Source organism: Cyclobacterium salsum (assembly GCF_010119245.1).
Taxonomy (GTDB): Bacteria; Bacteroidota; Bacteroidia; order Cytophagales; family Cyclobacteriaceae; genus Cyclobacterium; species Cyclobacterium salsum.
In genome coordinates this window covers 173,015-230,685 of record NZ_WNKG01000005.1, presented here as the reverse complement: position 1 = coordinate 230,685, position 57,671 = coordinate 173,015, and the positions used below count along the sequence as shown (strand labels likewise).

Annotated in this window: 51 protein-coding genes and 1 tRNA gene (2 of these 52 running past the window's edge); 29 read left to right on the top strand and 23 right to left on the bottom strand. The window is 44.4% G+C overall.

Features of this window, described 5'->3' with window-relative positions; all coding sequences use genetic code 11:
* The 3 genes from GJS45_RS10185 to lpdA form a co-directional block, all read left to right on the top strand.
* On the top strand, positions 1–992 hold the final stretch of the coding sequence (locus tag GJS45_RS10185; protein WP_162341563.1) for a 2-oxoglutarate dehydrogenase E1 component. It extends 1,801 nt beyond the left edge of the window; 992 of the gene's 2,793 nt are visible here — the last part of the coding sequence; its start codon lies off the left edge, out of view; its stop codon occupies positions 990–992.
* A gap of 87 nt (positions 993–1,079) precedes the next feature.
* Positions 1,080–2,639 carry a 2-oxoglutarate dehydrogenase complex dihydrolipoyllysine-residue succinyltransferase gene (gene odhB, locus GJS45_RS10180; RefSeq protein ID WP_162341561.1) on the top strand — a complete coding sequence of 520 codons (1,560 nt, stop codon included), beginning with the start codon at positions 1,080–1,082 and terminating at the stop codon, positions 2,637–2,639.
* A 63-nt stretch (positions 2,640–2,702) separates the two neighbouring features.
* Positions 2,703–4,100, top strand: coding sequence for a dihydrolipoyl dehydrogenase (lpdA, locus tag GJS45_RS10175; RefSeq protein ID WP_162341559.1), 1,398 nt, complete (start codon positions 2,703–2,705; stop codon positions 4,098–4,100).
* A 97-nt stretch (positions 4,101–4,197) separates the two neighbouring features.
* Here lpdA and GJS45_RS10170 read toward each other — a convergent pair whose 3' ends face one another.
* Positions 4,198–5,490 (bottom strand): UDP-N-acetylmuramoyl-tripeptide--D-alanyl-D-alanine ligase, encoded by a 1,293-nt coding sequence (locus GJS45_RS10170; RefSeq protein ID WP_162341557.1) that lies wholly within the window; start codon positions 5,488–5,490, stop codon positions 4,198–4,200.
* A 115-nt stretch (positions 5,491–5,605) separates the two neighbouring features.
* Here GJS45_RS10170 and GJS45_RS10165 point away from each other — a divergent pair, with 115 nt between their 5' ends.
* Positions 5,606–7,795 (top strand): T9SS type A sorting domain-containing protein, encoded by a 2,190-nt coding sequence (locus GJS45_RS10165; RefSeq protein ID WP_162341555.1) that lies wholly within the window; start codon positions 5,606–5,608, stop codon positions 7,793–7,795.
* 3 nt (positions 7,796–7,798) lie between these two features.
* Here GJS45_RS10165 and GJS45_RS10160 read toward each other — a convergent pair whose 3' ends face one another.
* Genes GJS45_RS10160 through GJS45_RS10145 form a run of 4 tightly spaced genes read right to left on the bottom strand, consistent with a single transcriptional unit; the run spans position 7,799 to position 10,346 of the window.
* Positions 7,799–8,590 carry an amidohydrolase gene (locus tag GJS45_RS10160; RefSeq protein ID WP_162341553.1) on the bottom strand — a complete coding sequence of 264 codons (792 nt, stop codon included), beginning with the start codon at positions 8,588–8,590 and terminating at the stop codon, positions 7,799–7,801.
* 36 nt (positions 8,591–8,626) lie between these two features.
* Positions 8,627–9,178 (bottom strand): peptide deformylase, encoded by a 552-nt coding sequence (gene def / locus GJS45_RS10155; RefSeq protein WP_162341551.1) that lies wholly within the window; start codon positions 9,176–9,178, stop codon positions 8,627–8,629.
* The gene (gene ruvX / locus GJS45_RS10150) at positions 9,175–9,588 is read right to left on the bottom strand and encodes a Holliday junction resolvase RuvX (RefSeq protein ID WP_162341549.1); all 414 of its coding nucleotides are present in this window, start codon (positions 9,586–9,588) and stop codon (positions 9,175–9,177) included. Before ruvX ends, def begins: the two co-directional genes overlap by 4 nt.
* Positions 9,588–10,346: a hemerythrin domain-containing protein gene (locus tag GJS45_RS10145; RefSeq protein WP_162341547.1), complete on the bottom strand. Its 759-nt coding sequence runs from the start codon at positions 10,344–10,346 to the stop codon at positions 9,588–9,590. The genes ruvX and GJS45_RS10145 overlap by 1 nt, the downstream gene beginning before the upstream one ends.
* Positions 10,347–10,522: 176 nt before the next feature.
* On the opposite strand from GJS45_RS10145, the gene GJS45_RS10140 reads away from it, so the two are divergent.
* Together GJS45_RS10140 and GJS45_RS10135 are read left to right on the top strand one after the other, a co-directional pair.
* Complete coding sequence (locus tag GJS45_RS10140; protein WP_162341545.1) at positions 10,523–12,154, top strand: S41 family peptidase; 1,632 nt, start codon at positions 10,523–10,525, stop codon at positions 12,152–12,154.
* 98 nt (positions 12,155–12,252) lie between these two features.
* Positions 12,253–12,705: a VOC family protein gene (locus tag GJS45_RS10135; RefSeq protein ID WP_235954705.1), complete on the top strand. Its 453-nt coding sequence runs from the start codon at positions 12,253–12,255 to the stop codon at positions 12,703–12,705.
* A 70-nt stretch (positions 12,706–12,775) separates the two neighbouring features.
* On the opposite strand, the gene GJS45_RS10130 is transcribed toward GJS45_RS10135, so the two are convergent.
* A complete protein-coding gene (locus GJS45_RS10130) occupies positions 12,776–14,728 on the bottom strand; it encodes a M1 family metallopeptidase (protein ID WP_162341938.1) in 1,953 nt (650 codons plus the stop codon).
* Between the two features lie 249 nt (positions 14,729–14,977).
* Here GJS45_RS10130 and GJS45_RS10125 point away from each other — a divergent pair, with 249 nt between their 5' ends.
* The 5 genes from GJS45_RS10125 to GJS45_RS10105 all read left to right on the top strand — a co-directional run bounded on the left by GJS45_RS10125 (position 14,978) and on the right by GJS45_RS10105 (position 19,461).
* The gene (locus GJS45_RS10125) at positions 14,978–16,810 is read left to right on the top strand and encodes a TonB-dependent receptor plug domain-containing protein (RefSeq protein WP_162341543.1); all 1,833 of its coding nucleotides are present in this window, start codon (positions 14,978–14,980) and stop codon (positions 16,808–16,810) included.
* A gap of 220 nt (positions 16,811–17,030) precedes the next feature.
* Positions 17,031–17,105 (top strand) — tRNA-Val (locus GJS45_RS10120).
* A 33-nt stretch (positions 17,106–17,138) separates the two neighbouring features.
* Complete coding sequence (locus GJS45_RS10115) at positions 17,139–17,393, top strand: GIY-YIG nuclease family protein (RefSeq protein ID WP_162341541.1); 255 nt, start codon at positions 17,139–17,141, stop codon at positions 17,391–17,393.
* 812 nt (positions 17,394–18,205) lie between these two features.
* A complete protein-coding gene (rhuM, locus tag GJS45_RS10110; protein WP_235954704.1) occupies positions 18,206–19,207 on the top strand; it encodes a RhuM family protein in 1,002 nt (333 codons plus the stop codon).
* Entirely contained in the window at positions 19,204–19,461 is a 258-nt protein-coding gene (locus tag GJS45_RS10105; protein ID WP_162341539.1) for an immunoglobulin domain-containing family protein, read from the top strand. The genes rhuM and GJS45_RS10105 overlap by 4 nt, the downstream gene beginning before the upstream one ends.
* Before the next feature lie 197 nt (positions 19,462–19,658).
* Here GJS45_RS10105 and GJS45_RS10100 read toward each other — a convergent pair whose 3' ends face one another.
* The 4 genes from GJS45_RS10100 to GJS45_RS10085 all read right to left on the bottom strand — a co-directional run bounded on the left by GJS45_RS10100 (position 19,659) and on the right by GJS45_RS10085 (position 22,301).
* On the bottom strand, positions 19,659–20,099 hold the full coding sequence (locus GJS45_RS10100; protein ID WP_162341537.1) for a tyrosine-type recombinase/integrase: 441 nt from the start codon (positions 20,097–20,099) through the stop codon (positions 19,659–19,661).
* Positions 20,069–20,476: a hypothetical protein gene (locus GJS45_RS10095; protein ID WP_162341535.1), complete on the bottom strand. Its 408-nt coding sequence runs from the start codon at positions 20,474–20,476 to the stop codon at positions 20,069–20,071. The genes GJS45_RS10100 and GJS45_RS10095 overlap by 31 nt, the downstream gene beginning before the upstream one ends.
* Before the next feature lie 2 nt (positions 20,477–20,478).
* Entirely contained in the window at positions 20,479–20,619 is a 141-nt protein-coding gene (locus GJS45_RS10090; protein WP_162341534.1) for a hypothetical protein, read from the bottom strand.
* 200 nt (positions 20,620–20,819) lie between these two features.
* Positions 20,820–22,301: a Do family serine endopeptidase gene (locus GJS45_RS10085; protein ID WP_162341532.1), complete on the bottom strand. Its 1,482-nt coding sequence runs from the start codon at positions 22,299–22,301 to the stop codon at positions 20,820–20,822.
* Positions 22,302–22,734: 433 nt separating this feature from the next.
* On the opposite strand from GJS45_RS10085, the gene GJS45_RS10080 reads away from it, so the two are divergent.
* Entirely contained in the window at positions 22,735–25,086 is a 2,352-nt protein-coding gene (locus GJS45_RS10080; RefSeq protein ID WP_162341530.1) for a mechanosensitive ion channel family protein, read from the top strand.
* Positions 25,087–25,148: 62 nt separating this feature from the next.
* On the opposite strand, the gene GJS45_RS10075 is transcribed toward GJS45_RS10080, so the two are convergent.
* From GJS45_RS10075 to GJS45_RS10055, 6 genes are all read right to left on the bottom strand, one after another.
* A complete protein-coding gene (locus GJS45_RS10075) occupies positions 25,149–25,499 on the bottom strand; it encodes a hypothetical protein (RefSeq protein WP_202928068.1) in 351 nt (116 codons plus the stop codon).
* Between the two features lie 156 nt (positions 25,500–25,655).
* Positions 25,656–26,819, bottom strand: coding sequence for a sialidase family protein (locus GJS45_RS10070; RefSeq protein WP_162341528.1), 1,164 nt, complete (start codon positions 26,817–26,819; stop codon positions 25,656–25,658).
* A gap of 408 nt (positions 26,820–27,227) precedes the next feature.
* A complete protein-coding gene (locus GJS45_RS10065) occupies positions 27,228–28,082 on the bottom strand; it encodes a fumarylacetoacetate hydrolase family protein (protein WP_162341526.1) in 855 nt (284 codons plus the stop codon).
* A gap of 22 nt (positions 28,083–28,104) precedes the next feature.
* Positions 28,105–28,863: an SDR family NAD(P)-dependent oxidoreductase gene (locus GJS45_RS10060; RefSeq protein WP_162341524.1), complete on the bottom strand. Its 759-nt coding sequence runs from the start codon at positions 28,861–28,863 to the stop codon at positions 28,105–28,107.
* 24 nt (positions 28,864–28,887) lie between these two features.
* Entirely contained in the window at positions 28,888–29,016 is a 129-nt protein-coding gene (locus tag GJS45_RS23940) for a hypothetical protein (protein ID WP_262887934.1), read from the bottom strand.
* Between the two features lie 62 nt (positions 29,017–29,078).
* Positions 29,079–29,954 carry a PIG-L deacetylase family protein gene (locus GJS45_RS10055; protein ID WP_162341522.1) on the bottom strand — a complete coding sequence of 292 codons (876 nt, stop codon included), beginning with the start codon at positions 29,952–29,954 and terminating at the stop codon, positions 29,079–29,081.
* A gap of 158 nt (positions 29,955–30,112) precedes the next feature.
* Between GJS45_RS10055 and serS the strand changes: the two genes are divergently transcribed.
* A complete protein-coding gene (gene serS / locus GJS45_RS10050; RefSeq protein WP_162341504.1) occupies positions 30,113–31,390 on the top strand; it encodes a serine--tRNA ligase in 1,278 nt (425 codons plus the stop codon).
* Between the two features lie 34 nt (positions 31,391–31,424).
* Here serS and GJS45_RS10045 read toward each other — a convergent pair whose 3' ends face one another.
* On the bottom strand, positions 31,425–32,471 hold the full coding sequence (locus GJS45_RS10045; protein ID WP_235954703.1) for a dihydrodipicolinate synthase family protein: 1,047 nt from the start codon (positions 32,469–32,471) through the stop codon (positions 31,425–31,427).
* 170 nt (positions 32,472–32,641) lie between these two features.
* Between GJS45_RS10045 and GJS45_RS10040 the strand changes: the two genes are divergently transcribed.
* The 15 genes from GJS45_RS10040 (at position 32,642) to rodA (ending at position 48,238) form a co-directional block, all read left to right on the top strand.
* Positions 32,642–33,307 (top strand): heme exporter protein CcmB, encoded by a 666-nt coding sequence (locus tag GJS45_RS10040; RefSeq protein ID WP_162341503.1) that lies wholly within the window; start codon positions 32,642–32,644, stop codon positions 33,305–33,307.
* 238 nt (positions 33,308–33,545) lie between these two features.
* A complete protein-coding gene (ccsA, locus tag GJS45_RS10035; RefSeq protein WP_162341501.1) occupies positions 33,546–34,220 on the top strand; it encodes a cytochrome c biogenesis protein CcsA in 675 nt (224 codons plus the stop codon).
* Between the two features lies 1 nt (position 34,221).
* Positions 34,222–34,464, top strand: coding sequence for a CcmD family protein (locus tag GJS45_RS10030; protein WP_162341499.1), 243 nt, complete (start codon positions 34,222–34,224; stop codon positions 34,462–34,464).
* 3 nt (positions 34,465–34,467) lie between these two features.
* On the top strand, positions 34,468–34,884 hold the full coding sequence (locus GJS45_RS10025; RefSeq protein ID WP_162341497.1) for a cytochrome c maturation protein CcmE domain-containing protein: 417 nt from the start codon (positions 34,468–34,470) through the stop codon (positions 34,882–34,884).
* 38 nt (positions 34,885–34,922) lie between these two features.
* Complete coding sequence (gene ccsA, locus GJS45_RS10020) at positions 34,923–37,451, top strand: cytochrome c biogenesis protein CcsA (protein WP_162341495.1); 2,529 nt, start codon at positions 34,923–34,925, stop codon at positions 37,449–37,451.
* Positions 37,452–37,518: 67 nt separating this feature from the next.
* On the top strand, positions 37,519–38,295 hold the full coding sequence (locus tag GJS45_RS10015; protein ID WP_162341493.1) for a Rossmann-like and DUF2520 domain-containing protein: 777 nt from the start codon (positions 37,519–37,521) through the stop codon (positions 38,293–38,295).
* Between the two features lie 98 nt (positions 38,296–38,393).
* Entirely contained in the window at positions 38,394–39,266 is an 873-nt protein-coding gene (locus GJS45_RS10010) for a geranylgeranylglycerol-phosphate geranylgeranyltransferase (protein WP_162341491.1), read from the top strand.
* A 30-nt stretch (positions 39,267–39,296) separates the two neighbouring features.
* Entirely contained in the window at positions 39,297–40,238 is a 942-nt protein-coding gene (locus tag GJS45_RS10005) for a glycoside hydrolase family protein (protein ID WP_162341490.1), read from the top strand.
* A 77-nt stretch (positions 40,239–40,315) separates the two neighbouring features.
* Positions 40,316–40,873, top strand: coding sequence for a phosphoribosylglycinamide formyltransferase (purN, locus tag GJS45_RS10000; protein WP_162341488.1), 558 nt, complete (start codon positions 40,316–40,318; stop codon positions 40,871–40,873).
* Positions 40,874–41,006: 133 nt separating this feature from the next.
* Positions 41,007–42,533 (top strand): bifunctional phosphoribosylaminoimidazolecarboxamide formyltransferase/IMP cyclohydrolase, encoded by a 1,527-nt coding sequence (gene purH / locus GJS45_RS09995; RefSeq protein ID WP_162341486.1) that lies wholly within the window; start codon positions 41,007–41,009, stop codon positions 42,531–42,533.
* Positions 42,534–42,772: 239 nt separating this feature from the next.
* Positions 42,773–43,801, top strand: coding sequence for a rod shape-determining protein (locus tag GJS45_RS09990; protein ID WP_092172517.1), 1,029 nt, complete (start codon positions 42,773–42,775; stop codon positions 43,799–43,801).
* A 7-nt stretch (positions 43,802–43,808) separates the two neighbouring features.
* Entirely contained in the window at positions 43,809–44,642 is an 834-nt protein-coding gene (mreC, locus tag GJS45_RS09985; protein ID WP_162341484.1) for a rod shape-determining protein MreC, read from the top strand.
* Positions 44,639–45,160 (top strand): rod shape-determining protein MreD, encoded by a 522-nt coding sequence (locus tag GJS45_RS09980; RefSeq protein ID WP_162341482.1) that lies wholly within the window; start codon positions 44,639–44,641, stop codon positions 45,158–45,160. The genes mreC and GJS45_RS09980 overlap by 4 nt, the downstream gene beginning before the upstream one ends.
* Positions 45,161–46,963 carry a penicillin-binding protein 2 gene (gene mrdA / locus GJS45_RS09975; RefSeq protein ID WP_162341480.1) on the top strand — a complete coding sequence of 601 codons (1,803 nt, stop codon included), beginning with the start codon at positions 45,161–45,163 and terminating at the stop codon, positions 46,961–46,963.
* Positions 46,964–48,238, top strand: coding sequence for a rod shape-determining protein RodA (gene rodA / locus GJS45_RS09970; protein ID WP_162341478.1), 1,275 nt, complete (start codon positions 46,964–46,966; stop codon positions 48,236–48,238).
* A 2-nt stretch (positions 48,239–48,240) separates the two neighbouring features.
* Here rodA and GJS45_RS09965 read toward each other — a convergent pair whose 3' ends face one another.
* From GJS45_RS09965 to GJS45_RS09955, 3 genes are read right to left on the bottom strand one after another with little or no spacing between them, the layout of a single operon-like run.
* Complete coding sequence (locus tag GJS45_RS09965; RefSeq protein WP_162341477.1) at positions 48,241–48,987, bottom strand: MIP/aquaporin family protein; 747 nt, start codon at positions 48,985–48,987, stop codon at positions 48,241–48,243.
* A 5-nt stretch (positions 48,988–48,992) separates the two neighbouring features.
* Positions 48,993–50,495, bottom strand: a complete 1,503-nt coding sequence (gene glpK, locus GJS45_RS09960; RefSeq protein ID WP_162341475.1) for a glycerol kinase GlpK — start codon at positions 50,493–50,495, stop codon at positions 48,993–48,995.
* A 5-nt stretch (positions 50,496–50,500) separates the two neighbouring features.
* Complete coding sequence (locus GJS45_RS09955) at positions 50,501–52,075, bottom strand: glycerol-3-phosphate dehydrogenase/oxidase (protein WP_162341473.1); 1,575 nt, start codon at positions 52,073–52,075, stop codon at positions 50,501–50,503.
* A 94-nt stretch (positions 52,076–52,169) separates the two neighbouring features.
* On the opposite strand from GJS45_RS09955, the gene GJS45_RS09950 reads away from it, so the two are divergent.
* Positions 52,170–52,931, top strand: coding sequence for a DeoR/GlpR family DNA-binding transcription regulator (locus GJS45_RS09950; protein WP_162341471.1), 762 nt, complete (start codon positions 52,170–52,172; stop codon positions 52,929–52,931).
* 15 nt (positions 52,932–52,946) lie between these two features.
* Here GJS45_RS09950 and GJS45_RS09945 read toward each other — a convergent pair whose 3' ends face one another.
* The 3 genes from GJS45_RS09945 to mdh all read right to left on the bottom strand — a co-directional run.
* Entirely contained in the window at positions 52,947–54,626 is a 1,680-nt protein-coding gene (locus tag GJS45_RS09945; RefSeq protein WP_162341469.1) for a mechanosensitive ion channel family protein, read from the bottom strand.
* A 23-nt stretch (positions 54,627–54,649) separates the two neighbouring features.
* Complete coding sequence (locus GJS45_RS09940) at positions 54,650–57,373, bottom strand: hypothetical protein (protein WP_162341467.1); 2,724 nt, start codon at positions 57,371–57,373, stop codon at positions 54,650–54,652.
* An 82-nt stretch (positions 57,374–57,455) separates the two neighbouring features.
* A protein-coding gene (mdh, locus tag GJS45_RS09935) for a malate dehydrogenase (RefSeq protein ID WP_162341465.1) crosses the window boundary here: on the bottom strand, positions 57,456–57,671 show its 3' portion. It continues 723 nt past the right edge of the window; only the last 216 of its 939 coding nucleotides appear in the window; its start codon lies beyond the right edge, outside the window — the gene reads right to left on this strand; the stop codon is at positions 57,456–57,458.

The window sequence follows — 57,671 nt, the reverse complement described above, 5'->3', positions numbered from 1 at the left end:
CCTATGGATCCCTGCTTTTGGACGGCAAAACCGTTCGAATTACCGGTCAGGATTGCCAACGGGGCACCTTTTCCCATCGGCATGCGGTGGTGCATGATGCCAATACTAACAAACCGCATAACTCCCTGAAAGAACTTAAAGAAAGCAAAGGGAAATTTTACATTTACAATTCCCTTTTATCAGAATACGCTGTTTTGGGCTTTGAATACGGGTATGCCATGGCAAACCCGAACGCGTTGACGGTCTGGGAGGCCCAGTTTGGCGACTTTGCCAACGGTGCCCAAACCATGATTGACCAATTCATCACTTCAGGTGAATCCAAGTGGCAAAAAATGAACGGACTGGTCATGTTATTGCCTCACGGGTATGAAGGGCAAGGGCCGGAACATTCCAATGCCCGACCGGAACGTTTTCTTCAGTTGGCAGCAGAGTACAACGTAATCGTTGCCAATATCACGGAACCCTCCAACTTCTTCCATTTATTGCGACGACAACTTGCGTGGAATTTCAGAAAGCCCTGCATCGTTATGTCCCCTAAATCCCTGCTTCGCCACCCTAAAGTTATGTCGCCGATTGCAGAATTCACCAAGGGTGGATTTCGGGAAGTCCTGGTAGACGAACAGGTGGATGTAAAAAAAGTAAAACGCATCGTCCTTTGTTCGGGAAAGATCTATTACGACCTGATTGAGATGAGGGAAAAGGAAAAGGTAGAAGATGTGGCTATCATTCGCCTGGAGCAAATCCACCCCCTTCCTAAAAACCAGTTATTGGATGCCATTCATAAATACGGGAAGAAAACCGAAACCATTTGGGTTCAGGAGGAGCCGGAAAACATGGGCTACTGGGCCTTTATTGTCAGGAATTTATTTAAAGACCTCAACATGGATGTCATAGCCCGAAAGCCAAGCGCTTCGCCTGCAACCGGCTATCATAAGGTCCATCTGGAAGAACAAAAGCAAATTTTGGAAAAAGCTTTAAAAATTAATTCTTAATTTCCCTTTTCGTTTTCAGTTTATAACATAAATCGAGATAAATGCTAACCGGAACTTATGCATAATCCGGTAAAAATCAAATAACCGATGAGTATAACAATCAAAGTGCCTGCCGTGGGCGAATCCATCACCGAGGTTACTGTTGGACAGTGGTTTAAAAATGATGGCGAATTTGTAGAAATGGATGAGGTTCTATGTGAACTCGAATCTGATAAAGCTACTTTTGAGTTGACCGCTGAAGCCGCAGGAATACTGCACACAAAAGCTGAGGAAGGGGACACCCTCGAAATAGGAGCTGCTATTTGTGAAATCGATCCGGAAGGATCGGAATCGGCTACCAGCGAGAAACCAACTGAGGGGGAAACCAAACCCTCCGGGAAAAATGAAGAAAGCCCGAAAAAATCAGGGGAAGTAAAAGAAATGCATGTCCCTACCGTGGGCGAATCCATCACCGAGGTGACCCTGGCCACCTGGCTCAAAGAGGATGGCGATCATGTATCCCTGGACGATATCATTGCCGAAGTAGATTCTGATAAAGCGACCTTTGAACTCCCAGCCGAAGCCACCGGAATATTAAGGCAAGTAGCAAAGGAGGGAGATACCCTGGAAATAGGCGGACTGATATGTAAAATTGAAGTAACCGACGGGGTTCCGGATGAACAGGAGGAAAAAACACAGGAAAAAAGCAGCCAGCAGTCAAACCAGGCTGATGGTAAGAAGGAAGATACGTATGCTGCTGGCCATGCTTCACCGGCTGCATCTAAAATTCTGGCTGAAAAAGACATCGACCCCAAATCTGTAAATGGCACGGGCAAAGACGGCCGTATCACCAAGGAGGATGCGCTCAAAGCCGAGCAACCGAAAGCCAAGCCTGCGGCTGATAAATCCGCCGCACCTGAAAAAAGCAAAGCGGAAGAGCAACCCCGCGAAGGAAAGAAAGCCGGAGCACGTGATAGTCGGAGAGAGAAAATGAGCTCGCTGAGAAAAACCATCTCCCGGCGGCTCGTTTCCGTCAAAAATGAAACGGCCATGTTGACCACTTTTAACGAGGTAAACATGAAGCCCATCATGGATCTGCGGAAGCAATACAAAGATAAGTTTAAAGAGCGGTATGAGGTAAACCTGGGTTTTATGTCATTCTTTACCAAAGCGGTATGCATCGCTTTGGAGGAATGGCCTGCGGTCAATGCCCAAATAGATGGAAATGAAATTATTTACCATCATTTCTGTGACATTTCCATTGCCGTTTCGTCACCCAAAGGTTTGGTAGTCCCGGTAATCCGGAATGCGGAACAGCTTTCATTCGCAGAAATCGAAAAAGAAGTTGTACGGCTGGCAATTAAGGCAAGAGAAGGCAAACTGACGATCGATGAAATGACCGGGGGGACCTTTACGTTAACCAATGGCGGTATCTTTGGGTCCATGATGTCCACGCCAATCATCAACGCCCCGCAAGCCGCCATTTTAGGCATGCACAATATTGTAGAAAGACCAATGGCCGTGAATGGTGAAGTTAAGATCCTTCCCATGATGTACCTGGCGCTTTCTTACGATCACCGAATTATTGACGGGCGGGAATCGGTAAGTTTTCTGGTGCGTGTGAAAGAATTGCTGGAGGATCCTTCCCGATTATTACTAGGCATTTAACTTTTTCTCACGTAACCCTGCCTGAATGCATAAAAAAGGCAGGAATATAAACCACGATCAAGTATGTATGATTTAATCGTAATCGGTTCCGGACCAGGTGGCTATGTAGCCGCTATTAGGGCGGCACAACTGGGCCTGAAAACTGCCATTATCGAAAAATATTCTACCCTTGGCGGTACCTGCCTCAATGTTGGCTGCATTCCTTCCAAAGCCTTGTTAGACTCCTCAGAGCATTATCACAACGCGGCCCATACCTTCAAAAACCATGGTATCGACCTGAAAGACTTGAAGGTGAACTTCAAACAAATGATCGAACGGAAACGGGAAGTCGTCAAGCAAAATGTAGATGGCATTCAGTACCTGATGAAAAAAAATAAAATTGACGTTTTTCAGGGACTGGGATCATTCAAAGATAAAAACACCGTAAGCATCGCCAAAGAGGATGGAAAAAAGGAAGAAATTGAGGGAAAAAACATCCTCATTGCCACCGGTTCCAAACCTGCCAACCTGCCATTCATCTCACTGGACAAAGACAGGATTATTACCTCTACGGAAGCGCTTGAGCTAAAAGAAGTTCCCAAGCATCTGATTATCATTGGAGGAGGCGTTATTGGTTTGGAACTAGGTTCCGTGTACGCACGCTTGGGAGCCAAAGTTTCAGTCGTTGAATACCTGGATAGCATCATACCCACGATGGACAAAACCATGGGAAAAGAGCTGCAAAAATCGCTGAAAAAGTTAGGAATGGAATTCTACCTCAAGCACAAAGTCACTGGAGTGGAAAAAAAGGGGAAGGAGGTAACCGTTACGGCCGAAAATTCGAAGAAGGAAACAGTGAATCTAAAAGGGGATTATGTATTGGTATCCATCGGAAGGAAGCCCTATACCGAAGGATTGAATACAGAAGCTGCTGGCGTTAAACTCAATGATAAGGGTCAGGTAGAAGTAGACGAACACCTAAAAACATCCGCAGACAACATCTATGCCATCGGAGATGTGGTAAAAGGGGCCATGCTTGCCCACAAAGCGGAAGAAGAAGGGGTTTTTGTGGCCGAGCAGCTGGCCGGTCAAAAGCCTCATATCAATTACCTGTTGATCCCTGGCGTGGTTTACACCTGGCCGGAAGTAGCTTCCGTGGGCTACACAGAAGAGCAGCTCAAGGAAAAAGGTATTCAGTACAAAACCGGAAAATTTCCCTTTATGGCTTCTGGTAGAGCCAGGGCAAGTGGAGATATCGATGGGCTCGTGAAGGTGATGGCAGATGCCGAAACGGACGAGATTTTAGGAGTACACATGATCGGACCCCGCACCGCGGACATGATCGCAGAAGCGGTAGTGGCCATGGAATACCGGGCCTCTGCCGAGGATATTGCCCGAATGTCCCATGCTCACCCTACCTATACGGAAGCTTTTCGCGAGGCCTGCCTTGCGGCTACCGATAATCGGGCACTACATGTGTAACATCCGGAGCGTTGATCTAAAAGCCCCTGAGCTCATCAGGGGCTTTTTTTATCATTAGAAAAGGATCTAGTAATCCACCGGACGTAACGGCGAAACATCAGATAAAATCCATCAGCGTTTCCAGTTTCATTCCCCGACTGCCCTTGATCAGAATCTGATAGTCCTCCAGGGAAGAATCCTGCAGCCAATTTCTCAAGGAAAAAGGGTCTGGGAAGTACAGGGCATTGGGTACCTTCGGTAAGGCATGTCGTATGAATTCGCCGGTCAGGCAGACCTTATCTAGTGCCATCCTTTGCAACAATTCTCCTAGTTTTTCATGTTCTTCCCTGGTGTGGGGCCCCAACTCTAACATGTCCCCAAGGATCACCATCTTATACCGGCGCTTATTCAGTTTTTCAAAAGCGTTAAGGGCTTCTTCCATACTGGAGGGGTTTGCATTGTAAGCATCCATAAAAATCCAATTATTCCTTTTTTCCATTATCTGGGAGCGCATGTTGGCCGGGACGTAGCTGGCGGCTGCCCTGGCAGCATCCCCGGCAGGAACGCCAAAAAAAGCACCTACACAAATGGCTGCGGCTATATTATCAAAATTATAGCTTCCTATCAACGCAGAAGTATAACGTTCCGAACCACCTTCCACACTAAACCTCACATACGGATCTGCATCCAGCATGGATACCGAACAGAAATCACCCGTACCCGGAAACAAAACCGGATCTTTAAACCTGCGTATCATTTGCGAGAAGACCTGTTGTTTGGTATTGATAAACACCTTCCCTTCTGACTCCAGGAGAAACTGGAAAAGTTCGGTTTTGGTCTTCAACACTCCTTCCGGGCCACCCATCCCTTCCAGGTGGGCTTTTCCGATATTCGTAATCAACCCATGGGTAGGCAAAGCGATATGACATAGCTCTGCGATATCCCCCTGCTTGTTGGCTCCCATTTCGATGATGGCAATTTCGGTTTCCTCCGTAATCCCCAAGAGGGTCAATGGAACGCCAATATGATTATTGAGATTACCCGCTGTCGCATGTACCTGAAATTTCCGTGACAATACCGACTGCATCAATTCTTTGGTGGTGGTTTTTCCGTTGGACCCGGTGAGACCAATGACCGGCAGATCGAATTTTTCTCTATGGAAAGTGGAAAGGGCCTGAAGTGCTTTCAGCGCATCTTCGACCAGGAAACACCGTTCTCTTTCCTCCAATTCAGGATCGTCTACTACTACCAGGGAAGCCCCTAATTCCAGGGCTTTTGCCGCATAACGGTTCCCATCAAAATTTGGCCCCTTAAGGGCAAAAAACAGTTCGCCCGGTTGTAGTTTTCGCGTATCCGTACAAACACCGGTAGCGGACTGAAAGTGGTTATACAATTGTGTGATCTTTTCCATTGCTGGTACGTTGCTTCCAAATGCTAAAAATCAGGGGTAGATAGCTCCCCTTTCAGGCAAAAGTAACATATCCGTTTTCATTTTTTATCGTTAAAGAACAAAAATAACTATAATAATGGCTCGTAAACCATTAATTTCACCACAAAGCTTACAAGCAGATACCCAGCTCCTGATGACTCGAACGTACCTGGTTCTTTTCCTGACAATTGGCCTCTTAATGAAGGGCCATTCCCAGGATATATTTCAGATAGCATCTGACATCCGCGTAGTTTCCAACTCCGAACAAGAACTCACCATGCCCTTTGCGGGAGGTATCAACGCTGCCCAGTTCCAGCAATTTGATCTGGACGGGGACGGGAAGGAAGAATTGATCATTTGGGATATCAATGCGGGTAGAATACATGCCTACAAGGAAACTGCGACCGGGTACCAGTACTTTCCAGGCGCGGAATACTATTTTCCGGAGGATGTCAATGGCTTTCTGCTGCTGGCAGACTTTGATCAGGACGGAAAAAAGGACTTGTTTACCGGCTCTCCTTTTGGTATCAAAGCATACAGGAACATTTCTGATATGGAGGATCCGTTTCCTGACTGGGAAGTGGCTCAAGAATTCCTGAGATTAGAAAATGGATCCAATCTGACTGCAAATATACTGGATGTACCTTTGATCGACGACCTGGACGGGGACGGAGACCTGGATGTACTCACCTTTAATTTTGCTACCGGTGATTACCTGGAATATTACCGAAACACCAGCGTGGAACGAAACGGCGCACCAGACATTGACGGTTTTGCCGCTGCTGTAAATCGATGGGGGAATTTTGAATTTTGCGGTTGTGATGCGATTCGTTTTGGACTTACCTGCAGCGGACAGCCCATCACGGTGAATCCGCCGCCCAGCTCCCTCCGGACCATGCATTCCGGTGGTCATACACTGCTTTACCGGGATTTTGACGGAAATGGGGTCAAGGATTTACTTATCGGCCAGGACTTGTGCAAAACGCTGTATTTTCTTCCCAATCAAGGAACGGACAACGAGCCCATTTTCGAAAGGTTTTCCAAATCACTTCCGGATTTTGGTCCTTTACCCGAATTCCCGATTTTTCATGGTGCCTTTTCTTTGGGAGAAAAGTTGGTCGTATCCAGCCACTCCTCCGAACCTGCCCTCAATAGCGGAGCTGATTTTTCTAAAAGTGTGTATTTGCTTCGACCTGACCAATCGGACCCCGTTGAAACCCCGGCTTTTTTGCAGGAGCAAATGATGGATTTCGGAGAAAATTCCCGCCCTTACTTTGCCGGAAACAAATTACGGGGGAATTTATATATCGGGGCGAATGTGCTAACGGATAAAGGCGTTCAGGGCCGGATTTTTGAATTTGAGCTAAACGATAAAACGCTACGGTTGATTAACGATGACTTTATGGAATTGTCAAAAACGACCGTCCTGGAACCCGGTTATCAGCAATTCACCAATGCTTCCAATCAAACTTTTCATGTACTCAGCACTGAAGTATACACCAATCAGATTCCAGAGAAAAAGCTATGGTTTTCTCCCCTAACCGCTCCTGAGGAGAGAATAGAAGTTTCATTGCCTGAATTTACCATGCGCGGATCAGATCAGGTTTATCTGTTTCATGATTCGAACGATAATTACCTGCTATTGGCCCGGCAGACGGGAGAATTGGTATTATTTTCGATTTCAGATGATACTGTCCCGAAGGTAAGACTACTGGAACGAGAGTTTCTTGGTTTTGTGGATAATCCGGTAAGTAGAAACCTTTCGGTAGCGGTAGCCTCCGGTTCCCAGCCCCATTTGATGGCCATTGACCAACGGGGAATAATGTATGCGGCAAAGGATATTTTAGGAACGCCGGAAATCAATCCGGTTTTCATTCAGGTAGCGGAGAAGACATTTGAAAATACCCGATACGGCAGGAATACCTGGGTGAGTTTTGTCCCTGGACTCCTGGGCGAAAAACCCGACTTGATCGTTGGAAACCGGGGCGGAGGAATGGAGTATTTGAGCAGGGTTCAGAATCCAGATGGTGAGGCACCGGACCGCATGGAGGTGCTGGTATTTCCAAATCCAAGTGAGGGGAAAAATATTCAATTAATTGTCAATCAGCAAGAGGTGAAACTCTCTATCTTTGATAGCAACGGCAGGCTGGTAAAATCGGGGCTTTCCCTTGCTGAAAACGAAAGAAACGAAATTGATCTCTGGGGCTTTCCTCCGGGCTTGTATTTGCTGGAATTTCATGCTCCTGATCATCCAAGGATTTACAGAAAGCTTTGGTTGCGCCCCTAGGTATTATTTTAAGATAAAGGCATCTGCATCTTTCCAGGCGGGAAATTTCTTCCGGTATTCGATAAGAGCATCGCCCTCAAGCGTAACCCGAACAATTCCCTCTTTCTCTCCCCCGCTGGCGAGGCAATTCCCCTTAAAATCATACGCTGCAGAATGACCACAATAATTTACTCCATTTCCATCCTGTCCGATGCGGTTAACACCCACGCAATAAGCCAGATTTTCCACCGCTCTGGCTTGAAGCAAAATATCCCATGCCTGAACCCTTGGAGCTGGCCATGAAGCCACATAGAAAATCAGATCGTACTCCATTACCCCCTCTTCGGAGGCTTGGTTTCGGGACCAAACCGGAAACCGAAGGTCGTAACAAACCTGTGGTCGTATCTTCCAGCCTTTCAAGGTAAAGAACTCGTTTTTGGTACCCATCGAGTAGAAGTCGTCTTCGTCAGCCATTCGAAAAAGATGTCGTTTGTCGTAATAGGATACTTTCCCATTGGGCTCCACCCAAAGCAGGCGATTATAAAAGTCTTTCCCGGCTTTGATGATAACACTACCCGTAATTACAGCCTTCATTTGTCCGGCCATTTGCTGCATCCACCGGGTACTGTGCAGGTTCATTGGTTCGGCCTGACTCCTGGTATTCATGGTAAAGCCTGTTGTAAACATTTCGGGAAGTACCAATAGGTCGGCCTTACCTTCCATACGCCATATTTTCTCCTCAAACATGGCCAGGTTCGCTGCGGAATCTTCCCAATGAAGCGCTGTTTGAAATAAAGCTAAGGTGATATTTTCCATAAACGGGGCAGAATTAAAAATACGAAAAACAGCTTATCAGCCGGGATAGACCATGCGGTAGTCGGTAGGTACTTTCCCTTTGCTGATATCCAATAATTTCCCTTTTACCATCCGTTTTTTCAATCCTTTGAGGTAATCGATAAAAAGAATGCCTTCCAGATGATCGTATTCGTGTTGAATTACCCGGGCGGTCATACCCGAAAATTCCTCCTCTTTCAGGTTCCAGTCTTCATCAAAATATTCAATGGTCAATTTTTCAGGACGGGTAATCTCCGCACGTATTTCGGGTATGCTAAGGCAACCTTCTTCAAAAACATATTTATCACCATATTCATCCAGGATTATGGGGTTAATAAACGCTTTTCTAACTCCCTTTTCCGTATCATCCTCATCCAACATCAAACTGCTATCGATCACGAACAGCCGAATTCCCTTATTTATCTGGGGAGCCGCCAGACCTACGCCGCTAGCCAGTCCCATGGTCTCAAACATGTCTTTGACCAAACCTTTTACATCTTCACCTTCCTGTATTTCTTCGGCTTCTCTTTTCAAAATAGGGTTTCCATACGCGACTATGGGGTATATCATTTCTTTTCAAGGTAAGTTTGTAATATAATGGCCGCACTGATTTTATCCAGATTACCAGCCTTTTCTCTTCTGTCCTTCTTGCTGCTTCCCATTTCTATCATGGTTTGCATGGCTAATTTGGAAGTAAAGCGCTCATCGACCGTGACCACTTCGACAGCCGGATAGCTTCGTTTCAGTTTTTTCTCCAACGCCAACACCGGCTGCGTCATTTGCGTGTCTTTTCCGTCCAAAGATTTTGGGAAACCAATCACTATTGCTGTAACTTCTTCCTTTTCCAAATATAATTTTAGATAGTTAAACAAATTATGTGTTGGGATAGTTTCCAGGGGATTGGCCACCATGCCCAGCGGATCTGTCACGGCCAGACCCGTTCGCTTGGTCCCCAGGTCTATGGCCAGTATCCGGCCCATTAATTGTTTTTTATTTGGAGGGTGAGTTTACGCTTAACTTCCTTTTCCAACTCAATCGCTTTGGGAAAAAGCAGGTCATTCTCAATTTTCGCATGAATTATCAGTTCTTCTTCCAACTGCTGCAACTCATGGAAAAGAACTTTCATAGACACTGTTGCACTTTCCGGTATCCTGTAATCGTTGGTAAGTTTTCGTATCCCTTCCATCTCATCGTCATGAGCTTCATGGTCAGCCGCCATGATCGCAACAGAAGGCAGGGTGAATACCTGAAGGGCATCTGTAAGGGGTAACATGGAGGCATCGATATCCTGCAAGAGACTAATTCTCCGAAACAGCGTATCTTCTTCTTCATGGATATGATGAATAAAATCATCCACAAAAAGGGGAAACATTAACCTCATGTCCGTCATCAGGTTTTTATGTTCCGAACCCAATTCAATCCCCTCCACCATACTTGACAAAAAGGGAAGCGCTTGCCGCACAAAGTACCGGTGTTTTTTCTTAAGGTAGCCTACTACCAGTTCAATGGGGTGCAGGTACAGTTCCTCTTTGGTAGGTTCCTTTCTGGAGGCCCAGTCTTCCAGTGCAGCTATTACCTGCGAAGGATTCACTTTATGCGCCTGACATGCCTCTACCAAAGAATGGGTTTCATGCTGAAAAAAACGGATACCAAAATAATGCAATACCCCCGCCAGAACGTGGTTTTCATTAACCAGATCCGCTATGGACTTTTTATCGTTGTATTCGAAGGCATGCATGGCTACAAAATTAAAATAAATTAACGTAAAAAAAGGGATGTTGCGGCATCGATTTGAATTTAATTGCGTTAATTTAAACGAAACGCATTCAATGCATGTTTAATTGTATATTTGGTTAAAATGAATTATATTAAACGATGCATTTTCTTGCATGGTAAAAATAAAACCGAGACAACGTGAGTATAGAGAAAAACACCAAAGCACAGATCAGACTCCCCCTATTTCTTGCCCTGGGTATTTCAGCAGGAATTTGGATTGGGGCTACCTTTGCAGAACCAAAAACAGACAGGAATGATTTAAAATCGGCAATTTATAAGGTGCAGGAGATCATTACCTATATCAACAGGGATTATGTGGACAGTGTGGACACCAATGAGTTAGTAGAATTTGGCATTGAAAAAATGTTGGGAAAGCTGGATCCGCATTCCAGCTACATTCCTGCAGAAGATGCAGCGCTGGCCAAATCCCAATTAGAAGGAGAATTTGATGGGATTGGAATTGAATTCGGTATTTTAAGAGACACGATTTATGTTGTTTCGCCGCTAACGGGAGGGCCATCCGAGAAAGTCGGTCTATTGCCTGGCGACCAGATTGTAAAGGTAGATGGTGAAACAGTTGCCGGAACCGGAGTTACCAACCGAGACGTATTCGATCTATTGAGGGGACCGAAAGGAAGTGAGGTGGTGATTGATATCAAAAGGAAAAACGAATCCGATCTGCTGGAATACAAAATTATCAGAGATAAGATCCCTCAATATAGTGTCAACGCCACTTACATGATTGACAATGAAACTGGCTATATCAAGATAACGCGATTTGCCGCCAATACACACGAGGAGTTCCGATCGGCGGTACAGGAGCTCAAAGGAGAGGGGATGGAACGGCTGATTCTGGACCTTCAGGGCAACCCGGGAGGCTACATGGGAGCAGCCATCAACATTGCTGATGAAATTTTGAATGACAATGCCGTTATCGTTTCACAAGAAGGCAAACTCAAACGCTACAGCCAAAAAGCAAGGGCCATCAGGCCGGGTGCCTTCGAAGATGGTTCTGTAGTGGTACTGGTAAACGAAGGAAGTGCATCCGCATCAGAGATCGTCGCTGGTGCCTTGCAAGACAACGACCGGGGATTAATTGTGGGCCGAAGGACTTTTGGAAAAGGACTGGTACAAATGCCCATAGACCTGTCGGACGGTGCTGAGCTAAGACTCACCATCGCCCGATACTATACACCCTCTGGCAGGTCCATTCAAAAGCCCTATGGTGAAGATGAAGAAGATTACGCAATGGACTACTATAATCGCTTAGAACACGGTGAATTTTTCAATGCGGATAGCATAGAATTTAACGATAGCTTGAAATACGAGACAGTAAAGGGAAGAACCGTATACGGTGGCGGAGGAATCATGCCAGATTACTTTGTCCCCCTAGACACCAGTATGACTAGTTCATATGTTAGTAGGTTGTTTAGTTCTGAATCCTGGAGAGAGTTCATTTTGGACTACCTGGATACAAATAAACAAAAGTTCGAAAACATGTCGTTTGATGAGTTCTACAATGACTTTACCGTATCGGATGCGATGCTCAACACCTTGGTAAAAACCGGAGAAAAATACGATGTCACCTACAACGAGAAAGATTTCAATAAATCTAAAGTGTATTTGAAAATACTTCTCAAAGCACACATGGCTAGGAACATATATGATGACAACGCCTTTTATAAAGTTATCAATGACATCAATGAAGTCTATCAGCAAGCAATTAAATTGTTAGACAAAGCGGAAAACCTGGCGTTTTTCGACGAATAACCTGGGAAAACATTCAAAAAAGCCAGAAATTAACATTCTGGCTTTTTTTATTTCTTAGATTTGGTATCTCTCATCATTTCAGACAATACCCAAAAGCTATGAATCAGAAAAGCATCATTCCTTCAGTAATCAGTTTATTAATTTTCATTTCTATGAATGCGTACAGCCAAACCAAAATCAATCATTTTGCCGTGTATGCCAAAGATCTCAAAGAAAGCAGCAAATTTTACGAAGAGGTTGTAGGCTTGACAACTATTGAAGAACCTTTTAAAGACGGGCTTCATGCCTGGTATGACATAGGATTTGGGCTCTCCATGCACCTCATCGAACGGGAAAAGCCCTGGAAAGAACCGGTAATAGACAAAACAAACCACCTTTGCTTTAGTGTGGAGGACCTGGATAGTTTTATCGAAAAATTGGGGCGGCACAACATTCCCTTTGAAGATGCGGTAGACAACAAGGGTAAGATTAATATCCGCCCGGATGGGGTCCGTCAAATTTACATCCAGGACCCGAACGGATATTGGATTGAAATCAACGACGAATACTAATTCCATTTCAATAAAAAAGGCTGAACCATCGATTTTGGTTCAGCCTTTTTTTGTTAGCTGTTGAGAACAACTATTCGTAAATAGCCGCTGGCCAGGAATCATTGGCAATGTTTACATCGGGAAGTATTTTGTCCGGATCAATCTCTACTTTCGTCACATTTTTATCCGATCGGTGCTGGTAATTCCATCGATCTCCCCGCTGCCAAATTTCAACAGGAAGCATGACCGTCTCTTTGGACCCATCCTCGTATGTTAAGCCTAGTTTTACGGGCATAGGCACTTCACCTTTGTTTGAAAGGATAATCACTTGATCGTTTCCATAGGAGACCACATTTTCAATGGCTAAATCAATATTACCGGTGCCATAAAACCAGGATTTCCAAAACCAGGATAAATTTTCGCCGGCTACGTTTTCCATAATGTTGAAGAAATCACTGGGTTGTGGGTGTTTGTAGGCCCAGGCTTCAATATACGCCTTAAATGCATTATCAAAGCGTTCCTCTCCTAGCACATACTCCCTAAGCATGAGCAATCCCATGGCCGGCTTCATATAAGCGATCATGCCCAAATTAGAGGTATTGGCCACATCGGGATAGGTATCTATGCCTTCTCTCTCGGGATTGGTAAGCCAATTCACATACCGGCGGGTCTGTTCCAAATCGGATCCATATTCCCCATCATTAAAAGCTTCTGAACTGTAATGATTGATAAAGGTATTGAACCCTTCATCCATCCAGGCATATCTTCTTTCGTTCGTCCCCACGATCATAGGGAACCAGTTGTGCCCAAACTCATGATCCGTAACTCCCCAAAGAGACTTCTCGGTACTTTTATAACTGCAAAAATTCAAACCTGGATACTCCATTCCATTGATATCGGCAGCCACATTAACGGCTACCGGGTAGGGGTATTCGTACCATTTCTGAGAATAATACTCAATAGAAGCTTTGCTATATTCGGTGGACCTACCCCAGGCCTTCTGACCATCACTTTCTTTTGGATAAGCACTTTGTGCCATGGCTTTTTTACCGCTTGGCAAGCGAATCATGGATGCGTCCCAGATAAAGGCTTTGGAGGAAGCAAAAGCCACATCCCTGGCATTCTCCAGCTTGAAGTGCCAGGTACTCGTTCCCTCTTGCTTGGGACGGGTAATTTCCGGTTGTGTTACCTCTTCGGGCCTAACCAAATAAACCGTGGTATCGCTATTGCCTGCTGCTTCCATGCGCTCCTGCAATTCGTTGCTAAGCACCTCTTTTGGATTTTGAAGTGCTCCGGAACCTACCACAATGTGGTCATAGGGGACGGTTACTTTGTATTCAAAGTCACCGTATCCTAGGTAAAACTCTCCGGCACCCAGGTACGGTTCAATATTCCATCCTACCACATCGTCAAACACAGCCACTCGTGGGTACCACTGCGCCAGGGCATAAATGGTGTCGTCGTCCACTGCCATTCGGCCCATCCGGTCCATCCCCTTTTCGGGTATTTTAAACTCGAAGTTCATCGAAACGCTGGCTTTCCCGCCGTTTGCTGCAATGGGTTCATCAAAAAACACCTGCATGCGCGTATCTGAAATCAGGTATCGTGAGGAGGCATTACTTCCCCTTTTGTCTAATTGAGCAGATACATTACTGATAGCATATCCCCCATCCATATCGCCTGAATAGCGATTTCCTTGAATGGGTGTGGTTAGCGAACCTCTGGAATCTGCTTTAAAGCGATTCTGCTCCAGATGCAACCAGATGAACGGCAACGAATGCGGGCTATTATTGGTATAGGAAATGACTACCCTCCCTGCCAGGACGTGTTCTGTTTCATCCAGGGTAACTTCAAGCAAGTAATCCGCTCCGTTCTGCCAGTACTCAGGTCCTGGCACACCTGATGCCGAGCGGTAGGCAGAACCTCGTTTATACATAAAATCATTGAAATCTTCCTGGTTATTTTCGGTCTCCTGAGCCGCCAAAAAATGGGCGGAAAACAGGAGCATTACAACCAGCCATTTGCCAAAGTGCGTATGCGTCATCATTTTTTCTTTTTGCTAATTTAATAGATTTATGTAAAAAAAGGGAAACATCCGGCGCAAGAAATAACCATCCGAATTAAAGTGGTTTTCCATCTATTTACTTACCAAAAGCACTATATTCGATCCATTATTCTATTTATTTCCTGTATACTAACTGAATATTTCACCCGAATTAGAACTTCCTCTTTTTCTGATTTGTATTTTTGCCTTTTAGGAAGGTACTTTGACCCACCTAACCATACGTTATCGATGAAATATTTCCTATTAATGCTCTTCTTTGCTGGAGTTGCCATGCCTTTACTGGGGCAAGAAGACAGTGTCACCCATACACTGGATGAAGTTATTATTAAAGAGAACCGAATGGAAATCCCTTTTTCCAAAAGCTCACGAAACATCCATATAATTCACAGGAAAGCGATTGAAACCACCCCTGCCAGGAGCCTTCAGGAACTCCTATCTTTCACACCGGGGGTAGATGTCCGCCAACGAGGAGTAAGTGGCGTACAGGCAGACATCGGAATTCGCGGAGGGTCTTTTGAACAAACCCTAATGATGGTCAATGGAATCAAACTTTCCGATCCCCAAACCGGGCACCATATGGTCAATATCCCGGTTCCCCTGGCGGGGATTCAGCGTGTGGATGTCCTCAAAGGACCCGCCTCCCGAATTTATGGGCAAAATGCCTATTCAGGAGCTATCAATGTTATCACCGAACTGCCTGAGACCTTACAGCTACATGCCAATATTTATGGGGGAGATTTCGGAATGCGCGGAGGAACGGTCCAACTGGGTTTACCTCTGGGGAAATACAAACAAAGCCTGGCTATTTCTCATGATGGAAGTGAGGGGCATTGGTACAATTCCGATTACCGGATCACCAACCTTTTTTACGAAGGAGGATTTTCAATTACTCCCCATCAGGAATTAAAAACCATGATCGCTTATGCCACCAGGGATTTTGGTGCGAATGGTTTTTATTCCAGTTCCTTCCCAGACCAATGGGAGAGCATTCAAACCACCCTGGCTTCGATAAGCCATACCCTGGATAAAGACAAAACCTACCTTCAAACACGTGCCTATTGGCGAAAAAACCAGGATGAGTTTAGGTTGCGCAGGTACGAACCTGATTTTTTTCAAAACCAACATGATACAGATGTGGTCGCCCTAGAAGTCAATGCACGCAGAGAAATGGGAACAGGCACGCTGGGCCTGGGAGCGGAAATCCGGGAAGAAAGTATTGATAGTAATAATTTGGGTAAAAGGGACCGAACACTGTTGGGGGCATTCCTTGAACATCGTCTTGAATTTGCCCAAAAGGGAGACATACGAGCCGGAATCTATTCCAACTATTATTCTGAGTACGGCTGGAAACATTTTCCGGGTGCAGAGGTAGGGTACCAGCTACATCCCTGGGTGCGGGCTTATGCCAATTTCGGCAGCAGCTTCCGGATCCCCACTTACACCGATTTATATTACCAGGGCCCTACCAATATCGGTAATGATAAGCTGGAACCTGAAAAAGCCCTGAATTACGAAGGGGGATTTAAACTATTAAGAAAGGGGCTCCGGGCGGAACTAGTTTATTTTAATCGGCACACCAACAACCTAATCGAATGGGCAAGACCAGACGCAGACACCGCCTGGCAACCCCAAAATTTCAATGAAGTCGTCTTTCAAGGAGTGGAAGCGGTCCTCCTTTATTCTTTCGGGGCGCAGGAAGGAGCTGTGAAAATGGACGAATTTTCAATAAGCTATAACTATATAGATGCCGATCTGGTGGAAACCGAGGGTCAGGAAACGCAGTATTCCCTGAATGCGCTAAAACATCAGCTTATTGGTAGCCTTCGGGCTTCTTTTAAGGATCGAATAGAGTTAACTGCCAAAAGCCGCTATATAGAACGAATGAAACTGGACCCCTACTTTCTTTTAGATATTAGACTTGACTACAATCGCCTGAAAAAAGTAGGTTTCTTCGCAGAAATATCCAATCTAAGCAATACTGATTATATAGAAGCAGGTACTGTTCAAATGCCCGGCAGATGGGCCAGAGGAGGCCTTTCCGTTAATCTGAGTAAAAAATAAAAAGTCCGTGCAAAAAAAGGTTTAAATTTTTTGCATCAGAAAAATTTAAACCTACATTTGCATTCCCATCTGGTTTAGACGAAACCAAATCAAGGATTTTAGATTGATTGTGCAGTTGATATGTTGGGAGTTTAGCTCAGTTGGTTCAGAGCATTCCGATTACCATCGGAAGGGTCGGGAGTTCAAATCCCGAAAAAACCAATTGACTTATTGATATTTTGGGAGTTTAGCTCAGTTGGTTCAGAGCATCTGCCTTACAAGCAGAGGGTCGGGGGTTCGAATCCCTCAACTCCCACAATTAGCCTCCTTTCTGAGGCTTTTTTTGTTTATGAGGTGCCATTTTTACATACTCTTCTCGGATTTTAGAAACAGATTCTATCTGGGGCATACCTGTGACGATTTACCCGAGCGCATTCGCAAACATAACTCCAATCATAAAGGCTTTACGGGCACCGTTCCGGATTGGAAATTGGTGTATGCCGAGGAATTTGATACTAAAGAAGAGGCCTTCGCCAGGGAAACTCAAGTCAAAAAGTGGAAAAGCAGAATTAAAATACAGGAACTGATCTTAAAATCCGGCTAGTTGCTTCAGAGCATTCCGATTACCATCGGAAGGGTCGGGGGTTCGAATCCCTCAACTCCCACGGAATAGAATCCTAATTGTCTATATTTTAGATAGTTAAGTTTCTTTTTTTTTTAACTATGGGGCTAATTATGGGGCTTTAAATTTAAGTTTTTAAAATTTAGAAATCTCAAATTTGCAAACTCCTCCAATTCGGATAAGTTTAATTTACATTTTAGACGAACCAATCAACTTCCGGTTTAAATTCATAATTCCAGTCTATATTTTTTCATAAAGACCCTTATATCAGATACTTTACGTCCCAATACGCTCATGAACAATCTGAGACTAAACGAAGTATTTGCGAGTGAAAAAAGAAGAAAACAGTTTTAGCCCTGTAAATTCACATACAGGAAGTGTTCTATCCCAATAGGTAGATACTTTCATACCTATATTTATTTTTATATAGATAAAAATATAATTATTCAACTAAATTACAATTCGAAAGCCGTTCATTGAATTCAATCTACAAACCGGAAAACTCCGTTTTGGACAACAACAAATCCGTTGTGGGCAGTCCTTGCTTGCAAGTTGTGTGTTTGTCTGACAAAACCTAATGGTTTTTTTCAACCAAACACCGACTCGCCCATCTCCCTTCCCAAGCCTTAACTACGGCTTTGTAAGGGAGATGGGAGAAGAAAAAACCTCGCAACTCGGATTTTTTTAACCCACAGTTTATAGAAGCCAATAGGTTTAAGGTGTTAGTTTTACAGCCTCCAAGTCAGCCCCAAATTAGTTAAATTTGGAAATAGTTCCCAAAATTGATGAAAAACATGGAGATTGCAGAATTTAGGGAATACTCAAAAATCATGGAAAGTAAAATCGAAATCTACCAAGGAAGTGATGGCCAGACTCAGATTGAAGTTTTGGTTGAGAAAGAATCTGTTTGGCTAAACAGAAATCAGATGGCTGTCCTTTTCGGGAGAGATGTAAAAACTATAGGAAAACATATCAACAACGTTTTCAATGATGGTGAATTAGAAAAGGATGCAGTTGTCGCAAATTTTGCGACAACTGCATTAGACGGAAAATCCTACCAAGTAGACCACTATAATCTTGATGTAATTATATCAGTTGGCTACCGGGTCAAATCTGCACAAGGCACGCAATTTCGCCAATGGGCCACCCAGCGACTCAAAGACTACCTCGTGCAGGGCTACGTCATCAATGAAAAAAGATTGGCACAAAAGCAACAGGAAGTCCAAACGCTTAAGGACGGAATTAGGATCTTAAGCCGGGCAATAGAACATAAAGTTAATAATCAAAACCTGGATTGGCTGAACCATTTTGCGAAAGGACTGGAATTGCTGGACGATTACGATCATGAAAATCTAGATACAAAAGGTTTAAGTAAGAGAACGGCTAATTATCCCGAACTATCGGATTACCAACATGTAATCTCATCTATGAAGTCCGAGTTTGAGTCGGGCGTTTTTGGAAAAGAAAAGGACGGAAGCTTTGAGAGTGCCATTTCACAAATCGGCAAAGGCTTTGGCGAAGAGGACTTCTACCCAACCTTAGAAGAGAAAGCTGCCATGCTTCTTTACCTAATTGTAAAAAACCATGGTTTCGTTGATGGCAACAAAAGGATTGCCGCAGCTTGTTTTCTTCTCTTTTTACAGTCAAATAACCTATTGCATAATAGAGAAGGAATTTCAATTATCAGCAATGATGCATTGGCTAGCTTAACTTTGTTTATCGCATCAAGCAAACCTGAGGAAATGGACACGGTGAAGAAATTGGTGATTAGTGTTCTAAACCGAAATAAAATATGACGCTAGAGCAATTTTATTATCTAATTGACAATACTTCCTCATACGGGATTCAGGACCTGGTGGACGCAACCAAAACAACCAACAAACTGTCCGGCAAGACCCAGGTCTTTATGACGGCTATAGACCGGGGGACCAGTCCGAAATCCGAATACCAATGGTTTAACAACGGCGTGCCGCTAAATTCCCGGGACACGGCAAGCCATACCCTCACCGTCTCCGGACTGGGTTCCGGTGATTCGGGAGACTGTTATTAAGAAATGAAGAGTTCGTTCGAAGGTTTTTCCAAAAAGTTGCTGTAAAGAATTACTTTTCAAATTTAAAATCCGGAATTGAAATGTCTGATGAGGATATTTCAAGCTTTGGACGGGTGCCCACCGTTACAGGTTTAACGGCAAGGAACTCGACGGCGGCGGCGGTTTTTACCTGGGTTCATTTCAATTTTTAGTTTTTTTTATGGGGCTCCCCAGGCTTTCTGCATCTCGTTTCTTTTTCTTTCTTCCGTAACTTTCACATACCGTTGGAAACTTTTGTAATCTGCATGGCCTGTTATCTTCATGACAGTTTCGGCCGGAATCCCTTTTTCCAGGGAGAGAGTGGCAAAGGTTTTACGTCCGGAGTGGGCGCTGATGACTTTATATTTAGGGTAGATTTTGGATATTTTTTCCGCTCCCCTGAATCGAATTATTTCTAGGTGCTCGTTTATCTCGGCCTTTTCGCACAGCTCTTTGATGTATTTATTAAACTTCTGGTTGGATATAACAGGAATAGGATACGCTCGCTCCTTATATTTTTCAAGGATATATTTAGAATAGACGTTTAATGGAACAATTAAGGCCTCCTTTGTTTTTTTTATTGTAAGTCTTATTTCCCTTTCTTTGATGTGTTCTTCCATTCAGTCTTGCAATTGTGCAAGTAGTCATACCCTTCTTCAGGAAGCATTACTTCATTTTCATCCCAAAATACATTTTCAGGAACATCTTTATAAATAATCAATTTTTCCCTCACCCTATTTGGTGTCAGCACATGAATGCGGCCTAGCACTTCCGACACATGAAACCTGGCCCCTTCATCCCCTAGTCTTCTCCGTTCAAATGACACTTTTATTCTTCGTTTGAATAAAGGCATTTGAACATTTCCTGAGACGTTTTCGAAATAGAATATCCCGGACTCCGTATAGCTACCCGATTCTGAAATAAGTAAATCAAGGTCTCCATCACCATCAAAGTCCATAGGCAAGGGAACGCCTTTGAACCCTGCATCCAAATCCATTATCAAACCTGGATATTGTACGAAAGTTTATGGAGGAAATTGTCACCATACATGTTTCCTCCTTCTTTGGCCCCTTCCGGCCCACAAGAAAACAACAAAAACAGACAACTAACTAAACCGAAATGCTCTTTTCTATAAGCCATGACAAAATTTTAATTCATTTTCTATGGGCTTTAAATATATTGGTTTTATCTGGCTACCACCATTCAAGGGTTGAACCAGTCATTATTTTTCGCCTGTGGGTGGGGTGTTTTTTTTGAAATTATTTCATACAGTTTCTGTAAGGCAAAAAAAAGGCTGCTCTAATTAAAGAGCAGCCTTTTTCACGTCTATTACTTCAAAATTATAAGTCCAAATCGTAGTAGGAACGTTGACCATTGGGATAAACGCCCAATACGGTTACCTCTTCTCCTTTATAGTTTTTGAGTGCTTCTAGCACGTCTGCACCACTCATAATTTTGGTTCTGCCAATTTTGGTAATGATAAATCCTTCATTAACTCCAGCTTCTCGCCAGGCATCATTATCAATCACTGAAATAGATGCCCCACCTTCCAGATCAAGCCGCTCTTTAACAGAAGCATTCAAATCCTCAAAAATTACTCCTTCAAACTCAGTTGTTTTGGGTAATTCTTTAATAACCACTTTCGTGTCACCAGATATATTTTTCAAGGTGGCCTTGGTAGTCATTTCCTCTCCGTCCCTCAGAAAGGTTACTTCCACCTGATCTCCTGGACGTTTTCTGGCCACTCGTTCCTGCAGGGCGGAAGTAGTGTACGTGTCAAAACCATCTACGCCGATAATGATATCGCCTTTCTGCAATCCGGCTTCTTCACCCCCGCTTCCTTCGTTGACTTCTCTTATATAAACTCCTCTATTCACAGATACCTCTTCACCGATGAATTCCTCTAAATCGGCATTAACATCCATGATGATAACTCCCAACAATCCTCTTTGTACCGTTCCAAACTCAAGCAAATCATCCATCACTTTTTTGGCAATCGCACTTGGAACTGCAAAGGAATAACCGCTAAAACCACCCGTTCGGGAAGCGATGGCTGTATTGATGCCCACAATTTCGCCATTCAAATTCACCAACGGCCCTCCTGAATTTCCTGGATTCACTGCTGCATCTGTCTGAATGAACGATTCAACCTGGAGATTACTCTCGTCTCGGAGAATACCAATATTTCTGGACTTGGCACTGATAATGCCAGCAGTAACCGTTGAATTAAGCTCATAAGGGTTTCCCACTGCCAGCACCCATTGTCCAATCTTTGCCTGATCTGAATCACCAAATGGAATAAAAGGCAAGTTGTTTGCCTCGATCTTCAACAATGCTAAGTCAGTGGTAGGGTCAGTCCCGATGACTTTAGCGGTAAATCGCCGGTTGTCTTCCAGTGTAACGTCAACCTTGGAAGCATTATCTATCACGTGGTTATTGGTCACAATGTATCCATCTTTAGAAATGATGGCTCCAGATCCAGAACTCCTTCCCTGTCTCGGGGGGGCTTCTCCTCGGGGGGACCGAAACCCGAAAAATTCTTCCAGGGGATCCACACCACTTTCCCTATTTCCCATCGTAACCGTACTTCGTACGTGGACAACCGCTGGTGTTACCTGCTCTGCAGAAGCCACAAAGTTAATTCCTTCCGGAATCACAAATCGATCGTCTGCCAACCAATTAACTAAACTTGTATCTTGTTTCTCTGTAAAATTGGTGGATGAATCCTGGTTGTTTTGTAACAAACTGACCCCCAATACGGCTACCATACCGCCAATCAGGGACGCCAGGATCATTCCTAGGAAAAACTGTTTTCTATTCATTGTATACCTTTCTTTTAAATTACCTCAATTATACACGTCTTTTCGTGCAATAAGTTGTTGCCAAAACAATGCCACTACACTAAAATCGAAGGATTTTAACAGCAATTAACAAACATTCTTCTCTTAGGCTTTTACTACCAATAGAACACAACTCGCTAAAGCCATTCAATCGCAACTCCCCTATAAACAAAAAACATATTAAATTAAATCTCCTGATCCGATATTTTTCTATTAAATTTAATTAAAATTCATCCGTTTCCTTTATGCTCAACCTTCAATTCATCAAATGAGCAGGCATACCTCGATCTTCACGACTACTTTAAAAAAAGTGGGTACGGTGTACTACAGTCTTTTTTATGGCCTCTTTTGTATAATAAGTTCGGTTTCCGCCTTTTCTCAAAGCGGTAGTCAGCTTCTTGATCTAGTCCCGCAAGTGAAAAATGACACTGTCAATCTGGCTGACTCACTGGCAAAAGAACCGTTGAGTATGGGTGAACGCATCCAGCAGAACCAAAAATTCCTGAATACCTTGCAAGAAACTCAGGCAAGGTTGCGACAAACTCAGGATACCTCCTTCCTTCAGGAAGAGCTTCCAGTCATAGAAATGGTGCTCAATCGGATTCGCGAACAATCCTTGACGGAGCAAAGCACGGTGAATTTACGGTTTTTGAATGAATTGGAAAACCTGATTATTGGGTATAACCAACAAGTAAACAAATGGCAAGAAGCCATCAATAAAAGATCTACCGACTTAATTGATGCGGAAGAAAAGCTAAGTAGAATTAACCAAGCTTTAAGTGAAAATAAAGGTAAGCGAGAAACGGAACCTTTGCTGGGCTATTTACAGCAAAAGGAAGCACTAGAGAAAAGATTCCAAAACGTAGATAGCCTGTATAGGGTAAAGCGATTTGCAGGGCTTCGGATTCAGACGCAACTTTCCGGAATAAAAATCCAATTGGACGAACTGCTGGAGTCGGTGCGCTTGCGACAAGCGGAATTCAGGCGTGATCTTTTGAAAAGAGACAGTCCGTACCTCTGGCAGGCTCATGCCACTACTTCTAAAAAACCATTTTCGGAGGTTATTCAGGAAACCTTGATTCTCAACCGGGTGATATTGAAACACTACCTGGAAACCAAGTATGGTTGGCTTATTTTTTTGATAGCTGCCTTCTTACTTATTTACTTCTGGATTCGAACGATGATCGAAAAAATCAGTCAAACCAAGGATTTTTCCAGTCTTATCCTGCAACGTAGCAAATACCTGAGGTATTCACCCTTCCTGGGAACAGCCCTTATCCTTTTGACGGTTGGCCCGTACCTGTTTAGTTTCCCCCCCTACTTATTGATCCTAAGCTTTTTGTTTGGAAGCGTTTTGGTGACTACTTTTCTTATTCGCATAGTCCTTGATCGCCGATCCATGGTCCTATGGTCGGTAATGGTAGGCTCCTTTTTGGTATTCGGGTCTAGTAATCTTATTACCCAATTGGCCCATCAGGAAAAATGGTACCTGCTGGGTTTCTCTATGGTGGGTATCGTTATGGGAATTCAGCTTTTGAAACTGATCAAAGAAAAACAGCATCTGTTTCCAATTAATTTACCTTACCTGATTTATTTTTTTCTTGCCATGCAACTCATGTCCATTGCATTTCATATCATAGGAAGGTTCAGCCTGGGAAAAATATTGGGGGTTGCCTCCACACTCAGCACCATGCAGGGCATATCCCTTTATGTATTTGTCCTGGTGGTTATGGAAGGAATTTACCTGCAGTCCGAATTAAGTAAGGAAAACCAAAAAGACTATGCCAATTTCCTAAACTACCAGGCCATTTACAGTCGCTTAAAGAAGATTTTCTCCTTTCTAGCCTTGCTGATGTGGCTTTATTTACTGTTGGTAAATATATCTCTCAACCAAACCTTGGGAGATCAGTTGATTACCTTCCTGCAGAAAGACAGAACATTTGGTAACACGAGTTTTACTTATGGGAGTATCTTAACCTTCTTTCTGTTAATTTGGGTATCTTCGGTACTCGCCAAAAACATTGCCTATTTCGCGTCCATTCGTGACAATCAAAACCTGGAGCAACGGGATAAACGCCTGGGGTCCTCCATATTGCTTATTCGGCTTGCCATTCTTACTATTGGTTTTTTCCTGGCAATAGCTGCTTCCGGTTTATCCCTGGATAAGCTAGCCATCGTATTGGGTGCGCTTAGTGTAGGAATAGGATTTGGACTACAAACCATTGTCAACAACCTTGTCTCAGGAATCATCCTTGCCTTTGAGCGCCCCATTCAGGTAGGCGACGCCATTGAGGTGGGAAACCGGTCTGGAGTAGTGAAGGAGGTAGGAATACGGTCCAGTACCCTTCAGGCCTATGATGGTTCTGAAGTGATCATTCCAAACGGAGATCTCCTTTCACAGCATCTCGTAAATTGGACCTTATCCAACAAAAGCAGGCGGATAGAACTAATGATAGGAGTGGCCTATGGTACGGATCTAGAAAAGGTTCATAAAGTCATCGATAAAATTCTTGCTCAAGACGGAATCCTTTCTTTCCCTAAACCAAATATTTTTGTCCACAATTTTGGCGATAGTGCTGTTGAATTTCGAATTTTGTTTTGGGTGGCCAATTTTGACCAATGGCTAGAGGTGAAAAATGAAGTCCTTCGCAAAATCTATCAGGCCTTTGCATTGGAAAAAATTGAGATCCCATTTCCTCAACGGGATTTGCATATTAAAACAGAACAACTCAAAAAAAAACCTCCCCATAATAATAGGAAGGAGTAATGGATGAGTAAACCAGTTTTTTTAAACTCTCTTTTCAGCTCTTCTTCTGTCTTTTTGAATTATCATTTTTTAACAATGGATTTAAAAGTGAATCCATCAGGTTGGCCGGTCCCTTTTGGGAAAAGAAGGCTGAAGACATAGCCAATAAGCACACAACTTAGAACGCTGATAGCGCCATACAAATAGCCGTTTACATCGGTATATCTGCTTATGCGAAACGTAATTGCCGTCCCGGAAATGGTACCGATAATCACACCGATTGCATTTGCCCTTTGGCTAAAAATGGCCAGCACAAAGACCCCGGCAAGGCTACCGCCAATCATTCCGAGTAGTTTTTGGAAGAGGTCAATCATCAACCCATTGGGTCCCGGTTTTGGGCCTTTTATGGTAGCAGTAGGAAACAGGTTTAACATGTATGGCAACCGTCATTTAGTCAACCTAAAACAGCTTAGGTATTTATTGACCTTTTCACATTAGTTGATTATTTCGAAGGCGATATTTCTAAATGAAACCTACTCATCATAAGGATTTTGCGGATTTAGTAACCAAATGCATCTACCGGATTCTATCTATTCATAGAGCCAATCCATGTCCACTTTGCTGACATTGGTTACAGAAAGGCCGGTTCCAGCAGGCCGGTTCCCGGCACAGTACCCCAGCAAAACATCCTCTCCAACAAAATCCATAGCAATGTAACAATACCAACCGTCTGGGTCATTTTCCAGGGTTTTGGTCCTTTTCCAGGTTTTTCCCTCATCCGTAGAGATTGCTGCATTTAAAGGGGTTCTGAGCTTGGATATTTCCGGGTCATCGGATAAATTATTGTTCCATACGGCCAAAAGGTCTCCGGTACCCGGAATCCTTTCAATAGTGGCTGGGGATACTGGGGACACTAAGGTACTTTTTTCCACCTCTGACCAGGTTTCACCCCTATCCTGAGAATAGGAATAACATTGAACCCCAGCGTCAGATCGGATAAACATTAGAATAGATTCATCTTCCAACTCCACCAAACCGGGCTCCTGAAGAACAATATCCTCTGGATTGGGCACTTCCTCACCGCTTTGCCAGGTTTGGCCATTATCATCCGAGTAATAAGCAAAAAGATCCCCTTTACCGCTCCATTCCATGTCCGGACCAGCGTGCCTGGCTACCGAAAGCATTAACCGGCCATCTTCCAGTTGAATAACCCGGTCATTGTTCAACACAAAATAACCTTCCTTGTCTGTAATACAGGGTATCGCCTCTGACCAGGTCTCGGTTTCATCCCTGGAAATCCGCATCATGGGGATACAATCATCGGTATCGTTTTTCCTTAAATAAAACATGGCTATTTCCCCATTTTGTAAGCGAAGGAGGGAAACAGACATAACGTTCATTCCCCCTTCGTTAGGAAGGATCTCCACATCCTCATCTGTCCAGCTTTCCCCCTGATCGGAAGAGTACTTTCCAGCCAAATAGGCCGTGGCATGATCACTGGAAGACGCTCCATAGTAATGGGAGTAAACAAAAAGAATGCGGCCGTCATTTAGCTGAATAAAATCCCCTTCACTGTTTCGGGGATTATTATCTCCGGGATTGAGCACCAGGTTTCGCTGAATACCGTCCTCCACTTTTTCGGTATTATTTTCCATAGCTGTCTGATCTTTCACTTCCTTACCTCCACATCCATAAGCTACCAGAGCTGTGATAACCAGTATTCCGATGGCTCCATTAAATTTGTCTTTTACCATATACCTATCATTTATTCATAAAATTCTTTTACGCTTTTTTTCCGCAGTACCGGTGGAATTTTTCTGTTAATCGCAATCTTTCTGTTTCCACGTAACCCAGAAAATACAAATTCAAGATCTCTACAAAATTTCCGGCAACCAAACGCTGTTACGCTTTCAGAAAATGCTACACCCGATATTTAACTTAGTCCATAGCGGACAAATCATTGGGAAAACAGAAGTTAAGAATGCCGTCATACATCGGGATTTATTGAATGAGTTGAAAGAAGGAACTCCTTCGAGTTTCAGGGAAAAAATGAGCATCCATTTGAAAGTATATTTCGATAACGTTGACGAATAAAATGTAAAAGAGAAGGCAATTTGACATTACCTTCTCTCTTTATATGATTTGGTCTTCGGGAATTCTCCCTACATAGCCTCCACCCGCTGCCTGGAAACTCCCAACCCTTCAATACCCAGCTCCACTTCATCGCCGGCTTTGAGGTATCTGGGTGGTTTTAAACCCATTCCCACTCCAGCAGGTGTTCCAGTACTGATAATGTCCCCCGGTAGCAAACTCATGTATTGACTGATGTAACTTACCAATTGGGGCACATTGAAAACCAGATCGGAGGTATTGCTATCCTGCATGATTTCCCCATTTACCTTCAGCCATAGCCGCAACTGATGAGGATCCTTGATTTCCTCCTTTGTTACCAGATAAGGGCCTATAGGAGCAAAGGTGTCACAGCTCTTGCCTTTCACCCACTGCCCCCCATGCTGCAATTGAAACTCCCTTTCACTGACATCGTTGTGAAGCACGTATCCGAAAACATGGTCCATCGCTTCTTCCTCCGATACGTAACTCGCTTTCTTACCGATGACAATAGCCAATTCCACCTCCCAATCAGTAGCATTTGAATTTTTTGGAATGACAATGGGATCGAACGGACCAGATAGTGCTGAAGTGGCCTTCATAAATAATACCGGTTGCTTGGGCACTTCCATGCCACTTTCTTTGGCATGAAGGGAGTAGTTCAGCCCGACGCACATGATTTTAGATGGAAAAGGAACAGGCGAACCTAGCCTTTCTGAGGCATTTACCTCCGGACAAGAGTCGCTATTCGATGCCAACCATTTTTTAAAATTCTCCAGGCGGCTTGTTTCACCTAAAAAAGCGGCAGTCCAGTCGGCTCCATAGGCAGAACAATCTAGTATTTTCCCGGAGTCAGTGACAACACCTGGTTTTTCATTCCCTACTTTTCCAAAACGAATTAATTTCATGGGTTACTTCTATTTATAGTTATTACATTTTTAATTTACAAAAACCACCATCTACCAGGTAATCTGCGCCTGTAAGAAAGGCCGCTTCATCGGAAGCTAGAAAAAAGGCCATATTGGCCACTTCTTCCGGACTTCCCATCCTTCCCACCGGCTGGGTGGCTGCCAGCTGGTCAAAAATTTCCTTCTCTTTTCCCGGATACGTTTTTGCCAGGTAGTCGTCTACAAAGGGAGTATGGATCCGGGCAGGAGAAATGGCATTGCACCGAATGTTATCCTTTACGTAATCCCTGGCAATGGTCAGCGTCATGTTAAGCACTGCCCCTTTCGTCATAGAATAGGCAAATCGATCGGGAATTCCCATGGTAGCCGACACCGAGGCCATATTGATGATAACGCCTCCTCCCTGGGATTTCATTCTTCCAATCACTGCTTTCGAACAGTGAAACACTCCTTTTATATTGACCGCATACAATCGATCCAGGTCCGCTTCTTCCGTACTTTCCAGGTTGCCGATGTGAGAGACACCTGCATTGTTTACCAACACATCTATATTCCCTTCGATCCCATCCACCACTTCCTGAACTTCTTGTCGGACTGCGACATTCATTTTTCTAAATTCAACCTGAAAGCCTTCCTCCTTTAGCCTTGAGGTTACTTTTTGACCATTTTCTGCATTAAAATCCAGCAGGTAAACCTTACCTCCGGCGGTAGCAAATTTTTTAACGATCGCTAGTCCAATACCACTGGCACCGCCAGTTACCAAAATATTCTTTCCCTTCATGTATTTATAATTTTCTTTGATTGGTCACAACTTGTCCCCTACCGTAAGTCGGGATAACCTGCCCCGAAGCTGATTAGGGACTATGTCGAACCTACCGGCAGGCAGGTACTTTTGATTATCCCCGAGTGCCGTTCTCCTCATGGTCGGTTTCATCAAATTTACAACTTTTAGAGTTAATCGATTCGGCTACTCATTAGCTGATTGAAGTAAAAAACTCACTTACCGAGCATGGGAAAAAGCCTTTTCAGGTCTTCCTCTGAAGGTTGAGAGCCGTATTCACATACTTCAAAGGCTTCTGCATATTGAACCTCCTCAGCCCTACCTGCTCCATACCATTTTTCAAGGCTTTCCCGTACGGCGGGGTTAATGCTACCAAATCGTTTTCCTTTTAACCATTCCTTTCTTTCCGCTTTCCCTTCCGGCACTTCATCTGCATAGCCACCAATCCAAGGCAACCACTCGTAAAACTGAGATTCGTGAGCGTCCATGCCGCTGATTTTTTTATCGATGACGGGAGTGATATCCACAGCTACGTGCGGTTCAAACGGATTGGGCTTTTTAAAATGGTCTTGAAAATAGAGAAAGACGGGATTTTTCTTTAAAGGCGGCGTATCTGGGGCCACATTGGGTACTCCCACCATGTAAGCTGCATCCTGCACCAGCACCCCGGTGTATCGGTGATCGGGATGGTAATCGTTGGGACGGGGCGCAATGACCACGTCAGCGTTCCACTCGCGGATTTTCCGGATTATCTGAAGGCGGATTTCCAGCGTGGGCAACAATTCTCCATCGTGATTGTCGAGTACATCGTACTCCACCCCCATCCTTCTGGCTACTTCCTGGGTTTCGGCGATACGTCTTTTGGCGAGCATCCCTCCCCCTTCTTCCATGTGCCCTGCATCCCCATTGGTCACCGAAACAAATTTCACCTTATGGCCCATGGCTACATATAAGGAGGCGGTTCCTCCACCTTTTATATCACAATCATCCGGATGCGCACCAATCATAATAATCCGTAACGGGTCCTGCTGGGCCAGTACCGAATAAACGGAAATAAAACAAAATAAAACGGCAATAACCTTGGCTTTCATATACTAAATTAAGGGTTGGTAAAAGATAAAGTTTGAAGATAGTCAATTCGCACAATTTTGCCAATCAGGGATTCCAAATTATCCATAAAATACCGGTTGCCCGAAACTTATTCCTTATCTTTGCATGCTAAATTTTGAACTGAAAAAGCCCCCAACCTATGCTTCTGGTAAATGAGATAAGAGAAAATTTCGAGCGTGCCTGCCAGGGATTAACAAAAAGAAACGTTCCAAATCCGGAAGCTCTGCTTCAGCAGGTGCTGGATCTGGATGATAAAAGGAAGCAAACGCAGGTAGAAAGAGACTCCCTACAGGCCGAATCCAATGCCCTGGCAAAACAAATCGGGCAATTGATGAAAAGTGGAAAAAAGGAGGAAGCCGAAGGCATTAAAGAACAAACGGCTGCGATAAAATCCCAAGTCAAAGCGTTAGAGGAGCAATACAGTAGCTGCGAAAATTCCCTGACACAATTACTCTACTCCATACCCAATATTCCGCACGAATCGGTGCCGGCAGGGAAATCTGCTGAAGATAATGAGGTCGTATTACAAAACGGGCAAATCCCCGAATTAAATCCTTCACAAAAATCCCCTCACTGGGACTTGATCAAAAAATACGATATTGTTGATTTTGAACTGGGCGTTAAAATCACAGGAGCCGGGTTTCCGGTTTACAAAGGTAAAGGAGCCAAATTACAACGGGCTCTCGTGAACTTTTTCTTAGATGAAGCCGAAAAAGCAGGTTACCGTGAAGTACAACCGCCCATTATGATCAATGAAGAAAGCGGGTATGCCACGGGGCAGTTACCGGACAAGGAAGGCCAAATGTACCTTGCGGCTGAGGACGGGCTCTACCTGATCCCTACCGCCGAGGTCCCCATTACCAATATGTATCGTAATGAGGTGCTGGCAGAAGCTGATTTACCGAAAAAAAATGCAGGGTTTACCCCTTGTTTCAGAAGAGAGGCCGGAAACTGGGGCGCACACGTACGAGGACTTAACCGGCTTCACCAGTTTGACAAAGTCGAGATCGTCCAGATAACCCATCCTGACCATTCTTACCCAACCCTGGAGGAAATGAGCCTACACGTGCAGCATCTTTTGCAAAAGCTGGAGCTTCCCTACCGGGTTCTGCGGCTTTGCGGAGGCGATATGGGATTTACTTCTGCCCTGACCTACGACATGGAAGTTTTCTCCGCCGCCCAGGAACGGTGGCTGGAGGTAAGTTCGGTGAGTAACTTTGAAACCTATCAATCCAACCGATTAAAACTACGGTTCAAAAATCAGGACCGGAAAACCGTATTGGCCCATACGCTTAACGGGAGTGCCCTGGCATTACCCCGGATAGTCGCTGCGTTACTCGAAAATAATCAGAGCGAAAAGGGAATAAAGATGCCTGAGGTACTGGTTCCTTACCTGGGATTTGAGTGGATTTCCTAATTCAAAACCTTGTTATTCCTGCAAATTTGCGGCATCAAATTCCCAGTCGTTCTTTCCAACCCTGAACTTCCTCTTGTGCCTGATCAATTTGTGCCTGCTCATCCCGGGTCAGCGATGCGCTTGACCTTCTGCTGGTAATTTCAAGGTCCAAACCGGATTTATTCAGGTAGTAGCGGGACGATAACTGGTAATTGACCGTGATTCTGGATTCCATTTCGGTCAACTTATCCTGAAGCCAATCCACTTCCGCTTTTTTGGCAGGATCTTCGGCATGTTGGCAAATCCAGGCAATTACTTCAGGGTAATAATTTCCGGCAATTGGGGATAACCCAGCTCCTCCTGCGCGCAGTGAGGCGACGGCGCTTCCCATGTGGGCATTGTATAGACCAAGGTCAGACCCCTCAGACATGCGAAGCTTTTTACCGATATGTTCGATGTCTTCTGTGGTGTCTTTGTGGTAAACCAGCCGCCCGGTAGCCAAAAGAAAATCCAGCACTTCCAGGGACAATACCCGCTTGTAGGGACTGGGACACTCGTAGGTCCCGATAGCCAGGGAATTAGTTTGGTGCAGGTACGCCTCCAGATTGCGGATCATGGTTTCATCGGATTCCTCAGATGCTGCAAAATGGGAAGTAATTAAAATAACCGCATCCACTCCAGTATCAGCCAATTTTTTGGAAAACGTCGCCTTGTCGTAAGCATCTTCTCCAAAGGAGCCCGTAGCGACCACCGGAAAGCGCCCGTTGACCCGCTTGACTACCGTTTCCGTTACTTTCAATCGTTCTTCGGGGCTCAGGTCGTACATTTCGCTGCTAAGACAGTTGGCAAACAAACCCCTGGCACCGGCTGCCAGGTAATGATCTGTCAGGGATTCCAGTCCCCTATAATCCACCGATTTGTCTTTATTGTAAGGTGTCAACATTACCGGTACAAAGGATTTTTCTCCCATTGATTCCTTCATTTTGTCCCAGGCTTGCAATCCATATACGGGCATCAGGCTGGCAGCCGTTCCCAAAACCATTTTCTTCATGAAATCTCTTCTATGCTTCAACTCGCGCTCGCTGGCTATTTTATTATCCATAAAAACAATAAAATTTAGTATGCTTATACAATTTCTCCAGATTTCGGTTATCTCACTAAACAAGAATTCCTATTAGGGTTACCCTCCTCCCATTGATTTAGGCTAATCCCCTTACAAAATAACCCTATTTTCGCTGACAATAATATCCCTCTGCCTATATTTGCGGCAGTATGTGGAAGGAAATCGTCCTATTGGTCAGAAAAGAAGCCGTGCTGGAGTGGCGACAAAAGTACGCCATCAACGGTATTCTTCTTTATGTAATCAGCGCTGTTTTTATCACCTACCTCAGCATGGGTGCCGGTAAGGGGAATCTGGGAGTACCTGTATGGAATGCCCTTTACTGGATCATTATTTTGTTTTCTTCTGTAAATGCGGTAGCTAAAAGTTTTGTGCAAGAGCATCAGGGCAGGCAACTGTATTACTATATGATTGCCTCTCCGGAAGCGATCATCCTTTCCAAGACCATTTACAACACCCTGCTTACCCTAGTATTGGCCTTACTGGGTTACCTGGTTTTTGGAGTGGTGTTTGGAAATCCGGTGGCTGACCAACCTCTTTTTCTGCTAAACTTATTTCTTGGAGCGCTAGGTTTTTCGGCTTCCCTGACCATGGTTTCGGCCATTGCCTCCAAAACCAGCAACAATGGTACCTTGATGGCCATTTTGAGTTTCCCCGTTTTGATCCCCATTCTGCTTATGGCCATCCAGGTTTCCAAAAATGCGATTGATGGGTTGGATCGGGAGATTAACGTAGATAAAATAATAACATTATTAGCCATTAATGCCATCGTAGCCGTCAGTTCCTATATTCTCTTCCCCTACCTTTGGCGGAGTTGAGACACCATTAGCCGCCGGTAATACCTGCTTTTTACCTGCTCTCGACCGGTGAGCAAATAAACCCGACAATTGTAAATAAATCACTTAGAAACACTTATTTTTGCCACTGAATTGACGGAAAGATTTCTACCTTTCTCCGGGCTTAATTTCCCAATCTGAAATTTCATTTCCGGCCGGAGAGGGAAGTTTAGTTGCTCCTGAGGAATTGGAAAGGAGTGATCTCTAAAAATAACTGTAAATGAAAGCTTATTGGTGGAAAATACTGGCCATTGTGCTGCTAGCCTATACGATAATTGCAGGTTTGTTAATCGATGTGCCCAGGTTGCCGATTTTAAATGAAACCATCCGAGCCTTGTTTTTCCACGTAACCATGTGGTTTGGCATGTTATTGATGTTGATAGTTGCCGTATACTATGGTATTCTGCACCTTCGCTCAGGCGATTTAGTTCACGACGACATGGCAGTCGAATTCACCAACACCGCCATTCTTTTCGGCGTGGTGGGAATTAGCACCGGAATGATTTGGGCTAAATTTACCTGGGGAGATTACTGGACGAATGATCCCAAGCTTAATGCATCGGCAATAGGCTTGCTGATGTACTTTGCCTATCTGGTTTTACGAAACTCATTGACAGATGTGTATCAGCGGGCTAGAATAAGTGCCGTTTATAGTATTTTTGCTTTTGCAGCATTCATTCCGCTTATTTTTATCTTACCGAGGTTAACGGACAGCCTTCACCCCGGGAATGGTGGGAACCCGGGATTTAATGCATACGACATGGATAGCAATCTCCGGACGGTATTTTACCCTGCCATCATCGGCTGGACCCTTTTGGGCACCTGGATCAGTACACTCCGGGTCCGTTACAGGCGTTTGGAAAGAAAATTAGAAGACAAATTGATTAACCAATAACATGAAAAAATACATTTTCATTCTCCTTTTAGGAATCAGTTTTGCCGTTACGGCACAGGATAAAATTGACATTACGGCAGAAGACTACCAAAATTCCACTGTGCAAATGGCTGATGGCATGCGGTCGGAAGGAAAAATCTACGTTTTAGTGACCATTATTGGAATTGTTTTGGGTGGTATTCTGGTTTATGTCATACAGACCGATCGTAGAATCAGCGGACTGGAGAAAAAATTTAACGATTAGATCATGAAAAGAGGACATATTATCGGCCTGGGAATCATTGGGGTGGCCATCATCATCATTATCACCTCTATTGGCGATGCGAGTACCTATGAAAGCTTCTCCACAGCCAAATCAATGGCTATCAATGGCAATACAGAAGCCATTCACGTGGTGGGTCAGCTTAAGAAGGATTCCGAAGGTGAAGTAGTAGGCGTAGAAGTGGGCCAAGATAAAACATCTTTCACTTTCGTAATGGTGGACAATGACGGTATGGAGCAGCAGGTATATTACAATGAACCCGTTCCGGCAGATTTCATTCGATCTGAACAGGTAGTGGTGATCGGTACATACAAAACCGAAGAAATGTTTGTTGCAGATAAGATCCTTATGAAATGCCCTTCCAAATATCAGGAGACTGATGTCAAAACGGCTTCCTCCTGAAGCATCAGGAAGTATCACACTTTAAATTACAGTAAAATATGATGAATACCTTTATGGGTAATCTGGGCCATTTCATGGTAATTCTGGCTTTTGTGAGCGCATTGATTTCCGCCATTTCCTATTATTATTTTACCCGTGCCAGCGAACTGGAAAAACCTTCCTGGAGAAAATTTAGCCGGATCACGTTCTACATTCATGGGATTGCATCCGTTGCCATTGCTTTTTCCTTGTTCGAAATTATCTATAACCATCGGTTTGAATATTTTTATGCCTATTCCCATTCCTCTATAGGCCTACCCGTTCATTACATGATATCCAGTTTCTGGGAAGGTCAGGAAGGAGCCTTCATCCTTTGGATTTTCTGGAATGTGGTATTGGGATTGGTGGTCATTCACACCAACCGGTTTTGGGAAGGTCCGGTAATGCTGGTATTTATGCTGGTTCAGGCATTTTTGGTTTCTATGATTTTAGGTGTAGTGATTGGTGACCTCAAAATCGGCAGTTCCCCATTTATGTTACTTCGGGATGTATCCGATGCGCCTATTTTCCAGATCAACCCCGAATTTGTCCCCGAGGATGGAACTGGTCTGAATCCGCTCCTTCAAAATATCTGGATGGTTATTCATCCTCCGACACTGTTTTTAGGCTATGCCTCCACACTCATCCCTTTTGCCTTTTTGATGGCAGGGCTTGGGTTAAAAAAGTATTCGGAATGGGTTCGACCCGCTTTGCCCTGGGCCATCTTTTCTGCCATGATCCTTGGTATGGGTATCATTATGGGAGCCTATTGGGCTTACGTGACGCTTAATTTTGGAGGCTATTGGAACTGGGATCCCGTGGAAAATGCGGTGTATGTTCCCTGGCTTGTCATGGTGGCAGCCATCCATACCATGATAACCTTTAAAAAGAGTACTACCGCTTTGAAAACTTCCATGGTGTTGGTTATCAGCTCCTTTATATTGGTATTATACGCTACGTTTCTGGTAAGAAGTGGTGTATTGGGCGACTCATCGGTACATTCTTTTACCGATCTCGGTCTCTCGGGCCAGCTGCTGATTTACATGCTTTTCTTTTTAGCTGTAGCGATATTTCTGGCAGTCAGGGAATGGAAACACATTCCTACTTCAGAAAAAGAGGCCTCCGTTTATTCCAGAGAATTCTGGATATTTATTGGTGCCACTACCCTGGGTCTAATGGCCTTTCAGGTAATTATTCCAACCTCTATACCGGTATACAATGCCTTGATCGAAAGTTTTGGAGGACTTTCAAATCTGGCTCCTCCTGCCGATCAGATTGGTTTTTACACCAAGTTTCAGGTCTGGTTTGCTGTGGCCCTGGCGTTACTGACTGGGATTGGGCAGTTTTTCTGGTGGAACAAGATGGATAAAAAGGATCTAAAAAACTCCCTGGTCACCCCTTACATCGTCTCTATGGTACTGGCTGCGTTGATCATCACCATCGGGAAGGTTTATGACATCACTTACATTGTGATTGTTCTGGCAGGAGCCTTTACCATCGTTGCCAACAGTACCATTCTTATCAAGCTAATACGCAAGAAAACATTTAAGCTTTCCGGAGGTTCCCTGGCTCATATTGGATTGGGAATGGTACTGATAGGAGTAATGTTTTCTTCCGGCTATTCCGACACCATCTCCATCAACATGTCCGGTTTGACGTATAAAAAAGACTGGGAGGATGATCTGAATAAGGAAAACGTACTTCTCTGGATTAACAAGCCTTTGCAAATGAAAGAGTACGAGGTCATTTACAGGGGAAGGTATAAGAAATTGACCGGGGTTCCCGGCTATGTAAAAGCCGATGCCCTGGAGGCTACAGGTGAAATAAACCAGGCAGTAGCACTGGAAGATATACAGGTCAATGACCAATCCTACCATTCCAAGGGGGATACGGTAAGCCTTGTGTTGCAGGAAAACTCCTACTTTAAGGTAGAGTATTTTCAGGATGACGAACTTAAGTTTACCCTTTACCCCATGTCGCAACCCAATCCCACCATGGGATTGATTTCCTCTCCGGATTCGAAAAGATACCTGACCCGAGACCTTTATACCCATGTCTCTGCCATAAATGATTACGAGGAACCCGAATGGAAAGAGGCGGAATCGGTGAATGCTGCCCCCGGAGATCAATTTTTCATAAACGATTTCGTCACCCAGTTTGAGGGTGCCGAAGTGGTCAATGAATTGGATGGTGTACCTTTGGAGGAGGGAGATGTGGCCGTTAAAGCCAACCTTACTATATTGGATTACGATGTGGAGAAAAAACTGGCTCCTGTGTTTCTGATCCGAGGTAATCAGGTAGGCAAGATTGCAGACATTGACAATGATCTGGGAATCAAAGTAGAGGTTGATAACATCGTACCGGAAGACAATAAATTTGTCTTTAAAATAAGTACCTATCAAAAGGACTATGTGGTAATGAAGGCGGCTGTAAAACCCATGATCAATGTCCTTTGGTTGGGTACCATCCTGATGCTAATTGGATTTAGCGTTGCCATTTTCAGAAGATTTGATGAGTTTCAGAAAATGAAGAAAAAAGGCCTTGAATAACGGGCCATTTCTTGGAATTTACTTAACCCCTGATGTGAATTAGGGGTTATTTTTTTACTTTTCAGGTATGAAGTTCACAATTGCAATTATTGGTACTGGAAATGTGGCCTATCACCTTTCTTCCGCACTGGAAAATGCCGGACACGTCATTTCAGAAATTTATGGGAGAAATTTAGCTGCTGCTGAAAAACTTTCATCCCGACTTTATGGCACGGAGGCATGTGATGTGTTGGATTTCACGGAAAGTTCGGCCCGAATCTATATACTCGCTGTGAGTGATCAAGCAGTAGCAGGCATTGCAGAGGCAATATTACTCCCTGAAAACAGTACCTTGCTGCATACCAGTGGTGTGTTGCCCCTGGATATTTTGGACCAAAGTTCGGCTGATTTCACGGGCATCCTCTATCCACTTCAAAGCTTAACCAAAGGCCGGGAGATTGGGTTTGAGGAAGTGCCCTTTTTATTGGAAGCAGATGAATTCGAAACTACAAAAAAACTCAAAATCCTATGCAAAAGCCTTTCTTCACCCTATTACCTGGTTCCTTCATCTGAGCGCCGTGCCATACACGTGGCGGCGGTTTTTGCATCCAATTTCACCAACCATATGCTATTGGTGGCCGAGGCATTGATGAGGCAGCAGGGACTGGACTTTGAGATGTTAAAACCGTTGATCATCGAGCAAATAAATAAATCCCTCCAGCTAGGGGCCAAAGCTTCCCAAACAGGCCCCGCGGTGCGGGGGGATTTCGACACCTTGGAAAACCACCTCCGCTTTTTAGCAACCAACGGGCAATGGGCCGAAATATACCAGGTGATATCCCAGGATATCCTTGACAATCACTAGGATGGCCCGTTGATTACCCCCCTTTTTGTGGGGCAGGTGGTGGATTTTTTTCCAGGGAAATATTACCCTTATTGAAACCATTGTCGTTATTTTGCACTATGAAAAACAAACAGGCTTCTCCGACTTTTACCTTCCGTGCGTTTGTGAAAATCATCCGTCCGGAGAACCTGCTTATGGTTGCTTTTGCGCAGTTAATGACCGCCTTTTTTCTGGTGGGCACTACTCGCTCCGGGGAATTTATTTTACTGGATTACCATTTGTACCTGCTCATTACTTCCACGGTAATTCTCACCGCATCTGGGTATATGATCAATGATTATTACGACGTAAAAATAGACTACGTAAATCGGCCCAAGGCGGTGGTTATAGGAAAGGGAATGAAACGGAGGATGGTCATGATCCTGCACACAGCTATGAACCTGATTGGGATTTCGTTGGGCATGCTGGTCCACCCAAAAATTGGTGCCATAACCTTCCTGGCAGCCTTTCTACTTTGGCTCTACAGCAATTCACTCAAACGGTTGCCCTTTATTGGCAATCTCACAGTGGCCTCTCTAACCGGTTTGGCAATTTGGATTGTAGGCCTTTACTACCAAAAATCAGAGCTCTTGGTCCTCACCTATGCCCTATTTGCCTTTTTTATTAATTTAATCAGAGAAATACTGAAAGACATCGAAGACCGAAATGGGGATCGGAAGCACGGTTGCCGCACCTTACCCATCGTATTGGGTTTTAGAAAAACCAAGCAGGTGATCTTTTTCATCGCTTTCCTGTTTGTCAGTGCCATTCTCTTTGTCACATTTAAAATTAACGAACCCTTGTTGTTTCTTTACTTCGGTGGATTGAGCGTGTTCTTCGTTCTGTTTATGGTGAAAATATACAAGGCCGACAGGAAAGCGCATTTCACTGAATTAAGTACGTTTTCAAAAATCCTGATGCTTACCGGGATTCTTAGCATGGGCTTTCTTTAATCTTTTCTATTAATTGCGTTATATTGAGGTATGAAAAACACGTTGATGCAGTTCCTGGCTCTTTTGGTTTGTTCCCTGGTTGGAGCTTGCCAGTCTAATTCCACTACCAATGAAAGTAATGAAACCGAGGATAATTTACCTTATCCCAAAGAGATTATCGAATTCACTCCCCATTCCGAAAATCCCCTCTTCAGTGGTACCGGTGAAACTACCTGGGATCGCCGAATTAGGGAACGGGGTTTCATATTAAAAGAAGCTGACGGGTATCATCTGTGGTACACTGGATTTGAAGATTACGAGGAGAATACCATCCTGAAGCTTGGTTACGCTCATTCCGAAGACGGTTTTCAATGGAACCGGCACGAAGATAATCCCATTTTCAAGGAAAGCTGGGTGGAAGACATGATGGTGTGGAAACAGGACGGTAAGTACTATATGTTTGCTGAGGGGAAAAACGACATCGCCAAAATGCTTACATCTACCGACAAAATACACTGGGAAAACCAGGGAGACCTGGATATTCGCCAGGTAGACGGATCCCCATTGAGTGAAGGTCCTTATGGCACCCCTACCGTATGGGTGGAAAACGGAACCTGGTACCTCTTTTACGAACGGAACGATCAGGGAATCTGGCTGGCCACTTCAGAGGATCTAACTACCTGGACCAATGTACAAGATGATCCTGTGATCCACATGGGGCCTGAGTCCTACGATCAATATGGGGTAGCTGTAAATCAAGTAATTAAATACAAAGATCACTACTATGCCTATTACCACGGCACCTCTCTGGAAGACTGGAGTGACTGGACAATGAATGTAGCCGTCTCCAGAGATCTGGTTCAGTGGACCAAATATCCTCAGAACCCCATTATGGGGGATAATAAGTCCAGCGGGATCCTGGTTCATGATGGTTCTGAATTTCGTTTTTACACCATGCATCCGGAAGTAGTCGTCCATTTTCCTGCTGAATAAATCCAGCTGGATTCCATTGCGCATTAGCCATTCTTTTTTTACCTATCATTTTATCACCTAATTAAATTTAGCAGATCTTGAAAAACCTTGCCATTCTCGCTTCAGGAAGCGGCACCAACGCCCAAAAAATCATGGAATACTTCCAGGCCTCCCAAAAAGGGAAAATTGTATTGGTCGCTTCCAATAAAAAAAATGCATGGGTACTGGAAAGAGCGAAAAAATTCAATGTCCCTACCCTAATTTTTTCGAAATCCGAGCTGGAAAATGGCGCAGTAGCTGCGGAATTGGTTAAATATAAGGTTGATTTTGTGATACTTGCAGGGTTTTTGCTTCAAATTCCCGTGGACTTGATTCGGATGTTTCCGGACAAAATGGTCAACATACATCCGGCCTTACTTCCCAACTATGGAGGTAAAGGAATGTATGGGATGCGTGTTCACGAGGCTGTCAAAAATGCCGGAGACGAGGAAACTGGAATCACCATCCATTTGGTGAACGAAAATTATGATGAGGGAAAGATTATTTTTCAAGCGGCTGTTGCCATTGACAAAGAGGATAGTCCCGAACAGATCGCCGATAAAGTTCACGCATTGGAACACAAATACTACCCAAATGTGATCGAAAGCCTGATTTAATGCCCTGATTTTCCTACCTTTGCCTCCTTAAAAGAAATTTTAAATCAAAATCACCAACGATATTTCCGGTTTGTTGGGATCCTGCAAATGCATCGACTACCAAAAACGGAAAACAAAAAAAATAACATACCTAATGGCTGAAAAAAAAATACAATCTGCGCTCATATCTGTTTATTATAAAGATAACCTTGAACCCATTATTGGCCTTTTGAAGGAATATGGTGTCAAGATTTATTCCACCGGAGGGACTCAAAAATTCATTCAGGATCAAGGTGCGGAAGTAATTCCCGTCGAAGAACTAACGGGATACCCCTCCATATTTGGTGGCAGGGTGAAAACGCTTCATCCCAAAATTTTTGGCGGGATCCTGCACCGCAGAGCCAACGAAGAGGATCTTGCGCAGGCTGAAGAATATGCTATTCCCGCCATTGACCTGGTCATTGTAGACCTTTATCCCTTTGAAGAAACCGTAGCGTCCGGAGCTTCTGAGGCAGCCATTATCGAAAAAATAGACATCGGAGGCATTGCATTGATACGGGCAGCAGCTAAAAACTTTCAAGATGTAACGATCATTGCCTCCCGTGATCAATATGGTGACTTGGAAGATAAGCTAAGGACGCAGAACGGGTCGCTTTCAGGTAGTGATCGCAGGTATTTCGCTGCCCGGGCGTTTCATGTCTCCTCCCATTATGACACCCAGATTTTTAATTACTTCAATCGGGATGAAAGCATTCCTGCGCTGAAAATCAGTGAAGAAAAATCCAAGCAATTACGCTATGGGGAAAATCCGCATCAAAGCGCTCATTTTTATGGGAATTTGGAGGATTTATTTGAGCAGTTAAACGGCAAGGAACTATCGTACAACAACCTGGTGGATGTGGATGCAGCCGTAGCTTTAATCGAAGAATTTCCAGGGGAAACCGCTTTTGCCATACTCAAGCATACGAATGCCTGTGGTGTGGCACTCGGTCAAACGGTCAAAGAGGCGTACGAAAAGGCTTTTGCTGCAGACACCCTTTCCGCATTCGGTGGGGTTCTGATTACCAACCAACCCGTAGACCTGGCAGCGGCAGAAGCCATCCATGGCCTGTTTTTTGAAGTGTTGATTGCACCGGAATTTGACGAAGATGCCTTGAAGGTATTAAAGGGCAAAAAAAATCGTATTCTTTTAAAGCAGAAAATAAAACTGCAAGGAACCGACCAGGTAAAGACCTTATTAAATGGTTATGTGCAGCAGGACAAGGATTTGAAGACAGAAAGCAAAACCGAATTTCAACTGGTCACAAAAAAAGCTCCAACTACCGATGAAATGGATGCCTTGGTGTTTTCTTTGAAAATTTGCAAGCATACCAAATCCAACACCATTGTCTTGAGTAATAAAGACCAACTGTTTTCCAGCGGAGTAGGACAAACCAGTCGGGTGGATGCCTTAAAACAGGCCATTGAAAAAGCCAGGGCTTTCGGGTTTGATCTGAAAGAAGCCGTGATGGCATCGGACGCCTTTTTTCCCTTCCCTGATTGCGTGGAGATAGCGGATCAAGCAGGTATTCGTGCAGTAGTGCAGCCTGGTGGGTCGATAAAAGACAAGGATAGTATTGCGTACTGTGATGCCCACGGCATGAGCATGGTCATGACAGGTATCAGGCACTTCAAACATTGATTTGGGGGTTTTCTCCGGTTAATTGCTTCTAATTAGGTAGAAAACGAAGAAAATTTCCGAAGCATGCGCACATGCTTTCGGACTTTTTTTGGTTTTGCCGCTACTAAGAATAAATAGGGGAATGCATTAAGGAATAAATCCGAAATAAGATACTATTTTTGCAGGCACCCGTTCTTTTAAAGGGCTGAAATATGCTACCTTTAAAGGAACAATAATCATTTAATTTAGAAAAGACCAAGATGGGATTATTTGACTTTTTTTCCAGTGACATTGCCATTGATTTGGGGACAGCCAATACGCTTATTATTCATAAAGAAAAAATTGTGGTGGACGAACCGTCCATTATCGCCATAGACAAAACCAACAATAAGGTCTTGGCAGTGGGCAGAGAGGCCATGAACATGCATGAAAAAACGCATGAAAACATCAAAACCATTCGCCCACTAAAAGACGGTGTAATTGCCGACTTTTATGCCGCCGAGCAAATGATCCGGGGACTGATTAAGATGATTCCCGGGCATAACAAGGGGATGTTTCCCCAATCGCACCGAATGGTCATCTGCATCCCTTCCGGAATTACAGAGGTAGAGAAAAGAGCGGTCAGGGATTCTGCCGAGCATGCCGGGGGCAAAGAAGTATACATGATTTACGAACCGATCGCTGCAGCTATAGGTATTGGAATAGATATAGAAAAGCCCATGGGATCCATGATCGTCGATATTGGAGGGGGAACTACCGAAATTGCCTTAATAGCATTGTCAGGGATTGTTGCTGATCAATCGATTCGGGTGGCGGGTGACACCTTTACCAAAGACATCTTGGATTACATGCGACGGCAGCATAACTTATTGATCGGGGAAAGGTCTGCGGAGAAGGTGAAAATTGCCATCGGTTCGGCACTGACGGAGCTAGACGATGCGCCGGAAGATTATGAAATTCGGGGCAGGGACTTGATGACCGGCATTCCAAAAGTAATCAAGGTTTCTTATTCTGAAATAGCCTTTGCTTTGGATAAATCGGTATCCAAAATTGAGGAAGCGGTGCTTAAGGCCTTGGAGATAGCCCCACCCGAACTATCCGCTGACATTTACGATAATGGTATTCATCTTACCGGCGGTGGCGCGCTACTCAAAGGTCTGGACCGAAGGTTGCATCAAAAGACGAAATTGCCGATTCACATAGCCGAAGACCCGCTCAGAGCGGTGGTTAGAGGCACCGGAAATGCATTAAAAAACATCAATAATTTCAGAACAGTACTCATGACGTAAAAATAGAATGCAGCAAATATTTTTATTTTTATACAGACTAAGGGCACTCATTCTTTTTCTTGTCCTGGAGTTGTTGGCAGTAGGGATCGTTTTTACCCATAATTCACCTCAGGGAGCGGTTTTTTTTAACAGCAGCAATAAGCTGACCGGAAGTATACTGTCGGTTAAAACCAACTTTATGTCCTATTTTTCCTTGTATTCTGTAAATCGATCGCTCGCCGAAAAAAATGCTTCTCTACTCAATCGCCTGGATGAATTAACCCCGGTTAAGGACTCCACGGAATTAACATTGGATAGTACCCTGGCCAATTCGTTTGAATTCTGGTCGGCAAGGGTGATCAATAATTCCATTCATCAAAGTCAAAACTACCTGACTTTAAATAAGGGTTCTCTCCATGGGATCAAAGAAGGAATGGGGGTTTTTAATGGGCAAGGAGTGATCGGCAGGGTGAAAGGCACCAGCAGTCATTTTTCCTCGGTAATATCGTTATTGCATACCGACCTCTTGATTTCCTCTAAAATTAAAGACACAGATGTCATCGGGTCAACCAAATGGGATGGAAGAAAATCGGACGAAGCCAAACTACTGTATGTGCCACGCCATGTAGAAGTAGTTCCCGGCCAGGAGATCGTCACCTCGGGGTACAATGCTGTTTTTCCTGAGGGAATTTCCATCGGGACGATCAAAGAAGCCAATCCGGGAAGCGAAACCAACTACCTGGACATTACCATTAGCCTGAGTGCCGATTTCAGTACCTTGAATTTTGTTTACCTGGTAGAAAACGACCTTCGGGAGGAGTTGGATAGTTTGGAAACCGAACGTATGAACCCGCAACCATGAGCACAGGTAAGATTTTCAAATATAGCCTTAGTTTTATTTTATATTTTCTGGTTCAGATTTTTATCTTGAAGGATTTGGTATTGTTTGGATACGCCTTTTGTTTCCTCTACGCCTTTTTCATTTTAAGCCTTCCACACGAAATGCCTACGATTCCGTTGATGCTTATTGGCTTTTGTATGGGGATATTGATCGACTTATTCTACGATAGCCTTGGAATGCATGCTGCCAGTGCTGTTTTTTTAGGATTTATTCGGAATCCATGGATAAAGGTAAATACTCCGACAGGTGGATACGATGACAACGTCCCTCCTACCTTTTTGAACATGGGTATGGGGTGGTTTATCTTTTACAGCCTGCCGCTTTTACTCTTACATCATCTATTATTTTTTTATATCGACAGTTTAGGAACAGAACTGTACTTGCCAGTCGTTATAAGAGTACTAAGTAGCACGGCATTTACGTTTATTGTCGGTGCCATCGTGCAGTCATTATTTTATAAAAAAGAAAGGGTAATTTAAATGTATACAGGCAGGTCGTTGGTAGTTGCGGTCACTATTGGGTTGATAGCGTTCGTACTTTTGGGGAAATTATTTTTGATTCAGGTCACCGATGACAGTTACCTGCGAAAGGCCGAACGAAATGCCATTCAACGCGTTGTGGATCATCCGTATCGGGGTTTGGTCTATGATCGAAACAATTCCCTTTTGGTTTTTAATGACCCGGTTTTTGATCTGATGGTCATTCCCAGGGAATTTCACCTGCAGGATACCGCCCGTTTTTGCGAGCTTTTCGGCATAGAAAAGCAGTCATTGGTAACCAATTTTAACGCCGCTAAAAATTATTCCTGGGTAAAACCCTCCCCTTTGATCAAGCAAATTTCAAATGAAGAATTTGCCCGGGTTCAAGATTTTCTCATTGATTATAAAGGGCTGTTTGTCATGACACGATCTGTGCGGGCCTATCCAGAATCTGCCGCATCCAATGCCCTGGGTTACATCGGAGAAATCAATGCTCCTCAGCTTGGGCGTGATAGTTCCGGGTATTACACCCAGGGGGACTACGTAGGGTTAAGTGGTATTGAATCTTATTACGAGCCAGACCTTCGGGGAAAAAAGGGGGCCAAATACAAATTGGTGAATGTCAGAGGGATCGATAAAGGTGCCTTTAAAAATGGGGATCTCGACACCCTATCCATAGCCGGGGAAAACCTCCAGGCCACGCTGGACCTGGAATTACAAGTGTACGGAGAAAAACTCATGACCGGTAAGCGAGGTTCGGTAGTAGCCATTGAACCAAAATCGGGAGAAATCCTGACTATGATTTCTGCTCCGGTTTACGACCCCAATATTCTCACCGGAGCCAAGTTCGGAGAAAATTACCAAAAGCTAAATCTTGACCCTGAAAAACCGTTGTTCAACAGACCTATCATGGCCATGTACCCTCCCGGTTCCATTTTCAAAATTGTACAATCCCTGATCGGATTGCAGGAGGGCATACTTACCCCCAACACCACCTTTGCCTGTAACAGGTCTTTGGTGAATTGCCATAACCATCCGAGTCCGGTAAACCTTTTCGGTGCTATCCGCAACTCTTGTAACCCTTACTACCACCAGGCTTTTCGGCAAATTATCAATCGCGAAGTATCCCAAAATACCTACACTGACACGCAGATAGGATTAGATAATTGGAGGGAGTCTGTCTTGAAATTTGGACTTGGGGATCGCCTGGGAATCGATTTGCATGGGGAAAAAAGCGGCTCCATTCCCTCCAGCCAGCTATACGACCGGATATATGGGGAAAACCGCTGGAAATATTCCACCATCTATTCGCTTTCCATCGGACAGGGCGAGATGCTGGTTACTCCCCTTCAAATGGCAAATCTGGCTGCGATATTTGCCAATAAGGGATATTACTATACCCCTCATCTTGTCAAAGCGATCAACGGTGACCCTTCCAGAATTCCGGATAGATTTAAAACCAAAAGATACACAGGCATCGATTCCGTGCATTTTGACATGGTCCAGGATGCCATGGCCGCTGCCTTGTCGGGAACGGCAGCACGAGCCATCATGAAGGACATCGCCATTGCTGGCAAAACGGGTACTGCCCAAAATCCCGCAGGAGAGGACCATTCCGTCTTCATCGCCTTCGCCCCCAAAGAAGATCCCCAAATTGCGATTGCCGTATATGTGGAAAATGCCGGATGGGGGGGACGAGCCGCGGCAAGTACCGCCAGTTTGCTTATAGAGAAATACCTGACCCGGGAAATTAACAGGCCCCTTTTAGAGGAGTATGTGTTAACGGGTGAATTCATTTATTAATTGAGACAGAAAGATACATATTTTCACAAAATAGATTGGATAACCATCGGTCTGTATTTTGCCCTGGTGTTGGTAGGTTGGCTGAATATCTACGCAGCAGTTTACGACGGGCAGAACGATACCTCTATTTTCGATTTTTCTATCAATTCAGGAAAACAATTAATTTGGATAGGGACGGCGGTGGTATTGATCACGTTGATAATGGTGGCAGATTACCGGTTATTTCAGAACTTAAGCCTGGTATTGTACCTGGTTTTTATCGTCATTTTGTTTTTAACACCATTCATAGGCAAGGAAATAAACGGTCAGCGAGCCTGGTTTGAACTGGGGATTTTTCGGCTCCAACCCGCCGAATTTACAAAGTTTGCGACGGCATTGGCACTTGCTAAACTTATGGAAAACCCGACTTTTGATCTGGGGAAATGGAGTCATCAGGCCAAGGCCATGGGCATCATCTTGCTTCCTGTTGCCTTAATCATGCTGCAACCCGATACCGGTACCGCGATGGTCTATAGCTCGTTTTTTATCATGCTGTACCGCGAGGGAATGCCTCAAAAATACTATGTTTTTTCGCTGGGACTTATCGGCCTTTCCATTCTTACCCTAACGATAAACAATAACTGGTACCTTTTTGGAGGGCTGGCAGTGATAGTAGTGCTAATGGTGCTGGCAAGTAAAAAGTCCTGGAAAAACCTGTTGGGTATTTTTTTCCTAGGCGTTTTGATGGTAACCTATGCCTATAGTCTGGATCGGGTAGTGGAAAAATTACCGCCCCATCAGCAAAACCGAATCATGGTGCTCTTTGACCCGGATGTAGATCCACTGGGAGTGGGCTGGAATGTTACCCAATCTAAAATCGCCATTGGATCGGGAGGATTGCTAGGTAAAGGCTACCTGGAGGGCACCCAAACGAAATTCGATTTTGTACCCGAACAACATACCGATTTCATTTTCTGTACACTCGGAGAAGAGTTTGGCTGGGTAGGAAGCCTGGTCATGATTTCCCTGTTCGTTGCCCTGCTACTCAGACTTGTATTCCTGGCCGAACGACAGAAAACTCGCTTTTCCAGGATTTATGGCTACTGTGTATTAAGCTTATTATTTTTCCATTTTTCTATCAACATCGCCATGACCATCGGCTTATTTCCAGTGGTTGGGATTCCATTACCCTTTTTTAGCTATGGAGGTTCTTCGCTGTGGTCTTTTACCCTCCTTCTTTTTATATTCATAAAACTGGACTCTCACCGGATTCAAATATTGGGCAGAAGTTATTAAATTCAAACCATTCCACCCACTCCCAAAAGCAGGTAGATACCGGCTGCAAGGGCAGCGCCCAGAATCGGACCCACTATCGGTACCCAACTGTAAGCCCAGTCCGAGCTTCCTTTACCTTTAATGGGTAACAATTGATGCATAATCCTGGGCCCCAGATCCCGGGCAGGGTTGATTGCATAGCCGGTAGTACCGCCCAGCGAGAGACCAATGACCCACACCAAAAATGCTACCGGCAGGGCTCCCAATGAACCTAATCCAATAGGAGTATCTTTGCCATCCTGCAATACGGGACCGGTGGAATAAAGGATCACAATGATTAACACAGAAGTACCTACGATTTCCGATATCAGATTGGAGGGCAGATTGCGAATAGCCGGTACCGTACCAAAAGGTGCAAATTTCAACCCTGGATCTTCCGTGACATCAAAATGGTCTTTATATACCAACCAGGCAATACCGGAACCAAACATGGCACCGAGCACCTGGGCCAGCACGTATTTGGGTACCTGGTTCCACTCGAAATCACCGGCTATTGCCAGGCCAATGCTTACTGCAGGATTTAAATGGGCACCACTGTAGGGGCCTGCCACCACTACTCCGATAAACACCCCCAAGGCCCAGGCGGTGGTGATGACAATCCATCCGGAATCAAACCCCTTGGTCTTATTTAACACTACGTTTGCCACCACTCCTGAGCCCATGGCTAGAAGAAGGGACGTTCCGACAAATTCAGCTGCAAATACGTTCATCGCTATCAGTCCGTTAACCAATTAAGAGTTCTTCCTACTGCCTTGTGCCAATATTCCAGGTTTTTATCCATGGAAGCCTTATCCTGTTGGGGGGTAAACGACTCGTCGGCCTTCCACAATGCGTTGATTTCGTCCATATCCTTCCAATATCCAACCGCCAAGCCGGCGAGATAAGCGGCTCCCAGGGCTGTGGTTTCAAGAATTTCAGGTCTTTTGATGGTACATTGGGTAAGGTCAGCTTGGAACTGCATTAAAAAATCATTGGCGGTAGCTCCGCCATCTACACGCATCTCTTTGGCATCTTCACCAGCATCTTTTTCCATCGCCTTTAACACATCGTACACCTGGTAGGCTATGGCTTCCAATCCAGCCCGTACCATGTGCGCACGGGTGGTACCGCGGGTAATTCCAAAAAAGGAACCTCGTGCATCCTGATCCCAGTAGGGAGCTCCCAATCCCGTAAGCGCGGGCACGAAGTAAACGCCTCCATTATCGGGAAGGCTCTTCGCCATTTTTTCGCTATCTTTTGCGTCTTTTAAAACAGAAATACCATCTCTTAGCCACTGAATAGCCGCTCCACCTATAAATACACTGCCTTCCAGTGCGTATTGCACCTGATCCCCCACCTGCCAGGCAACGGTCGTCAGCAATTGATTGTTGGATTTCACCGGTTTATCCCCGGTATTCATTACCAAAAAACACCCCGTCCCATAAGTGGTTTTGGCCATGCCCGGTTCGGTGCATAATTGACCAAATAAAGCGGCCTGCTGGTCACCGGCTATTCCGGCAATAGGAATCTTTGCCGACAATAGATCTCCAGAGGTGGTCCCGTACACTTCACTGCTGGACTTCACTTCAGGCAAAATGGCTTTTGGGATATCCAACAGCTCCAATAACTCATCATCCCAGGCTTTGTTATGGATATTGAAAATCATGGTTCTGCTGGCATTGGTAATGTCCGTGATGTGTTCCTTCCCACCGGTCATTTTCCAAACCAGCCAGCTATCCACCGTACCAAAACAAATCGCTCCTTTTTTCGCTTTTTCCCGGGCCCCTTCCACATGGTCTAATATCCACTTGATTTTAGTTCCGGAAAAATAGGCATCAATGATCAATCCGGTTTTATCTCGTACCAAATCGGCATGGCCCTGTTCCTTTAGGGAATTGCAATACGCGGCCGTTCGCCTGTCTTGCCATACAATGGCATTAAAAATGGGCTCTCCGGTTTCCCTGTCCCATAGAATTGTGGTTTCTCGTTGGTTGGTAATACCGATACCGGCAATTTGATGCGCACTGATATTTGCCCGCGTGATGGCCTCCGTCGCTACCGATGCCTGAGATGTCCATATCTCTCTGGGGTCATGCTCTACCCATCCCGATTGGGGAAATAATTGTTCGAAATCCTTTTGCGCAGAGGCCATTACCTGCCCCTTTCTATTAAAAATGATGGCTCTGGAACTAGTCGTTCCCTGATCCATCGCCATCAAATACTGGTTATCCTGCTCCATTGGGTTTATTTATGAATTAAATATTTCTTGGCTAATTTATAAAAATCTTCGAGTTCTGACATGATCCAGGCCTCATCTTTTCCAAGCTCTGAAGCCATCAGTGCGGCTACTTTCGGTGCCATGTGCAATGCCGCCTTAGCATCCAACAATAAAATCCGACACCTTCTTGAAAGAAAATCCTCTACCTTTTGGGCCATTTCTTCGCGTACTGCCCAAATAACTTCCGCACCCGTATAAGGGTAATCCTCGTGAATGGGTTTAGCCCAGCCAGGATTCGTGTTCTGGAGCTGTCGGATTTCTGCGGCTTCGGAACCATATAACTGGAGATGACCTTCCTCCAAGGTCTCCGTATACCCATGCAACCGCTTATTGGCGGACTTGCTTTCTGCAGCTTTCAATGAATGTACTTTGTAGTGCGCATCTACCGTATCTTCTCCCATTTTCCGAAACGTAGTCCATTTTCCTCCCGTAATGGTAATCAATTGGCTATCGGAAATGATCACTTTATGACTTCTGGAAATTTCCTTGGTCTTGGTACTGCCTTCCTTAGGTGCTGCCAGAGGCCGTAAACCGGCAAACACCGACAGGACATCGTCCCGGGTGGGGGCCTTTTCCAAATACTGTCCGGCCGTTTCCAAAATAAAAGCGATCTCGGAGGATAGTGGCTGAGGCTCCATTTTTGGCTTTTTTCGCAAGGTGTCCGTGGTGCCGACGACTAGCTTTCCCTGCCAGGGTACCGCAAAAAGAACCCTTCCGTCCGAGGTTTCCGGAATCATCAGCGCATTCGATGATCCTAAAAAAGAGCCGTCCAAAACCAAATGAACACCCTGGCTGGGCTGAATCATTTTTGGCGTTCCGGGCTGATCCAGCTGGAGTATTTTATCTGCAAAAACTCCCGTTGCATTGATGACAGTCCGGGCTTTTACCTGGTAATTTTTCTTTTCGATCACATCCCGGAAGGTCAACCCTTCGATTTTTCCGGTATCATCTTTACACAATTCGTTGACTTTGACATAATTTAACATGCACCCTCCCATATCGTTGCAGGTGCGGGCTACCATCAAGGCTAGTCTGGCATCGTCAAACTGTCCGTCCTGGTAAACAATCCCCCCTCTCAAGCCCTTTTTGCGAATCCTGGGAAGTTTTTTTAACGTTTCTTCTTTTGATACAAAACCGGACCTTCCCAATCGCAGGCTTCCTGCCATCCAGTCGTAAATTTTTAGCCCTATGGAATATTTCCAACGGTCTATAAACGTATACAAGGGAATTACAAACGATTGGTTAACGGTTAGGTGAGGAGCATTTTTTAAAAGCCTACCCCGCTCCTTCAAGGCTTCCAATACCAAGCCCAACTCACCTTGAGCCAAATACCTGACTCCTCCATGCACCAACTTAGTACTCCTGCTGGAAGTCCCCTTGGCAAAATCAGATTTTTCTAATAATAAAACTTTTAGCCCCCTGGACAATGCATCTAATGCCACTCCCAAGCCCGAAGCTCCACCTCCTATTATCACCAAATCCCAAATATCCGCTGTTTTAGCAGCATTTTCTACCCTGGATAAATTATCTTTTCTTTTCATTACCTACCTTTTACCTTACTAAAGTAAGTCAAAAGGAAACAAAAAGAAACAAAAAGAAATATTTTTTATATCTTTAATGTGAAATAGCTTCAATATGGTAATAGCGGAAAGACATAAGTACATCTTGGACAAGTTAGATCAGGCTGGTTATGTAAGCGTCGCCGCCCTGAGCAAAGAAATGAATGTGACCATGGTAACGGTTCGGAAAGACTTGAAAATACTCGAGGACAAAGGCTTGCTATTCCGGTCTCATGGCAGTGCCACCCCGGTAGCACCTTATGTAAATGACAAACCCGTCTATGAAAAACAACTGGTACAAGTGGAGCAAAAGCGGGCTATTGCCCGAAAGGCAGCTGAACTCCTAAAAGAAAAAGATGCGATCATCATCGGATCGGGCACCACGGTACTCGCTTTTGCCCGTGCCCTTCCAAAAGACCTGCCCTTGACCGTACTTACGGGAGCTCTGAACGTAAGTATGACCTTATTAGACTATCCCCAGGTTGAAATTGTCCAGTTGGGCGGGGTAGTTCGAAAAAGCAGCAGCTCGGTGGTAGGTCATTTTGCCGCATCCATGATCAAGGATTTTGCCTGTAGCAAACTTTTCATCAGCGTTGACGGCATTGATTCTGAATTCGGCCTGACCACCTCCAATATGATGGAGGCCCACCTCAATCACATCATGATCGGATCGGTTCAAAAGACCATTGTTTTGGCAGACAGCAGTAAATTCGGAAAAAAGAGCTTTGGAAAAATCGCCAATATCGAAGACATCGATACCATCATTGTGGATCAGGCCCTTCCCCAACACTATGTACAGGTGTTAGAGGATAAGGGAGTGGAAGTGCTGATCGTCTAGGCGACGGTCCCATTATCAAGAAGGTTGTTCTCCGTTTACTTCCCCTTTAATAAACTGATCCAGTTTTCGTTGATATCCTTCCTTTTCACCTTGATAAATAGGGGTAAACCCCTTTTTTTCAGGGAAGGTTTCCATGTGTAACGTTTGGGTAGGAAAGGCGAAGCGCACTTCCAGCTTGTTAGCCAGGCGGATGGCAGCCAAAATTAAATCTTCCCTGGCCTTTAGCTCCTCAGGCCAACTTGGCACCTCAAAAAACACATAGAACATGATATCCAGGCTATAGGCGGAAAGGTTGTTCAGGTAGATATTGTAATAATCTTTTCTGGTTTTGGGGTGATTTTGAACGATTTTCCGCAGCCCCTCCAAAAATACTTCAACCAGTTCCGGAGGAGTATCATAGGTAATCGTAATGGTGCTATAAAATCGTCGGTAGTTACGAAGACCATGATTATCAACCGTGGCGTCGGCAATTTTTCCATTCGGAATATACATTAGGGAATTTCTAAAGGTCCGCACCCGTGTAGACCTAAACCCAACCTCCTCCACGGTGCCATCTACGTCGCCGCTGGTGATCCAGTCTCCAACCTGAAACGGCTTGTCTACGAAAATCATAACCGATCCAAAAAAGTTCTTGATGGTATCCTGTGCTGCCAAGGCAAATGCCAGGCCTCCGATCGATAGCCCGGTCAAAAATGGGACAATGTCAATTCGCAGGCCATATTTAAGCACAAACAGGGACCCAACCACAATGACAAATGCCTTCAGCGTCTTTCGTACCAATGGCACCAGCTGGTCATCCAATGTAGACCGGGTCTTCTCTGCCATCCGTTCCATGTAACCGGAGAATACATCCACCAGCTTGTAAAAGATAACCGTCACAATAAACGGTTTTACCGCATTAAGTAAAATCGTCACCCAGGACACGATCGAAATGGGCAGTTGGAGCACCCGAATAAAAATAGCAAGGAACAAAACAATCAGGTAAATGCTCACGATTCTGGCTACTGGCAACAGGTATTTCTTACCAAGCTTTCCGTAGCCCGCCCTGACGAGCATAAAAAACAGTCCCCGATCTACCAGAAAGGTAAACAGCTTGTGACTAATAAAGACCATTAATAATAAAAAGAACAACCCAAAAAGCTGCCAGAGATGTAGGCCAAAATAAACCTCACTGCCCAGCTTGGGTAATAAAGTCAGTAACTTATCGGTACCATACGGGTAGGTTTCTTTATGCAGCGATTTAATATTCTGAACGGTAACTGATGAAAATAGCCAGCGATTTCCAACCTTTTCCAAATAAACAGCCGGTAGGATAATTTCGTCAAAAACGTAAAACTCTTTGCCATTTCGCACCGTATCCCGATAGTTAGGGGTATTGGGCACATCGTTCATATGTACGTAAACGCCATTTCCGTCAAAGACCTGTTTTAACATGACGGCCAGCGCTTCCGGATTTTGGCCTTCACTTCCTTCCATATTCAACGCCTCTGCGGAAATAGATGGATCGAATTTTAGTTCATTCAGGTGATAAAAAAACGTGTAGGTGGTGTGGTAGGGAGTGCTGAAATCATGGTTATCGGTGGTGTCGGGCAGGTACGAAATATCGGCATCAAATACCTGCCCAAAGGAAGCAGATGAACAAAAATAAAGCTGAGCAAACAGGAAACTTAGAAGAAGTAAAAAACTTTTTTTCATAGTTGCAAAAGAATGACTAGGTGTTACAAAGGTACTATATATTCATTCATCTGGTTCATATAAACCGTCACAAGGGTGTATTCGTTGCGGCTTCCGGAAAAGCGAATCCAAAGATCTCCACTTACATTAATCGGTTTCTGGTTTATAAGTTCTCCCTGTTGATTATACAAATATGCAAATTCCTGCATCCTATCCAAAACCACAAAAATGGCATTATCCGGACCAAAAGAAAAAAACCTGTAATCCAACCTATCGGAGAGTATATCCATTTCAAAGAGCAATCTCTCCTGAGAATTCAGCACCCTTATTTTATTATATTCCTTGATTACCCAGACAAAATTCGCCCCATTTTGATCGTTGACAAGCTCAAATTGGGTATCCCGGTCCGGTCGAAGCAGCTGATTTCGATAGGTAAGCTCTCCTTTAAAATTGACTTTGACTACCTCTCCCGCATCGTTAATGGTCACCAGTTTCACCTGCCCTTCTGAAATCCCTTCCTCTATCCCATAGGAAGTGGACAGGTTTTCTCCCAGTAAAATTGGCCCACCCGTTTTAGATTCTCCCCTGCGATTGTACAAACCTAATCTGCCATTGGTATGCATGGCCACCATAAAGTCGCCCATTCCCGGGACCCTGTGGTGAGCAGGGGGGGCGGTCAACTCCCCTTGGTTGGTCGTTTTGGGCTCCCATTCCGGTAATAACGCTCCCTTACCTGAATAGAGAAAAAGGTTGCCCTCCTGATCCGACACAAAAAACCGATAATCCTTATTGTTGTCGTAATCCAATACATTCAGGAAATCGATATCCCTGCCCTCCTCAAAATGAATAGGAAAGCCAGGTAGCAGGTTTCCATACCTATCCAATCCATAAATCAGATCTCGTGTGGCAAATACCAGCTGAAGCTTTCCATTTTTATAATAATCAATCTGAAATACATCCGAAATAATTTCGCCAGGTACGCGTTGAGAAAAAATAGTTTCCCCTTCATACGTAAGCAAATGAATGAAAAAGTCCTGGTCTTGAACCAAAAAATCGGTACTTCTATCATTATAATTCTGTAATCCGATAGGTCCAAAAATCAGGGGACTCTCGAAATCCGTACGCCTGCTCTCACTTAAAATAAGCCTTTTATCGCCACCCTTTTCTTCTAAATCTATTCCAAGATTCGCCTCCATTCGTCCATCTTCAAAAATGGATATGTCCAGCCAGTCAAACGAACCAAAAACCCCCGAATACTTTTGAAATAAGACATTCCAGGAAGGATGGCTGCTACGGGTCAATATGGGATAAAACCGATCATTGTTCAGATAAAACTGATAGGGAGCTGTACTTTCCCGTGCTTTCAGCATCTCATGATAGCGAATCGACTTTCCCCAGGTGTTGTCCTGATAGAGGTCTTCCAGCAAATTCCTCAGGGCCCTCAAACTATTGGAAAAAACCAGCTTGTCATCCACCACCGTAAGGTAACATTTCAAAAATCCGGTAAAATTGCCGCCAAACACATGCGCTGGAAATTCTTCCATATCCAATAAAAACAGTTCTTTCCCCAGGTAGTAATCCAGGAATAATTTTGAGCTGTCGTTTTGAACCTGCGAAAGCGCAAATGATTTTAGATTATTAATGGCACGACCCGGATTGTCAGCCTGTACAATAAGCACTTGCTGGGATAGCTCATCCAGAAGACCTTCTGAAACCAATGCCACTTTTCCAGTAATTGCCTGACGAAATTCCCGGATGTACTCATTATTCTCCAATTCTGCCTGCACGGTAGGTAAAGGCGAAAAGTTATCATTAGAAATCAATTCAAAATCAGCCGCCTCGGATAGTAAATAGCGTGAAACAGATACCGCCCGATTACTGATTAGCGAAGAAAAAAGCCGGGTATTGCCACCCTCTTTCTCCAATTCCACCTGGTACAAACGACCATTGGAGTATAGCTCTCCACTAAGGGAAATTTCTTCTCCGGAAATTTGGGGAACCAGATTTGCAGAAAAATCATTTCCACGCAAATCGGAAGAAAACGTATCCGTACTTCCAGTAGTGAGGTCCTGAATAAAACCAGCCAATCCGTCACCAGAAACCCGCAACATACTGCCTTCGGGTAATGGGTTCTGAGGATCAAATAAATGAGGATAGGTAGCCTTGAAATTGACCACCCCCTCGGATTGAGCATAACGTATAGCATCTTCTACCAGAAAAGAGTGGTAGCTTCCAAGTAAAACATTATCAAAAGTGGCATAAGTAAAGCGATTTTCTCCATCTCCCAGGCCGACCTCAGAAAGAGAAATACCGCTGTAGGTTCTTTTTTTGAGAGTCCCACCCTGATTCTCAAATTGCTTCTCCAGGTTTTTAGTAAAACGAATGAATTCGCGGTTTTCGAAGGCAATGCCCACCAAAAACCCGTAGGCCTCTTTTCCAAGCGGATGTAAGGACAGCCTGAACCGCTGGTTCTTTAAGTATTGATGTAGCTTTCCTTGCCTTCCGGAAACACTATCCAAAAAAATTAATTGAGATTCTAGTTCCTCCAATCCGGGCAATTGACTCAATTTTTCCCATACGGGCTTCTCCACCAGCGAATTCCAGAAGCCAACGGGATTTTTTGTTTCAAACAAAAATACAGCATTCGGCGATACCATTTCGATACCGTCCCATTGGTCTTCAAAATAGTCCGTTTTAAGGATTAGGAATGCTGCGACCCCCAAAACCAGGATCACTACCACCACCAGCAGGTTTCTTAATTGGCTCACCACAGATAACGTTTAACCAAAACAACAAAAAAATCCCAACGGATAAAAGTTGGGATTTCTAAAAACTGACAATGTTTATCAATTATTTTTCAGCCAATTTATCAAGGACGGTCATGACTTCCTTGACATGCGTCCTGGAAACCTCCAACAACGCTTTTTCTTCGTTATTCAGGTCAAGTTCGATTACTTTTTCGACCCCATTTCTACCTAAAACTACCGGTACACCCAGGTAACAATCGTCAATTCCATACTCACCGTCCAGTTTGATACAAACCGGGAATACCCTTTTCTGATTTTT

What these genes read in the sequence shown, in the direction of transcription:
- odhB (WP_162341561.1), top strand. Translation starts at nt 1,080, where the DNA reads ATGAGTATAACAATCAAAGTGCCTGCCGTGGGCGAATCCATCACCGAG.
- lpdA (WP_162341559.1), top strand. Translation starts at nt 2,703, where the DNA reads ATGTATGATTTAATCGTAATCGGTTCCGGACCAGGTGGCTATGTAGCC.
- GJS45_RS10170 (WP_162341557.1), bottom strand. Translation starts at nt 5,490, where the DNA reads ATGGAAAAGATCACACAATTGTATAACCACTTTCAGTCCGCTACCGGT.
- GJS45_RS10165 (WP_162341555.1), top strand. Translation starts at nt 5,606, where the DNA reads ATGGCTCGTAAACCATTAATTTCACCACAAAGCTTACAAGCAGATACC.
- GJS45_RS10160 (WP_162341553.1), bottom strand. Translation starts at nt 8,590, where the DNA reads ATGGAAAATATCACCTTAGCTTTATTTCAAACAGCGCTTCATTGGGAA.
- def (WP_162341551.1), bottom strand. Translation starts at nt 9,178, where the DNA reads ATGATATACCCCATAGTCGCGTATGGAAACCCTATTTTGAAAAGAGAA.
- ruvX (WP_162341549.1), bottom strand. Translation starts at nt 9,588, where the DNA reads ATGGGCCGGATACTGGCCATAGACCTGGGGACCAAGCGAACGGGTCTG.
- GJS45_RS10145 (WP_162341547.1), bottom strand. Translation starts at nt 10,346, where the DNA reads ATGCATGCCTTCGAATACAACGATAAAAAGTCCATAGCGGATCTGGTT.
- GJS45_RS10135 (WP_235954705.1), top strand. Translation starts at nt 12,253, where the DNA reads ATGAATCAGAAAAGCATCATTCCTTCAGTAATCAGTTTATTAATTTTC.
- GJS45_RS10130 (WP_162341938.1), bottom strand. Translation starts at nt 14,728, where the DNA reads ATGACGCATACGCACTTTGGCAAATGGCTGGTTGTAATGCTCCTGTTT.
- GJS45_RS10125 (WP_162341543.1), top strand. Translation starts at nt 14,978, where the DNA reads ATGAAATATTTCCTATTAATGCTCTTCTTTGCTGGAGTTGCCATGCCT.
- GJS45_RS10115 (WP_162341541.1), top strand. Translation starts at nt 17,139, where the DNA reads ATGAGGTGCCATTTTTACATACTCTTCTCGGATTTTAGAAACAGATTC.
- rhuM (WP_235954704.1), top strand. Translation starts at nt 18,206, where the DNA reads ATGGAGATTGCAGAATTTAGGGAATACTCAAAAATCATGGAAAGTAAA.
- GJS45_RS10105 (WP_162341539.1), top strand. Translation starts at nt 19,204, where the DNA reads ATGACGCTAGAGCAATTTTATTATCTAATTGACAATACTTCCTCATAC.
- GJS45_RS10100 (WP_162341537.1), bottom strand. Translation starts at nt 20,099, where the DNA reads ATGGAAGAACACATCAAAGAAAGGGAAATAAGACTTACAATAAAAAAA.
- GJS45_RS10095 (WP_162341535.1), bottom strand. Translation starts at nt 20,476, where the DNA reads ATGGATTTGGATGCAGGGTTCAAAGGCGTTCCCTTGCCTATGGACTTT.
- GJS45_RS10090 (WP_162341534.1), bottom strand. Translation starts at nt 20,619, where the DNA reads ATGGCTTATAGAAAAGAGCATTTCGGTTTAGTTAGTTGTCTGTTTTTG.
- GJS45_RS10085 (WP_162341532.1), bottom strand. Translation starts at nt 22,301, where the DNA reads ATGAATAGAAAACAGTTTTTCCTAGGAATGATCCTGGCGTCCCTGATT.
- GJS45_RS10075 (WP_202928068.1), bottom strand. Translation starts at nt 25,499, where the DNA reads ATGTTAAACCTGTTTCCTACTGCTACCATAAAAGGCCCAAAACCGGGA.
- GJS45_RS10070 (WP_162341528.1), bottom strand. Translation starts at nt 26,819, where the DNA reads ATGGTAAAAGACAAATTTAATGGAGCCATCGGAATACTGGTTATCACA.
- GJS45_RS10065 (WP_162341526.1), bottom strand. Translation starts at nt 28,082, where the DNA reads ATGAAATTAATTCGTTTTGGAAAAGTAGGGAATGAAAAACCAGGTGTT.
- GJS45_RS10060 (WP_162341524.1), bottom strand. Translation starts at nt 28,863, where the DNA reads ATGAAGGGAAAGAATATTTTGGTAACTGGCGGTGCCAGTGGTATTGGA.
- GJS45_RS23940 (WP_262887934.1), bottom strand. Translation starts at nt 29,016, where the DNA reads ATGAAACCGACCATGAGGAGAACGGCACTCGGGGATAATCAAAAGTAC.
- GJS45_RS10055 (WP_162341522.1), bottom strand. Translation starts at nt 29,954, where the DNA reads ATGAAAGCCAAGGTTATTGCCGTTTTATTTTGTTTTATTTCCGTTTAT.
- serS (WP_162341504.1), top strand. Translation starts at nt 30,113, where the DNA reads ATGCTTCTGGTAAATGAGATAAGAGAAAATTTCGAGCGTGCCTGCCAG.
- GJS45_RS10045 (WP_235954703.1), bottom strand. Translation starts at nt 32,471, where the DNA reads ATGGATAATAAAATAGCCAGCGAGCGCGAGTTGAAGCATAGAAGAGAT.
- GJS45_RS10040 (WP_162341503.1), top strand. Translation starts at nt 32,642, where the DNA reads ATGTGGAAGGAAATCGTCCTATTGGTCAGAAAAGAAGCCGTGCTGGAG.
- ccsA (WP_162341501.1), top strand. Translation starts at nt 33,546, where the DNA reads ATGAAAGCTTATTGGTGGAAAATACTGGCCATTGTGCTGCTAGCCTAT.
- GJS45_RS10030 (WP_162341499.1), top strand. Translation starts at nt 34,222, where the DNA reads ATGAAAAAATACATTTTCATTCTCCTTTTAGGAATCAGTTTTGCCGTT.
- GJS45_RS10025 (WP_162341497.1), top strand. Translation starts at nt 34,468, where the DNA reads ATGAAAAGAGGACATATTATCGGCCTGGGAATCATTGGGGTGGCCATC.
- ccsA (WP_162341495.1), top strand. Translation starts at nt 34,923, where the DNA reads ATGATGAATACCTTTATGGGTAATCTGGGCCATTTCATGGTAATTCTG.
- GJS45_RS10015 (WP_162341493.1), top strand. Translation starts at nt 37,519, where the DNA reads ATGAAGTTCACAATTGCAATTATTGGTACTGGAAATGTGGCCTATCAC.
- GJS45_RS10010 (WP_162341491.1), top strand. Translation starts at nt 38,394, where the DNA reads ATGAAAAACAAACAGGCTTCTCCGACTTTTACCTTCCGTGCGTTTGTG.
- GJS45_RS10005 (WP_162341490.1), top strand. Translation starts at nt 39,297, where the DNA reads ATGAAAAACACGTTGATGCAGTTCCTGGCTCTTTTGGTTTGTTCCCTG.
- purH (WP_162341486.1), top strand. Translation starts at nt 41,007, where the DNA reads ATGGCTGAAAAAAAAATACAATCTGCGCTCATATCTGTTTATTATAAA.
- GJS45_RS09990 (WP_092172517.1), top strand. Translation starts at nt 42,773, where the DNA reads ATGGGATTATTTGACTTTTTTTCCAGTGACATTGCCATTGATTTGGGG.
- mreC (WP_162341484.1), top strand. Translation starts at nt 43,809, where the DNA reads ATGCAGCAAATATTTTTATTTTTATACAGACTAAGGGCACTCATTCTT.
- GJS45_RS09980 (WP_162341482.1), top strand. Translation starts at nt 44,639, where the DNA reads ATGAGCACAGGTAAGATTTTCAAATATAGCCTTAGTTTTATTTTATAT.
- mrdA (WP_162341480.1), top strand. Translation starts at nt 45,161, where the DNA reads ATGTATACAGGCAGGTCGTTGGTAGTTGCGGTCACTATTGGGTTGATA.
- GJS45_RS09965 (WP_162341477.1), bottom strand. Translation starts at nt 48,987, where the DNA reads ATGAACGTATTTGCAGCTGAATTTGTCGGAACGTCCCTTCTTCTAGCC.
- glpK (WP_162341475.1), bottom strand. Translation starts at nt 50,495, where the DNA reads ATGGAGCAGGATAACCAGTATTTGATGGCGATGGATCAGGGAACGACT.
- GJS45_RS09955 (WP_162341473.1), bottom strand. Translation starts at nt 52,075, where the DNA reads ATGAAAAGAAAAGATAATTTATCCAGGGTAGAAAATGCTGCTAAAACA.
- GJS45_RS09950 (WP_162341471.1), top strand. Translation starts at nt 52,170, where the DNA reads ATGGTAATAGCGGAAAGACATAAGTACATCTTGGACAAGTTAGATCAG.
- GJS45_RS09945 (WP_162341469.1), bottom strand. Translation starts at nt 54,626, where the DNA reads ATGAAAAAAAGTTTTTTACTTCTTCTAAGTTTCCTGTTTGCTCAGCTT.